Annotated in this window: 44 protein-coding genes and 2 pseudogenes (1 of these 46 running past the window's edge); 22 read left to right on the plus strand and 24 right to left on the minus strand. The window is 71.3% G+C overall.

Annotation, left to right across the window (positions count from 1 at the left end):
• Positions 1 to 140: 140 nt before the first annotated feature.
• Positions 141 to 1,508 (minus strand): OFA family MFS transporter, encoded by a 1,368-nt coding sequence (locus AB0M28_RS12885; RefSeq protein WP_365402319.1) that lies wholly within the window; start codon positions 1,506 to 1,508, stop codon positions 141 to 143.
• A gap of 400 nt (positions 1,509 to 1,908) precedes the next feature.
• On the opposite strand from AB0M28_RS12885, the gene AB0M28_RS12890 reads away from it, so the two are divergent.
• The 4 genes from AB0M28_RS12890 to AB0M28_RS12905 all read left to right on the plus strand — a co-directional run bounded on the left by AB0M28_RS12890 (position 1,909) and on the right by AB0M28_RS12905 (position 5,916).
• Positions 1,909 to 3,462 carry an aldehyde dehydrogenase family protein gene (locus AB0M28_RS12890; RefSeq protein ID WP_365402322.1) on the plus strand — a complete coding sequence of 518 codons (1,554 nt, stop codon included), beginning with the start codon at positions 1,909 to 1,911 and terminating at the stop codon, positions 3,460 to 3,462.
• Between the two features lie 58 nt (positions 3,463 to 3,520).
• Positions 3,521 to 4,750 carry a formyl-CoA transferase gene (frc, locus tag AB0M28_RS12895; protein ID WP_365402326.1) on the plus strand — a complete coding sequence of 410 codons (1,230 nt, stop codon included), beginning with the start codon at positions 3,521 to 3,523 and terminating at the stop codon, positions 4,748 to 4,750.
• Between the two features lie 120 nt (positions 4,751 to 4,870).
• Entirely contained in the window at positions 4,871 to 5,395 is a 525-nt protein-coding gene (locus AB0M28_RS12900) for a carbonic anhydrase (protein ID WP_365402329.1), read from the plus strand.
• A 185-nt stretch (positions 5,396 to 5,580) separates the two neighbouring features.
• The gene (locus AB0M28_RS12905) at positions 5,581 to 5,916 is read left to right on the plus strand and encodes a hypothetical protein (protein ID WP_365402332.1); all 336 of its coding nucleotides are present in this window, start codon (positions 5,581 to 5,583) and stop codon (positions 5,914 to 5,916) included.
• A 47-nt stretch (positions 5,917 to 5,963) separates the two neighbouring features.
• On the opposite strand, the gene AB0M28_RS12910 is transcribed toward AB0M28_RS12905, so the two are convergent.
• The 7 genes from AB0M28_RS12910 to AB0M28_RS12940 all read right to left on the minus strand — a co-directional run bounded on the left by AB0M28_RS12910 (position 5,964) and on the right by AB0M28_RS12940 (position 11,431).
• Positions 5,964 to 6,794 carry an alpha/beta fold hydrolase gene (locus tag AB0M28_RS12910; protein WP_365402335.1) on the minus strand — a complete coding sequence of 277 codons (831 nt, stop codon included), beginning with the start codon at positions 6,792 to 6,794 and terminating at the stop codon, positions 5,964 to 5,966.
• A 365-nt stretch (positions 6,795 to 7,159) separates the two neighbouring features.
• Positions 7,160 to 8,521 carry a serine hydroxymethyltransferase gene (glyA, locus tag AB0M28_RS12915; protein ID WP_365402338.1) on the minus strand — a complete coding sequence of 454 codons (1,362 nt, stop codon included), beginning with the start codon at positions 8,519 to 8,521 and terminating at the stop codon, positions 7,160 to 7,162.
• Positions 8,522 to 8,613: 92 nt separating this feature from the next.
• Entirely contained in the window at positions 8,614 to 8,967 is a 354-nt protein-coding gene (locus AB0M28_RS12920; protein WP_365402341.1) for a hypothetical protein, read from the minus strand.
• 108 nt (positions 8,968 to 9,075) lie between these two features.
• The gene (locus tag AB0M28_RS12925; RefSeq protein WP_365402344.1) at positions 9,076 to 9,687 is read right to left on the minus strand and encodes a hypothetical protein; all 612 of its coding nucleotides are present in this window, start codon (positions 9,685 to 9,687) and stop codon (positions 9,076 to 9,078) included.
• 29 nt (positions 9,688 to 9,716) lie between these two features.
• Positions 9,717 to 9,923 carry an MbtH family protein gene (locus AB0M28_RS12930; protein WP_365402347.1) on the minus strand — a complete coding sequence of 69 codons (207 nt, stop codon included), beginning with the start codon at positions 9,921 to 9,923 and terminating at the stop codon, positions 9,717 to 9,719.
• Between the two features lie 43 nt (positions 9,924 to 9,966).
• Positions 9,967 to 10,233: a hypothetical protein gene (locus AB0M28_RS12935; protein ID WP_365402350.1), complete on the minus strand. Its 267-nt coding sequence runs from the start codon at positions 10,231 to 10,233 to the stop codon at positions 9,967 to 9,969.
• Between the two features lie 172 nt (positions 10,234 to 10,405).
• Positions 10,406 to 11,431, minus strand: a complete 1,026-nt coding sequence (locus AB0M28_RS12940; protein ID WP_365402353.1) for a helix-turn-helix domain-containing protein — start codon at positions 11,429 to 11,431, stop codon at positions 10,406 to 10,408.
• Between the two features lie 282 nt (positions 11,432 to 11,713).
• Between AB0M28_RS12940 and AB0M28_RS12945 the strand changes: the two genes are divergently transcribed.
• A complete protein-coding gene (locus AB0M28_RS12945) occupies positions 11,714 to 11,869 on the plus strand; it encodes a hypothetical protein (protein ID WP_365402356.1) in 156 nt (51 codons plus the stop codon).
• 87 nt (positions 11,870 to 11,956) lie between these two features.
• On the opposite strand, the gene AB0M28_RS12950 is transcribed toward AB0M28_RS12945, so the two are convergent.
• The 11 genes from AB0M28_RS12950 to AB0M28_RS13000 form a co-directional block, all read right to left on the minus strand.
• Positions 11,957 to 12,730, minus strand: coding sequence for an alpha/beta fold hydrolase (locus AB0M28_RS12950; RefSeq protein ID WP_365402359.1), 774 nt, complete (start codon positions 12,728 to 12,730; stop codon positions 11,957 to 11,959).
• 81 nt (positions 12,731 to 12,811) lie between these two features.
• Positions 12,812 to 13,996, minus strand: a complete 1,185-nt coding sequence (locus AB0M28_RS12955) for a crosslink repair DNA glycosylase YcaQ family protein (protein ID WP_365402361.1) — start codon at positions 13,994 to 13,996, stop codon at positions 12,812 to 12,814.
• A 10-nt stretch (positions 13,997 to 14,006) separates the two neighbouring features.
• Positions 14,007 to 14,825, minus strand: coding sequence for an SDR family oxidoreductase (locus AB0M28_RS12960; protein ID WP_365402364.1), 819 nt, complete (start codon positions 14,823 to 14,825; stop codon positions 14,007 to 14,009).
• An 8-nt stretch (positions 14,826 to 14,833) separates the two neighbouring features.
• Positions 14,834 to 16,660 carry a non-ribosomal peptide synthetase gene (locus AB0M28_RS12965; RefSeq protein WP_365402367.1) on the minus strand — a complete coding sequence of 609 codons (1,827 nt, stop codon included), beginning with the start codon at positions 16,658 to 16,660 and terminating at the stop codon, positions 14,834 to 14,836.
• Positions 16,661 to 16,671: 11 nt separating this feature from the next.
• The gene (locus AB0M28_RS12970) at positions 16,672 to 17,949 is read right to left on the minus strand and encodes an MFS transporter (RefSeq protein WP_365402370.1); all 1,278 of its coding nucleotides are present in this window, start codon (positions 17,947 to 17,949) and stop codon (positions 16,672 to 16,674) included.
• Position 17,950: 1 nt separating this feature from the next.
• Positions 17,951 to 19,636 carry a condensation domain-containing protein gene (locus AB0M28_RS12975; RefSeq protein WP_365402373.1) on the minus strand — a complete coding sequence of 562 codons (1,686 nt, stop codon included), beginning with the start codon at positions 19,634 to 19,636 and terminating at the stop codon, positions 17,951 to 17,953.
• Positions 19,633 to 24,192, minus strand: a complete 4,560-nt coding sequence (locus AB0M28_RS12980) for an amino acid adenylation domain-containing protein (RefSeq protein WP_365402376.1) — start codon at positions 24,190 to 24,192, stop codon at positions 19,633 to 19,635. The genes AB0M28_RS12975 and AB0M28_RS12980 overlap by 4 nt, the downstream gene beginning before the upstream one ends.
• Complete coding sequence (locus AB0M28_RS12985) at positions 24,189 to 27,197, minus strand: amino acid adenylation domain-containing protein (RefSeq protein WP_365402379.1); 3,009 nt, start codon at positions 27,195 to 27,197, stop codon at positions 24,189 to 24,191. The genes AB0M28_RS12980 and AB0M28_RS12985 overlap by 4 nt, the downstream gene beginning before the upstream one ends.
• Positions 27,190 to 28,221, minus strand: a complete 1,032-nt coding sequence (locus tag AB0M28_RS12990; RefSeq protein WP_365402381.1) for a TauD/TfdA family dioxygenase — start codon at positions 28,219 to 28,221, stop codon at positions 27,190 to 27,192. The genes AB0M28_RS12985 and AB0M28_RS12990 overlap by 8 nt, the downstream gene beginning before the upstream one ends.
• On the minus strand, positions 28,218 to 31,514 hold the full coding sequence (locus tag AB0M28_RS12995; protein ID WP_365402384.1) for an amino acid adenylation domain-containing protein: 3,297 nt from the start codon (positions 31,512 to 31,514) through the stop codon (positions 28,218 to 28,220). Before AB0M28_RS12995 ends, AB0M28_RS12990 begins: the two co-directional genes overlap by 4 nt.
• Positions 31,514 to 35,389, minus strand: coding sequence for an amino acid adenylation domain-containing protein (locus tag AB0M28_RS13000; protein ID WP_365402387.1), 3,876 nt, complete (start codon positions 35,387 to 35,389; stop codon positions 31,514 to 31,516). The genes AB0M28_RS12995 and AB0M28_RS13000 overlap by 1 nt, the downstream gene beginning before the upstream one ends.
• 427 nt (positions 35,390 to 35,816) lie before the next feature.
• On the opposite strand from AB0M28_RS13000, the gene pabB reads away from it, so the two are divergent.
• From pabB to AB0M28_RS13040, 8 genes are all read left to right on the plus strand, one after another.
• On the plus strand, positions 35,817 to 38,030 hold the full coding sequence (gene pabB, locus AB0M28_RS13005; protein ID WP_365402390.1) for an aminodeoxychorismate synthase: 2,214 nt from the start codon (positions 35,817 to 35,819) through the stop codon (positions 38,028 to 38,030).
• Positions 37,999 to 38,490 (plus strand): GNAT family N-acetyltransferase, encoded by a 492-nt coding sequence (locus tag AB0M28_RS13010; protein WP_365402393.1) that lies wholly within the window; start codon positions 37,999 to 38,001, stop codon positions 38,488 to 38,490. Before pabB ends, AB0M28_RS13010 begins: the two co-directional genes overlap by 32 nt.
• Complete coding sequence (locus AB0M28_RS13015) at positions 38,471 to 39,436, plus strand: hypothetical protein (RefSeq protein WP_365402396.1); 966 nt, start codon at positions 38,471 to 38,473, stop codon at positions 39,434 to 39,436. The genes AB0M28_RS13010 and AB0M28_RS13015 overlap by 20 nt, the downstream gene beginning before the upstream one ends.
• Positions 39,437 to 39,438: 2 nt before the next feature.
• The gene (locus AB0M28_RS13020; protein WP_365402398.1) at positions 39,439 to 39,735 is read left to right on the plus strand and encodes a chorismate mutase; all 297 of its coding nucleotides are present in this window, start codon (positions 39,439 to 39,441) and stop codon (positions 39,733 to 39,735) included.
• Positions 39,732 to 40,319 carry a hypothetical protein gene (locus tag AB0M28_RS13025; protein ID WP_365402401.1) on the plus strand — a complete coding sequence of 196 codons (588 nt, stop codon included), beginning with the start codon at positions 39,732 to 39,734 and terminating at the stop codon, positions 40,317 to 40,319. Before AB0M28_RS13020 ends, AB0M28_RS13025 begins: the two co-directional genes overlap by 4 nt.
• Positions 40,316 to 41,311, plus strand: a complete 996-nt coding sequence (locus tag AB0M28_RS13030; protein WP_365402404.1) for a branched-chain amino acid transaminase — start codon at positions 40,316 to 40,318, stop codon at positions 41,309 to 41,311. The genes AB0M28_RS13025 and AB0M28_RS13030 overlap by 4 nt, the downstream gene beginning before the upstream one ends.
• Complete coding sequence (locus AB0M28_RS13035; RefSeq protein WP_365402407.1) at positions 41,311 to 42,066, plus strand: SDR family oxidoreductase; 756 nt, start codon at positions 41,311 to 41,313, stop codon at positions 42,064 to 42,066. The genes AB0M28_RS13030 and AB0M28_RS13035 overlap by 1 nt, the downstream gene beginning before the upstream one ends.
• Positions 42,067 to 42,161: 95 nt before the next feature.
• On the plus strand, positions 42,162 to 42,929 hold the full coding sequence (locus tag AB0M28_RS13040; protein ID WP_365402410.1) for a 4'-phosphopantetheinyl transferase superfamily protein: 768 nt from the start codon (positions 42,162 to 42,164) through the stop codon (positions 42,927 to 42,929).
• Between the two features lie 290 nt (positions 42,930 to 43,219).
• Here AB0M28_RS13040 and AB0M28_RS13045 read toward each other — a convergent pair.
• The 3 genes and pseudogenes from AB0M28_RS13045 to AB0M28_RS13055 all read right to left on the minus strand — a co-directional run.
• Positions 43,220 to 43,504 (minus strand): annotated as a pseudogene (locus tag AB0M28_RS13045) (integrase core domain-containing protein); the annotation flags it as partial.
• A gap of 160 nt (positions 43,505 to 43,664) precedes the next feature.
• A pseudogene (locus AB0M28_RS13050) lies at positions 43,665 to 43,745 on the minus strand (IS3 family transposase); the annotation flags it as partial.
• 17 nt (positions 43,746 to 43,762) lie between these two features.
• Positions 43,763 to 43,909, minus strand: coding sequence for a hypothetical protein (locus tag AB0M28_RS13055; protein WP_365402414.1), 147 nt, complete (start codon positions 43,907 to 43,909; stop codon positions 43,763 to 43,765).
• A 602-nt stretch (positions 43,910 to 44,511) separates the two neighbouring features.
• Between AB0M28_RS13055 and AB0M28_RS13060 the strand changes: the two genes are divergently transcribed.
• The 7 genes from AB0M28_RS13060 to AB0M28_RS13090 all read left to right on the plus strand — a co-directional run bounded on the left by AB0M28_RS13060 (position 44,512) and on the right by AB0M28_RS13090 (position 52,615).
• Positions 44,512 to 45,273, plus strand: coding sequence for an acyl-CoA dehydrogenase family protein (locus AB0M28_RS13060; protein WP_365402417.1), 762 nt, complete (start codon positions 44,512 to 44,514; stop codon positions 45,271 to 45,273).
• A 144-nt stretch (positions 45,274 to 45,417) separates the two neighbouring features.
• Positions 45,418 to 45,897: an NAD(P)H-dependent oxidoreductase subunit E gene (locus AB0M28_RS13065; RefSeq protein ID WP_365402420.1), complete on the plus strand. Its 480-nt coding sequence runs from the start codon at positions 45,418 to 45,420 to the stop codon at positions 45,895 to 45,897.
• Between the two features lie 2 nt (positions 45,898 to 45,899).
• Entirely contained in the window at positions 45,900 to 47,504 is a 1,605-nt protein-coding gene (locus AB0M28_RS13070; RefSeq protein WP_365402423.1) for an NADH-ubiquinone oxidoreductase-F iron-sulfur binding region domain-containing protein, read from the plus strand.
• Entirely contained in the window at positions 47,501 to 50,278 is a 2,778-nt protein-coding gene (gene fdhF / locus AB0M28_RS13075) for a formate dehydrogenase subunit alpha (RefSeq protein ID WP_365402426.1), read from the plus strand. The genes AB0M28_RS13070 and fdhF overlap by 4 nt, the downstream gene beginning before the upstream one ends.
• 1 nt (position 50,279) lies before the next feature.
• Positions 50,280 to 50,492, plus strand: coding sequence for a formate dehydrogenase subunit delta (locus AB0M28_RS13080; protein WP_365402429.1), 213 nt, complete (start codon positions 50,280 to 50,282; stop codon positions 50,490 to 50,492).
• Between the two features lie 125 nt (positions 50,493 to 50,617).
• Positions 50,618 to 51,589, plus strand: a complete 972-nt coding sequence (locus AB0M28_RS13085) for a 2-dehydropantoate 2-reductase (RefSeq protein WP_365402432.1) — start codon at positions 50,618 to 50,620, stop codon at positions 51,587 to 51,589.
• 87 nt (positions 51,590 to 51,676) lie between these two features.
• Complete coding sequence (locus tag AB0M28_RS13090; RefSeq protein WP_365402435.1) at positions 51,677 to 52,615, plus strand: LysR family transcriptional regulator; 939 nt, start codon at positions 51,677 to 51,679, stop codon at positions 52,613 to 52,615.
• A gap of 14 nt (positions 52,616 to 52,629) precedes the next feature.
• On the opposite strand, the gene AB0M28_RS13095 is transcribed toward AB0M28_RS13090, so the two are convergent.
• Positions 52,630 to 54,201, minus strand: a complete 1,572-nt coding sequence (locus AB0M28_RS13095; protein WP_365402438.1) for a FadD7 family fatty acid--CoA ligase — start codon at positions 54,199 to 54,201, stop codon at positions 52,630 to 52,632.
• A 278-nt stretch (positions 54,202 to 54,479) separates the two neighbouring features.
• Here AB0M28_RS13095 and oxc point away from each other — a divergent pair, with 278 nt between their 5' ends.
• Positions 54,480 to 56,243: an oxalyl-CoA decarboxylase gene (oxc, locus tag AB0M28_RS13100; RefSeq protein WP_365402441.1), complete on the plus strand. Its 1,764-nt coding sequence runs from the start codon at positions 54,480 to 54,482 to the stop codon at positions 56,241 to 56,243.
• Between the two features lie 16 nt (positions 56,244 to 56,259).
• Complete coding sequence (gene frc, locus AB0M28_RS13105; RefSeq protein WP_365402444.1) at positions 56,260 to 57,516, plus strand: formyl-CoA transferase; 1,257 nt, start codon at positions 56,260 to 56,262, stop codon at positions 57,514 to 57,516.
• A 98-nt stretch (positions 57,517 to 57,614) separates the two neighbouring features.
• On the opposite strand, the gene AB0M28_RS13110 is transcribed toward frc (AB0M28_RS13105), so the two are convergent.
• Positions 57,615 to 57,671: the 3' end of a PAS domain S-box protein gene (locus tag AB0M28_RS13110; protein WP_365402447.1), read on the minus strand. Its footprint extends 375 nt past the window's final position; the window shows 57 of its 432 coding nt (coding positions 376-432); the start codon falls outside the window, past its right edge; its stop codon occupies positions 57,615 to 57,617.

Genomic DNA, 57,671 nt, shown 5'->3' on the forward strand with positions numbered 1-57,671 from the left:
GAGCCGGCAGTACGTCCGTACGGCACGGACGCCGCCGATGCCCAGCAGCATCTCCTGCAGCAGCCGGTGCTCGCTGCCGCCGCCGTAGAGGCGCTCCGGCGCGCCGTCGCGCCTTGCGCGCTCCTCAACTCCGCATCGGACTACCCCGCCTGCGGTACGGAGTCCCGCACCCCCGTCCGCTCGGGAGCCTTCAGGAACACGGCCAGGACGGCCGAGGCCAGTCCGATGCTCCCGGCGAGTACGAACGCCCCCTCGTAGTCCCACGCGCCGACCACGACGGCGCCCAGGCCGGAGCCGACCAGCCCGGAGATGAGCTTCGAGCTGTAGACCATCCCGTAGTTGGACGCGTTGTTGTTCTCGCCGAAGTAGTCGGCGGTCATCGCGGCGAACAGCGGGAAGATCGCCCCGCCGCCGAAACCGGAGACCATGGAGCAGAAGAGGAAGAACGGCATCGACCCCATCTGCCCCGAGACCAGCACGCCGAACTGCGCGGAGCCGAGGACCAGGCAGACGATGATCAGTGTCTTGCGCCGGCCGGTGCGGTCGGAGATCCAGCCGATGATGCCGCGGCCCGTGCCGTTCACGATCGCCTTCAGGGACATGGCCGTGGCGACGATGCCGCCCGCGAAGCCCATGTCCTTGCCGAACGGCACCTGGAAGGCGATGCCGAAGATGTTGATCCCGGCCGTGCACAGCAGGCAGACCCACATCATCCACAGCACCGGCTGCCGGGCCGCCTCACGCGGCGTGTACTGCTTGGGCGAGGGCGGGTTCTTCGCCAGCGCCCGGGCGATCCGCGGGTCCTCGGTCGCCTTCAGCGGGTCGACCTCGGCGGGCCACCAGTTCTTCGGCGGGTCCTTGAAGAACCAGCCGGCGCCCGCCACGACCAGACACAGGCCGACGCCGACGCAGGCGAGGACGGTCTGGTAGTTGCTCAGGTCCATGTACGAGGTGAACAGGAAGACGAAGGGCACGGATCCGTAGGCGAAACCGCCGTTGACGAAGCCGGTCTTGCCGCCCTTGCGCTCCGGATACCACTTGCCGACCATGTTCACGCAGGTCGCGTAGACCAGACCGGCGCCGATGCCGCTGCAGACACCGAAGCCCAGATACGCGACGAGCACGTGCGGTGCGTAGGCCAGTGAGACGTAGCCGAGCATGGTGCCGACGGCGCCGAGCATCATGGCCGTACGGGCGGGAAGTCTGCCGCTCTCGCGCAGCTGCCCCGCCGGGAAGGCCACGGCCGCCTGGAAGAACACCCAGACACCCATCAGCCAGAAGATGTGCCCGCTGCTCCACATGTGCGCGGTGTGCAGCGTGTCCTCCGCCGAAGTGAACGCGTACTCGGCCGAGCTGATGCCCATCATGCCGATCCAGGGCAGGATGACCATCCACTTGCGCGGGCGGCCCATGATGTCGATATCGGTCTCGCCGATCCGGTACACGCGGCCGTTGCGGTCCGTCACTTCCTGAGGGGTGACGGACGTCGGGTAGTCGACGGTTGTCATGTGGCTTACGCACTCCTTGCGGTCGAAAGATCTGGTCAGCGCCCCCTGACGAGTTCTCTTTGTGCGCGTAAGGACGGGAGTCGGTGGCGCGCGACCGGCGCCGGCTCCCTGTCGGTCAGTCCATAGAGGTCCCTGGTGATTGACTCTTGGGATATTGCATACAGTCGACGAATACTGTATGAAGAGTGTTATCCCGTATCCCGTGAGTGCTGTCCAGGGGTCGTGCAGCAATTTTCAGGCGGTGTCGAGGCTGGAACCCGGACGGCAAGATCACGCTCCTCGCCGACGCGCGCCGGGGCAAGCCCCCGGCGACGGGTAGTTCGCGGGACGGGAGACCCGGAAGCCCTCAGGACCCCTTCCTCTTCACCTCGTACGTGCACCGAGAGCGGAGACCGAACACATGGCAACGAGCAGCAAGCCGGCAACCACCCTCAAGGCCGGGACCTCCTGGCACGACGCATGGCAGCGCTGCCTTGCCGTCGCCCCCGAGGCGTTCCGCGACGACCGCGTCCTGAACCTGTGGGACGGCACCTGGCACGCCGACGGCAGCCCGCTGCCGGCCGGCAGCCCGGTCGACGGCAGCCCCATCGCCGGGCCGCCGCGGCTGGACGCGGCGACCGCCCAGCAGGCGGTACGCGCCGCACTCGACCAGCACCGCGCCTGGCGCGACGTGCCGTTGGCGGAGCGCCGCGCCCGCGTCGGCGCCGCCCTGGACGCCCTGACCGAGCACCGCGAACTGCTCTCCCTGCTGCTGGTGTGGGAGATAGGCAAGCCGTGGCGGCTGGCCACGGCCGACGTCGACCGGGCGATCGACGGCGTGCGCTGGTACGTCGACGGCATCGACGGACTGCTGGGCGGGCGCACACCCCTGCCCGGTCCGGTGTCGAACATCGCGAGCTGGAACTACCCGATGAGCGTGCTCGTCCACGCGATGCTGGTCCAGGCCCTGGCGGGCAACGCGGTCATCGCCAAGACCCCGACCGACGGCGGTGTCGCCTGTCTGACCCTGGCGTGCGCCCTCGCGGCCCGGGAGGGCGTCCCGCTCACGCTGGTCAGCGGCAGCGGCGGGGAGTTGTCGCAGGCGCTGGTGCGGTCGCCCGAGATCGGCTGCGTGTCGTTCGTGGGCGGCCGGGACACCGGGGCCGCCGTCGCCACGGCCGTCGCCGACCTGGGCAAGCGGCACATCCTGGAGCAGGAGGGCCTCAACACCTGGGGCGTGTGGGACTTCACCGACTGGGACCAGCTGACCGCCGTGATCCCCAAGCTGTTCGACTACGGCAAGCAGCGCTGCACCGCCTACCCGCGCTTCGTCGTGCAGCGCGACGCCTTCGACGACTTCCTGGCCGCGTACCTGCCGGCCGTACGCACGCTGCGCGTCGGCCACCCGCTGGCGGTCGTGAACGCCGGCGACCCGTACCCCGAGCTGGACTTCGGGCCGCTGATCAACGCGGCCAAGGCGAAGGAGCTGTCCGACCTGGTGGCCGAGGCGGTCGACCGGGGTGCCGTACCGCTGCACCGCGGTACGCCCGACCCCGCGCTGTTCCTGCCCGGTCAGGACGCCGGCGCGTACGTCCACCCGGTGACCCTGCTGGGCCCGCCCCCGTCGTCGCCGCTGCACCACGCGGAACCCTTCGGGCCCGTCGACACGATCGTGCTCGTGGACACGGAGGCGGAGCTGCTGGCGGCGATGAACGCGTCGAACGGCGCGCTCGTGGCCACCCTCTCCACCGACGACGAGGCCACGTACCGGCGGCTCTCCCCGCAGATCCGCGCCTTCAAGGTCGGCCGCGGCGTGCCCCGTTCGCGCGGTGACCGCGACGAGCTGTTCGGCGGCTTCGGGGAGTCCTGGCGGGGCGCCTTCGTCGGCGGGGAGCTGCTGGTGCGCGCCGTGACCGAGGGGCCCGCCGGGGAGCGGCTGCCCGGCAACTTCCCCGAGTACCAGCTCATGCCGTGAGGGACGGCGAGGCACAGCGCTGCACACCAGACGTTCGACCGACAAGCGAGGTGGGAACATGACGAGGGCTCTTGAGGGCGTGCGGGTGCTGGACATGACGCATGTGCAGTCGGGTCCGTCGGCGACCCAGCTGCTGGCCTGGCTGGGAGCGGACGTGATCAAGGTGGAGGCGCCGTCCGGGGACATCACCCGCACCCAGCTGCGGGACATCCCGGACGCGGACTCCCTCTACTTCACCATGCTCAACTGCAACAAGCGCAGCATCACCCTGAACACCAAGACCGTACGCGGCAAGGAGCTGCTGACGGAGCTGATCCGCCGCTGCGACGTGATGGTGGAGAACTTCGGCCCCGGCGCCGTCGACCGGATGGGCTTCACCTGGGAGGTCATCCAGGAGATCAACCCGCGGATCGTCTACGCCTCCATCAAGGGCTTCGGCGAGGGTCCGTACACCGGATTCAAGGCGTACGAGGTCGTCGCCCAGGCGATGGGCGGCTCGATGGCCACCACCGGGCTCCAGGACGGCCCGCCGCTGGCCACCGGAGCGCAGATCGGCGACTCCGGCACCGGTATGCACGCCGTCGCCGGCATCCTCGCCGCGCTCTACCAGCGCACCCACACCGGGCGCGGGCAGCGGGTCAACGTCGCCATGCAGCACGCGGTGCTGAACCTCTGCCGGGTGAAGCTGCGCGACCAGCAGCGCCTCGTGCACGGTCCGCTCGCCGAGTACCCCAACGAGGACTTCGGCGACGAGGTGCCGCGCTCCGGCAACGCCTCCGGCGGCGGCCAGCCCGGCTGGGCGGTCCGCTGCGCGCCCGGCGGCCCCAACGACTACGTCTACGTCATCGTCCAGCCGGTCGGCTGGGGACCGCTCTGCGAGCTGATCGGCCGACCGGAACTCGCCGACGACCCCGAGTGGGCGACCCCCGCGGCCCGGCTGCCCAAGCTGGGCAAGATGTTCCAGCTGATCGAGGAGTGGACCGCCACCCTGCCCAAATGGGAGGTCCTGGAGCAGCTCAACGCCCACAACATCCCCTGCGGGCCGATCCTGTCCACCAAGGAGATCATCGAGGACGCCTCGCTCGCCGCCAACGACATGATCGTGGAGGTCGCGCACCCCGAGCGCGGTTCGTACGTCACGGTGGGCAACCCGCTCAAACTCTCCGACTCCCCGACGGACATCACCGCCTCGCCGCTCCTCGGCGAGCACAACGCCGACGTCTACGCCGGCGAGCTGGGCCTGGACCCGGCCGAGCTGCCGCTGCTGCAGGCGCAGGGCGTGATCTGACCCGCTGCCCACCGGCCCCGCCCCGCGCCCGGCGTCGATCCGTAGGGCGCGGGGCGGCTTCAAGGTACGTCCGCGTCCCCGCGTTTGATAAGCAGCGTCTATCAGAGGGAGCCGCACCTCATGTCGACAGCAGCATTCCAACCCGCCACCACCGTCACCGACCGCCTCGTCGAGGCGAACAGGCGTTACGCCGCCGAATTCACCGACCCCGGCATGGACGCCCGCCCCGTGCTCGGGGTGGCCGTCGTCGCCTGCATGGACGCCCGGATCGATCTGCACGCGGCCCTGGGCCTCGAACTCGGCGACTGCCACACCGTCCGCAACGCCGGCGGCGTCGTCACCGACGACACGATCCGCTCCCTGACCATCAGCCAGCGCGCCCTCGGCACCCGCAGCGTGGTCCTCATCCACCACACCGGCTGCGGACTGCAGACCCTGACCGAGGACTTCCGCCACATCCTGGAGCGGGAGGTCGGGCAGCGCCCCAGCTGGGCGGTGGAGAGCTTCACCGACGTCGACCAGGACGTACGGCAGTCGATGCAGAAGGTCCGGACGTCGCCGTTCCTGCCGTACACGGACGACGTCCGCGGATTCGTCTTCGACGTGACGACCGGACGGCTGCGGGAGGTCTCCGGCCGCGCCTGAGCGGCCCCGGTGTGACCTCCCGTCGCCGTTCCCCGCCGCGGTCAGGCCTGTTCCCGCAGCCTGGCCGCGGCGGCGGTCTGCGCGCAGGAGAAGTCGGTGGTACGCCGGGTGTGCCCGCGCATCAGCGCCTCGGCCCGGTCGGGCTGCTGCGCCGGAACAGCGGGGCCGGCTGACGGGAGCGCTGGGTGTTCTGGGTCGCGTTCCTGCTGGGCATCCAGGTATCCCTGGCAGCAAACATCGCCGCCGCCCCGGCTTTGGCCTGGCGCCCGGTGCTGGTCGCAGGCTGGCCGACGGTCGCACTGCTGCCCTCCGTCGAGCTCCTGGCTCATAGCCGCTCCGGCCACGACGGGTCGCTCGAGGACGTCGACCCGCTGCTCACCGTGCGCTGCAGGCGGATGCCCGACACCGGGAGACCCATCGGCGACCGATCTCCGCCGACTCGCTCACCGGGGTCCGGAACGACTTACTTTGACGTGATCATCGCGCTGCCGAACTTCACCCAGCGGCTACCGGCGCGATGACGGAGGGCCGGGGCCGCGGCGGGCATGGTCCCGTGGGACCACTGAGCTCAGTCGGCGTGCTGATCCGGTCGCGCCGGGGCCATGTCCTGCGATGGCTCCACCGAGGCGCTGCCGCGGAGGATCAGTTCGGCGACCCGCTCCGGATCGTCGGACATCGGTACATGGCCGCAACCCTCCAGCAGGTGATGTTCGGCCTGAGGGAGGAGCCGGCGGGCGCGTCGGCGCTGATAGCGTGGCAGCACGACATCGTGCCCGGCCCAGGCGATGCTGACCGGCACGCCCGCCGGTACCCCGCCCTTGAATTTGCCGCCGGCCCGGAGGAACCGGAACACCGTGCCGGCCGCCCGCCGGAAGGCGCGGAAGTCGCCGAGGGCCCGCTCGGGGCTCAGCCGCGACGGCTTGGCGGCTATCCACCCCATCAGCACCCAGCGGCCGAACGCCGACCTGACCATCTGCGGCGCGATCGGAGCCACCAGCGCGGCGCTTGCCTGCATCACGGTGAACAGGACGCCGGTGTACGAGACATCGACGTAGGAGGACCAGAATCCGGCGGGGGACAACGCGGTGACGCTGCGCGCCCCGCCCGCCGCGGCGATGTCCAGGGCGATCCAGCCGCCGAGCGAGTTGCCGGCGATGTGCGGCCGGTCCAGTTTCTGCTCGGCCATGAACTCCGTCAGCTGCGCCCGCATCGCGTCGAGCGGCGGTCGGCCCCCTGGCCTGAACCTGCCGGAGCCGCCGTGCCCCGGCAGATCCACGAGGATCACCTCACGCTCCGCGGCCAGCCGCTCGATCACCGGTTCCCAAGCCTGCCGACGGTGCCCGATGCCGTGCAGCAGAACCAGCGGCTCTCCGGACCCTGTTCGTTCGTACTCCAGCACAGCGTCCTCCCGAACGTCGCGTACTGAGGAGTAACTCACTGCGCGAGCGGGACCGTCAACCCTGCCGGAGACCACGGCGAGCAGGAGACGGCTGCGGCGTAGCCGAACTGGCGTGGGGCATGGAGGAGCCTTGGCCGGGAACTGTAGATCGCGTCCCACCCAGCTCGTGAAATGGCCACCTCGGTCGGAATCGGTGATGCGGGTACGACGCTGGGCTCCCGCTTGGACTAGGCGCTTGAGGCGGTTGCTGGTTTTGGGCAGGGAGATGCCGAGCCGAGCTTCTGTGCGAGGTCGGCAGCCCGGAACGTGCCTGGTCGGCAATGAGCTTGCGCCGCTCCGTGACCCGCATCCCGAGCCCGAACTCTTCAGCGGAGGGCGTTGTGCGGTAGCGGAAAGGCCCGGCAGAGCTCGGCTACCGCCTCTCGCACCTCGTTCCGGACCGCGTGATCCAGCGTCACTGCATCGCCGCTGGAGAGGGGAAGGGCCGCCAGTATCCGGTCGATCAGCGCCGCGCAGATCCGCATCTCGTTCGGTCCCATCCCGCGCAGCGCGAGGGTGTTGGCGCCCAGGCGGATCCCGCTGGTGATACGCGGGCCGCGGGTGTCGCCGGGCACCTGATTGCGGTTGACGATGATGCCGCAGTCGGCGAGGGCCTGCTCGGCGGCGGCTCCCGTCAGGCCGCCGCGGCCCACATCCACCAGCACCATGTGGTTGTCGGTGCCGCCGGTGACGAGTGCGTGCCCCAGGTCGGCCAAGGCCTCCGCCAAGGATCGCGCATTGACGGCGATCGCGGCGGCCAAGGCGCGGAACTCGGGCTGCGCGGCGACGTCGAATGCCCTCGCCTTGGCCGCCACGGCCCCGAGGTCCGGGGTCCCCTGCAGCAGCGGGAACGTGCCGTGCTGGAGGGCCTGTGCCAGCGTGCGCCGCCCGCCGGGCAGCACCGTGTGGCTGTCGCGGCCGCTGAGGATCAGACCGCCGCGCGGCCCGTAGAGCTGCTTGTAGGTGCTGGTGGTCGTGACGTGCGCGTGGTCGATCGGGCTCGGGTGGATCCCGGCCGCGACGAGTCCGGCGATGTGCGAGATGTCGGCGAGCAGGAACGCCCCCACGGAATCCGCGATGGCCCGGAAGCGGGCGAAGTCGATGGCCCGGGGGTAGGCGCTGGCGCCGCAGACGATCAGTCGCGGCCGGTGCTGCCTGGCGAGCCGCTCCACCGCGCCGTAGTCGAGGAACCCGTCCGCGTCGATGCCGTATCCCACGGAGTCGAAGAACCGTCCCGACATCGACGCCCGGGAGCCGTGGGTGAGGTGACCGCCGGCGCTGAGCTCCATGCCGAGGACGGTGTCCCCGGGACGCAGCAGGGCGCACATCACAATCTGGTTGGCCGTGCTGCCCGAGTGCGGCTGTACATTCGCGTACTGGGCGGCGAACAGGCTTCGGGCGCGGTCGGTGGCGAGCTGCTCGACCTCGTCGGCGATCGCGCAGCCGGCGTGGTAGCGGGCCCCGGGGTAGCCCTCGGTGGTGAGGTTGGACAAGGAGCTCCCCGCGCAGGCCAGCACCGAGGGGTCGGCGGCACTCGACGAGGCGACCATGGCGAGGGTCGCCTCCTGCCGGAGGTGTTCGCGTTCCAGCATGCTGTGCAGCGCGGGGTCCATTGCCAGAAGTCGTTCGACTCCCAGGGCGGCGTGGGCGGCCAGCGCTCCCGTCGCGGTGTCCATGGTGGTGATCACGAGTCGAGCTCCTCAGCTCCGCCTGGCCGTGCCAAGCTTGATCGGGGGATGGTTGCTGACGGGGGTGCAGATGATGGGTCGGCAGGGTGTCGTCAGGGGCTTACGCCCTTCGGGCGTTCGGGCCAGCGCTTCATGAGGAGCAACGCCAGCGCGGGTCCGTTGTCGCCGAGCGCCTGGCCGAATCTGGCCAGCACCCAGTTGTCGTAGCTCAGCCGCTGCTCCGGAGCGCCGCTCTCGCGCCTGGCGGCGCGCAGTTCGCCATGGAGGACCGAGCGCCGGACGATGAGCCTCATGAGCTGCTGGTCGATGTCGTCGATGGCGCCGATCAGGCGCTTCTCGGAAATCGGTAGAGATGCCTTCGCCCATATGTCCGGGATGTTCGGCCCGGCGGGGTTGAGCAGCAGGGCGGGAGTGATGCCCAGGTCGGCATCCATCATGTCGATCATGTGGTGAGCCGCTCTTTCGTCTCGTGTCGTGGGCCTCATTCGTCAATGCCGGTCTGGATATCCGGACTTCTGGAGATGCAAAGGGGTGGCGTGCGCGGCCGGAGGCGGCTAGACGATTCCCCACTTGCCGGCCAGAACCACGGCCTCGGTGCGGTCGCGTGCTCCCATCCGGGAGTACAGCTTGTTCAGCCACCGATACATCTCGCGTTGCGAGTAACAGGACTGCACCGCGAGGTCCGCCACGGTCGTGCCCTTGGCGAGAGCCCTGATCCAGAGCAATTCCGCACCGTTGAGCTGCACCCCGTCCGGTACTCCCTGGCGGGCGCCCTCGGCAAGTGTCGCGGCGATCCCTGCGGGGAGCACGCACTTTCCGGCCACGGCTGCTTCGAAGACCTGCACGAAATCGTCGAGCGGTGCGCTCTGCGGAATCGCGGCCGTCGCCCCGTCCCGCAACGCTCTACGAAACGTTGCGCAGTTCTCGTCCGGAAGTACTGCGATGATGCAGCGGTCCCGGTCGCCCGACCGGGCCCGGCGCAGCCACGTCCACTCGTTCTCGGTGCGCACCGACAGCACGGCAGGCTCCTCGCCGTCGATGCCGGCATCCCCGGGGAGAACGGTGCGGGGAAGAAAGCCGGAAGTCCGGAGCATCGACGCGATGCCGTGCGCGCAGGCCGGCACCGCGTCGATCACCAGGGCTTCCAGCAGCTTGGTGTCGCTCACCATACTGCCGATTCCTGCGCTCAGCATGATCAGGCCAGCGCATCCAGCTTCTTGCGCAGGCTGAGCGGACGCATGTCGGTCCAGGTCTCGTCGATGTATGCAAGGCATTCCGCCTTGGTCCCCGACATGTCGACTGTGGTCCACCCCTCCGGGATGTCCCGACCGTGCGGCCAGATCGAGTACTGCTCCTCGTGGTTGACCACTACGTCGAATCGGGCGTTCTCGTCGTCAAACATGATTCACTCCCTAACGCGTTGCGGGCGATTTACGCCTTCTTTCCTAACCGTGCAGAAGATTGGTTCCGGTGAAGTTCAGGCTCGGTAGCGCCTCCACGGTGGATGCTCCGACGAGAGATCCGGCGAGCAATGACTCCGGCTCGGACGCGCTGTCGAGATACAGCACGACATGGAAATAGCCGCGGAGTCCCTGCAGCCAAATGTGCTCGACACCGAAGTCCGCGGCTGCGGCGGACGCGAGGACCGCAGCCCGTAAGACCTCCTCGGACGGCGGAATTCCTTCGATATCGATGCGAAATGCGAGCCGCACGCCTATCATGGCGCGGCTCGAGGACTGAGGGGCATGTGTCCTCTTCGTCACTCGTCCGTCGTTTGCCGAGGACGAGTAGAGCAGCCCCTGAACGCGGGCAACAATGGCTTCCGCGGCGCGCTTCCTGCCGTGGCAGGAGTAGGCCAGGCAGATGTCGGAGGGTGATTGCGGCTCAGCCGACCGGCCGCGGCGAGTCCAGGGCAGACCCGTCGGCGTCGACCCATCCACCGAGCGCCGCCTGGACCCCTGCCTGGAAGCGGGATCGGGCGTTGAACTGGGCCAGCAGGCCGGCGGTCACCCGACGCGCGGTACGGACGGAAACGCCGAGCTTGCGGGCGACGACCTCATCGGTGTGGCCCTGGGCCAGCAGGCGCAGGACCGCTCTCTCCTGCCGCGACAGTCCTTCCGGCGGTGCCGTTCGGGCGCGTTCTATGGGCATCGCCGTGCACCATATCTGGTCGAACAGCTCGCAAAGGGCGAGGACGACGCCGGCGCCGCGGAGCAGGAGCGCACCGGCAGCGGTGTCGTCGGGGTCGATCGGCAGCAGGGCGTAGCGCCGGTCGTAGATGATCATCCGTATCGGCAGGGTGGCGACGGTCCGCACCTCTGCGCCCTCCTCGATCAGCCAGCGTGCGTACGCCAGCGAGGCCGAGTCCTGCATCAGGCTCTCGAGGTAGATCGTCTTCATCCTGATCCCGCGGTCCAGAGTGGCGAGGTCCGCGGGGCGGCTGGCCTCGCGGTTCGCCTCTGTCTGGGCACCGTCGGGAGCGAATCCCTGGATCTCCGACTGGCAGCTGGATGCCAGGGTCTCGATGCGCTCGCGGATCGCGTCGATCCCCGCCAATTGCTCGACACCGTCATACGGACGGTTCCTGGACTCGCTGCGGTACTCCTCGACCACTCGCTCCAGCGCTATCCGGCGTGCGGCGAGCTGTTCCTGGCGGGCGTGCAGGTCCCGTTCCTCGGCCTCCAGCAGAGAACCGAGTCCCACCTGCGGGGGCACCGCCCGCAGCGCTCCCGGCTCCTCCCAGGAGGAGCGCACCAGCGACATCTGGGCCAGGTCATCGAGGCCCCGGCGCACCTGCTCGTGCGTCAGACCCAGTTCCGTCGCGATAGCGGGCAGTCGCATGTAGGGGTGGCGGAGCATCAGCCGGTAGATCGTTTCAGCCGACGCATCCAACCCGAAGAGACCCGCCACTCGGTACTCCCAAGCTGCCCAGGGCCGCCTGGAGACCGGCCCGTTTCCTCCGGGGGATTATCAGCAGGAGGTAACGGCCAGGTCAACGGGGCCGAGGCTGGAGACCGCCGGAGGAGCGGTGAAGGATCTTGGCATCTCGTTGCCATGGCAGCACCCTGAAGCGCTCAACTGAGGTGCCGGAAGCGTGCGTTGTGCAGGATTGCTTGCCATCAGTCCACACCGCTCCGGCGTCGAACCACTGGGATGAGACTCATGGTGAAGCTGCTCTCCGCACCTCAGCGAATGATTCAGCGCGTCGTCCTGTGCACCATCGTCGTCGTACTTGCCCTCCTCGGAGGCGCCCTGCCTCGGGCATCCGCCACCGACGGCGACCAGCAGCCCACCACCACGACGACCACGCCCGATGACGGCGGTACGGACAACAACGGCTGGCAGTAGCCGAGCCGCCTGTCGAACCGACGGCCCGGACCCCGGCAGCGACCGGGGGCCGGGCCGTCGGCCTGAGGCGCGGTGGCACCGATCGCCCTAGAACGCGACCGCCCCGAGGATCGCCGTGATCCGGCCGACCACCTCGGCCTCGAGATCGCGGAGATAGAAGTGGCCCCCGGGGAAGAGCTCCACGTCAACGGGGTGGCCGGTGAACCGGGACCAGGTGGCGAGGTCGTCCGGGCGGCAGACGGGATCACTCTCGCCGCCGAACGCGGTTATCGGGGCTCGCAACGGCGTGACGGCATCGGTCCGGTGCCCGGCCAGCATCCGGAAGTCGGCCCGGGCCGACGGCCACAACAGCGGCCGCAGCTCCGGATGGTCGTAGAGCTCGGCCCCCTGAGGATCGAGCCGTCGGATCCGGGCCATGATCTCCGCGTCGTCCGGCAGGCCCGCCGGGCCCGCCGACCCCGGCAGCCCGCGTCTACCCGGATCGGCAGGGCGCCGGCTGGATACGAACACATGCCGTAGGCCGCATCCGGGGATCTGCTCCAAGCGGTGCGCTACCTCGAACGCGACGGTCGCGCCCATGCTGTGCCCGAAGAGCGCGAGGGGCAGGTCCGCCTCTGCGGTGACGATCGGGACCAACTCGTCGACGAGGGCCTGCAGGCTGTGCGGCAAAGGGTCGTTCAGCCGGTCCTGGCGGCCCGGGTACTGGACCGCGACGACTTCGACGTCCGGCGGAGCCCAGCGCCGCCAGGGATGGAACAGTGCGGCGGTGCCGCCGGCATGGGGCAGGCACAGCAGACGCAGCCGGGGGGCGGCGGCGGTGGATCTGCGCAGCCATGGCGAGTGCCGGGTCCGTGCGGGCATGGCGCGATCCTCCTTTCGTTGGGGGGCGATGTGCCTGATGTGGCCAGTTGTGTGCGGTGCACGCCGTGCCGGGAGCTCCATCTAGGCGTCAAGGAGGCGGGCGAGAGCTGCCCGGTGGGCCTCCGGATGGACCGCGCCCAGTTCGACGGCGCCCGCCCCCAGGTGCTCAGCCAGATTGCGCAGGGCGACGGCCGTGTCAGGCAGTACGTCGGGCGAGTCCAGCCACAGTCCGACGGCCTTCAGGACGGACATGTCGCGATCATGTTTGAGATCGGCCCGCCCCACCAGCTGGCCCCGCACCAGCAGGGGCAGTACGTAGTACCCGAACTTGCGGCGCTCCGCGGGTACGTAGATCTCAAACTTGTGTTCGAACCCGAAGGCGGCGGTTACTCGCGGGCGGTCCCACAGCAGGTTGTCGAGGGGGGAGAGGAAGGCCGGGCGGTGGTCCGGCATGGTGAGGTCGCCGTCGAGTGCCCCGTCGGCCACGTAGGCGCTGCCGCGCCAGCCCTCCACCGTGACCTCTCGGACCTCGCCCTCCTCGACGAGCTCCGAGAGCGCCTCACGCCAGGGCGCCTTCCACTTGTGGAGCCGGTAGTAGTCCGCCACCTGGCGCGCGGTGGCTACGCCGAGCAACCGGACGCTGCGGCGTACCAGCTCCTTGACGGCGGCCGCGGTGCCGGGATCCTTGGTGTCGGTGCCCGCCGGAAGTACCCGCTCGGCAAGGTCGTAGACCCGCGCGAACCCGCCGGAGCGGGTCGCGCACATCAGCACCCCTTGGTCGAACAGGTCCTCCAGCACCTGCTTGGCCGGCTTGTAGTTCCACCATCCCGAACCAGTCCGCTTGTCGGCCTTGAAGTCCGCGGCGCCGAGCCGGCCTTCCCGAGTGATGCGCTGCAGGATCGACTCATAGAGCGCCGCGTGCTCGTCACGGCTGTCCGCATTGACGGTCGTCGCACCACGCCCGAGCCTGCGCAGGCGCTCCGCCCTGTGGAGGAAGAGCGGATAGTCCTGGTAGGGCAGCCAGGAAGCGGAGTGCCCCCAGTACTCGAATCCTTCTTTCTCTTCGTACATCTCCCGATGGAGAGCATCTGGCGCATAGGGTCCGAAGCGCGAGAAGACGGTGAGTTCGTGGCTGCGCGCCAGGTAGTTCACCGAGTCCAGCTGAATGGTGCCGATGCGCCGCAATACGTCCACGGGCCGTGCATAGGCCTCTCCGAAGCCCTGTGCGCGTACCGCAAGGGCCCGGGTCTGGTCGCGTGACAGCATGTCCGATTCCTTACCGTGCCGTGAATCCAGCATCGACCGACAGTACTGTCCCGGTGACGCGGGCCGCCTCGTCGGATCCCAGCCAGCACACGGCCGCCGCCACGTCCTCCGGGTAGACCAGGGTGCCGAGCGGATGGAGCTGCCGGGACGTCCGCTCGTAGCCGGACAGGTCGACGTTCATGATGTCCGCCACCCCGGAGAGCATCCCGGGGGACTCCGCGGGGGACTCGTAGACCGAGGTGGGGCTCACCGCGTTCACCCGGATACCGAAGGGGGCGTAGTCCACCGCGAGCGCCTTGGTCAGGCCGACCACGCCGTGCTTGGCCGAGACGTAGCCCGCGAACAGCCGGAAAGCGACCGAGCCGGCGGTAGAGGCGATGTTGACGATGCTGCCCGCCCGGGCCGCCACCATGGCGGGCAGCACCGCTTTCGCCGCACGCCAGGCGCCGCTGAGGTTCACATCGACCATCAGCTGCCATTCCTGCTCGGTGATTTCGTGCGCCACGCTGCCGGATGGTCCGACGATGCCGGCGTTGTTGACCAGCAGGTCGATGCGCCCGAAGACCGCATTCGCCTCGGCGACGGCGGCGTTCAGCTCCTCCTGGTCGCGGACGTCGACGGTGCGGGCTTCGACCCGTACGCCGAAGGCGCGGCAGGTCTCGGCAGTCGTCTTCAACTGTTCCTCGGTGCCCAGCGGATACGGGCACTCCGGCAGATCCCGCCCGATGTCCAGCAGGAGCAGGTCGGCTCCCGCCTCGGCGAGCCGCACAGCGGTGGCGGCGCCGACCCCCCGTGCGGCGCCGGTGACAACCGCCGTCTTGCCTGACATACCACCTGTCACAGGGGCCTCCCCATCGCCATGGCCAGCTTGCGCCGTGTCTCTTCGTCGATCGCCGTGCCGCCCGCCGGTCGTGGCTGCCGGCCGTTCGCGGGCGCCTTCGCCAGGGGCATGGTCCGGTCGGCCAGTTCGGCCAGCGTGGCCGTACCGAACACATGCTGGACGGTCAGGTGGATGCCCTCGCGCTGGGCACGGGCGACCAGCAGGGCGGCCGCGACAGAGTCGCCGCCCAGGTCGAAGAAGTTGTCTTCGCGCCCTACTGGCACCTTCAGCACGTCCCGCCACAACTCGATCAGCGTTTGCTCGGCGGCGTTGCCGGCCGGGACCAGTGCGGCGCGGTCCCCCGCTCCGGGCGGTGGCAGCTTGGCGCGGTCGACCTTGCCGTTCGGGTTCTGCGGAAAGGCGTCCAAGACGACGAACGCGCCGGGCACCATGTAGGCGGGCAGCTCCTCGGCGAGCCTGGCCCGCAGGTCGTCCAGGCGCAGGTGCCCTCCGGGCACGGCGGCGACGTACGCGATCAGGCGCTGGTCCTCCGCCTCCCCCCACCCCATGACGAGCGACTGGGCGACGGCCGGATGCCGGTCGATGGCCGTCTGCACCTCGCCCGGTTCGATGCGCAACCCGCGGATCTTCAACTGGTGGTCGACGCGGCCGAGATAGTCCACGTCACCGCCGGGCACGCGGCGTGCACGGTCACCTGTGCGGTACATCCGGCTACCGGGCTCGTCCGCGAACGGGTCGGGCAGGAACCGGTCGGCGGTCAGGGCGGAGCGCCGCCAGTAGCCGTGCGCAACGCCGGCACCGCCCAGGTACAGCTCGCCCGTCTCACCGTCATCGACCGCCCGCAGATCAGGGCCGAGCACATAGGCCGAGGTCCGCGACAGGGGCCGTCCGATCAGCGGGCGGCAGGAGTTCGGATCGATGACATGGGTCGTGGAGATGACGGTCGCCTCGGTCGGACCGTAGGCGTTGACGAAGCGGAAGTGCGGGGCGATGCGCCGGGCGACACGCTCGGGGCAGGCCTCCCCACCGGTTACCACGGTGTGCAGCCGTGTCAGGCCGGACGGCTGCAAGGTGGCAAGGGATGTCGGGGAGGAGGAGAAGACGGTGACGTGCCGCTCCTGGAGGATCCGGTGCACGTCGTCGGAGTCGAACAGGACGCTTGCCGCGCCCGCTCCGAAGGCCAGCCCGAGGTCCCACACCGACAGGTCGAAGCTGGGAGAGAACGCCTGGGAGACCCGGTCCTCGGCCGTCAGGGCCATCGCTTCGCGCTGTGCCGCGAGCAGATTGCGGACGGATCCCCGCCGCACCAGCACGCCCTTGGGCCGGCCCGTGGATCCCGAGGTGTAGAAGACAAAGGCCACGCCGTCCGCTCCGGGCCGGGCATCCGGCGGCAAGGGCAGCGCATCGACGTCGCGCGACCAGGCACCCGGGCGCATCGTGGGCGCGGCGTCGGTGGGGAACCTCATCCCCTCGCCCACGATCACCAGGACAGGGGCGGTGTCCTCCACCATCAACCGGTGCCGCGCCGGTGGGTACTGCGGGTCCAGCGGCACACACGCGGCGCCCAGGCGGAGCACGGCGAGCTCCACCGCGACCCAGTCCACCGTCCGGTGCATCAGCATGCACACGGCGGCGCCTTCGCGGACACCTCGATGGTGCAGTTCCTTCATGTAGCGCTGTGTCAGAGCTTCCAGCTCGGCGTACGAGGTGTGCCCGGACTCTGTGATCACTGCAGGGGCGTCGGGGGTCACACCTGCCCAGGCCTGAACGGACTCGGCCAGACCGCAGCCATGGGTCCCGGCCGGTGCCGCCGTGGTCAGCACGGCTTCTCTGTTCATGCGGCACCCGCCAGGCTGGGAGCGGACTCATCCATTTCGTCCTCGGACGGGTCAGGCTGTTCACGGAGCGCCATCAGCGCGGACGGCAGCGTCCACACGGCGGGCACCAGGCCTCCCACGGCGCCGATCAACAGCGCCGGCCACACCCCGAGGAGCGAGCCCAGCGCCCCGCCTGCGAGAAACCCGAGCGGCACGGTCCCCCAGACCAGGAACCGCATGCTGGCGTTCATCCGGCCCAGCAGCCGCTCGGGGGTGATGGCCTGGCGCAGGCTGACCTGGTTGATGTTGTAGACCGGGTTCGCCATTCCCCAGATGAACATGCCGATCACCAGCGTCGGCACGGTCAGCAGGCCGAGACTGCCGGCCGCAGGGATGAGGAGGAGGGCCGCGTTGCCGATGAGGATCGACCAGACGATCGCCCGGCCGAGCCCGGCCCGGCGGGCACAGCGCTCGGCGAGGAACACGCCGATCACGGAGCCGACGCTGGCGCAGGCGAACGTGACGCCGATGACGCCCGCGCTGAGGTCCAGCTCCCGCACCAGGTAGATCGTGTAGCCCGTGAACAGGATGCGGCCGAAGAAGTTGCTGGTGGCCGTGGTCCCGGCGATGATCCGCAGCAGCTTGTGCCGGGTGACGAAGCTGAGGCCCTCGACGAGCTCCCGGCGCAGGTCGCGTTCTGCCGACGCCGCCACAGGCACGGGCTCCCTGGTCTTGATGATGCTCAGCCCGATGGCCGAGGCGAGGAAGGAGACCGCGTCGAAGACCAGGGCGACGGGGGCGGACAGCGCGTGCACGATCCAGCCGCCGGCTGCGGGACCGGCGACCTCGGCGACGGTACCGGTGGCCGACAGCTTGGAGTTGCCCTCTACGAGCTGGTCGCGGCGGACCAGCGAGGGGAGGAAGGACTGGTAGGCGATGTCGAAGAACAGGCTGAGGGTGCCGAAGACGAAGGCCACCAGGCACAGATAGGTGATGGTCAGCTGGTCCAGAGCAGCGAGCAGCGGGACGCTTCCGATGCACAGGGCCCGGCTGAGGTCGGCGGCGATCATCAGCGGGCGGCGGCGCAGCCGGTCCACCCACACACCGGCGACCAGCCCGAAGAGCAGGACGGGAGCGAACTGGGCAGCACCGAGGAAGCCGAGTTCCGCCGGGGAGGCATCCAGGGTCAGCACGGCAATCAGCGGCAGGGCGAGCTGGGTGATCTGGTTGCCCATGTCGGAGACCGCATCACCGGCCCAGAGCTTGAGGAAGTCGCGGTTGTGCCAGAGGGACATGTCAGGATCCGATCGTCGAGGGGGAAGCGGCGGACGCGTTGAGCTCGGAGCCGTCGGCGGTACTGCCCGCCGCCCGGATCCGCTCGGTCAGGACAAGCTCGGCCAGGGTGGCCACCGTGGCGTGTTCGAAGACCTTCGCCACCGGCAGGTCGATCTCGAAGCGGGTACGCAGCCGCCAGGACAGATGCATGGCGTCCACGGACGTGCCGCCGGCGTCGAAGAAGTTGTCGTCGCGCCCCAGCTCGTCGACCTCCAACACCTCGGCCATCAGCTCGGCGACGAGGATCTCCAGCGGAGTACGGGGAGCGGTGTACGTGGTGGTGATGCTGCGGCGCCGGTCGCGCTGCTCGACCGGAACCGACCAGCATGGGGGCAACGGCAGGTCGTCGAGGGTCTCCGCCTCCCCGGCCAGCGCGGTGAGCAGAGCGGCGAAGTCCTCGTGCAGCCGCGCGATGCCCGGCTGGGAGATCACGGCGCTGTCATGGCAGGTGCGCAGCTCGAGACCGGAGTCCGCAGTGACTGTCAGGGTGAGCGGGAACCCAGTGCGCACGCTGGGCCCGCCGATGGGGTGGCGCTCGATGCGGCAGTCGTCCGCGAGGCGGGGCAGTTCACGCTCGCCTGGATAGTTCTGGAAGACCAGCAGGCTCTCGCAGGTGGCGGGCGCGCCCTGCGCACCCGACCATTGCCGGATCTGCGCGAGCGAGCACCACTGGTACTCGCCGAGCTCCAATTGCTGGCACTGCACGTCCGCCAGCCACGCACCCAACGGCCGGCCTGCCGGCGGCCGCAGCCGCACCGGCACGTTCGTCAGGAACGGGCCGATCACGCCCTCCACTCCGGGCAGCTCGGGGGGACGGCCGGCCACTGTCACGGCGAATATGGCCTCCTCGCGTCCCGCGTACCTGGCCAGCAGCAGGCCCCAGGCCGCCCTGACCATCGTGTTGAGGGTCACCCGGTGGTGTCGTGCCCGCTCGGCCAGCGCCGCGGCGATGTCGCCGCTCAGCTGCGACCTGCGCTCCACCAAGCTGCCCGCCTGCCGGTGCGGCGGGCGCAGCAGGGCGCCAGGACGGCCCGCACCGGGCACCGAGCCGGACAGGGCACCGCGCCAGTAGTCCTGCGCCCGCTGCTGGTCCTGTCCGGCCAGCCAGTCGACGTAGGAGGCGAAGTCGGCGGTGTCCTCGGTGCCGGCCGACGCGCCCCCGTACTCCTGCGCCACCTGGCGCAGGAGTAGTTCGACCGACCAGCCGTCCACGATCAGGTGGTGGAGACCGAGCAGGATGTGGTGGGTGCGGTCGTCCAGCCTGATCACCGTCAAGCGCAGCAGCGGGGCGCGGGTGAGCTGGAATCCCGCGGTGCAGTCCGCCTTGGCACAGGCTGCGATGTCGTCGTCGGTGACGTCCTGGTCCGTCCAGTCGAGCAGGGTGTACGGAACGTCCGCACCTGTCATGACGACCTGGAGCGGCTGCTCCAGTCCCTCCCAGGCGAAGCAGGTGCGCAGGGCGGTGTGCCGCTGCGCGACCTGCTGCCAGGCCTGGAAGTAGCGCTCGGGGGCGAAGGCTCCGTGCACCCGCAGGCTGTACTGGACGAAGCAGGCGTCGGACTCCGGCCGGCTGATGTCGTGCAGCAGCATCAGCTCTTGGGTGGGCGTGAGGGGGTAGGCGGCGCTTATGTCGTGCGCGGTGGTCATCGGTTGGAGTCCTTCGTGTCGGCCGGTTCGCGCAGAGCGGCCCGGATGCGGGCATAGGCGTTGCCGGTGATGCCGGCGCGGGAGAGGTCGGCGGTGGAGAGGCTCGCCGCTCCCAGTGCGGCCTCGCGGGTGAGATCCCGTACGGCGGAGACGAACAGCTCGGCGAGTTCCGCGGCAGTGTCGGGAGCGATCCGGGCGTCGTGGGTCCACCCCAGGCGCAGCCGTCCGGACGCGACGACGGCCTCTGCGGCGAGCAGCCTGCTGCGCGGCGACTGCGGGGACCGGTCGAAGGAAGCACGACCCAGCAGGGACGGCCGGTCGGCGGAGGTGAACAGCCGGTCGCCGCCGGGCTCGCGCCGTTCGCCCAGGTAGTTGAAGGCGGCCTCCGGCTCGGGCAGCGCGGCCATCTTGCGCTGGAGGTCGTCCTCGGCGAGGTAGCGCAGGGCGCCGAAGCCCACCCCGCGGCGCGGTACCGTGGCGAGCGTGCCGGCCACCGCCTCCAGGGCCTGCGCCGCGGACCGTTCACCCAGCTCGATCGTCAGCGGGAACACGGCCGTGAACCAGCCGATCGTGCGGGTGATGTCGACGTCGTCGAACCAGTGGTCGCGCCCGTGCCGTTCGACATCGATCCGTACGGTCTGCGCACCCGACCACTGCCGCAGCGCCAGGGCGGCCCCGGTGAGCAGCAGGCCTTCCATGCCGCCGGACCGGGCGGCGGTCGCCCGGAGTTCGGCTGTCGAGGACTCGTCCAGCTCCCGCCAGACGGTGGTGGCGGTGGCCTCGACAGCGGGCGCCTGCGGAGCGTCGGCAGGCAGCGCCTCGGCGGGCGGCTTGGCTTGCGCCATCCAGTACTCCGCCTCACGCTGGGCCTCGGCCGTGCGGGTGTAGGCTGCCAGCCGCCCGGCCCACTGCGGCATCGGCGTGCTGGGCGGGAGCGGCTCGGCCCCCCGGCAGGAAGCGGTGAGGTCCTCGATGAGGATCGGCCACGACACGGCATCGACGGCCAGGTGGTGGGCCGCCACGAGCAGTGTCGGACCGGCTGTGAGCCCCATCACGTACAGGGCGGCGAGCATCCTGCCCCGCGCGTGGTCGATCCGTGCGTGAGTGTCTGCCACGGCGCGCCGCAGGGCCGCCGCGTGATGGCCTGCCGGCACCGTCCGCAGGTCGAGCAGTTCGCACAGCGGCCCGTCCAGCGGGGCGGGTTCCGCGCTTGCGTCCGCGGCCGGCGGGCGGCTCAACGCCGGGTGGCCCGTCGCCACCGCGGTCAGCGCCCGCTCCAGGTCGGGCTGGGTCGGCCCGGACGCGACGGTCAGCCACAGGCTCTGATGCCAGTGGGCCGGATCCGGCATCGCCTGGTTGGCGAACCAGGCCTGCATCGGTGCGACGGCCTCGTCCACATGGCCGGTCCGGCTCTCGATGCGGGGGCCTGCCGTCAGCCGCGCGGCGAGCCGCTCCACAGTCTGCTCGGTGAGCAGGTCGGTCGGGCGCATCGTGAGCCCCGCTGCCCGCGCCCGCGCTGTGACTTGCATGGCGACGATCGAATCGCCGCCCAGATGGAAGAAGTTGTCCCGCACGCCCACCTGTTCCACGCCCAGCAACTCGGCGATGATCCGGGCGAGGGTCTGCTCGGTGGGCGTGCGCGGCTGCGCCCCCTCCTGGGAGTCGCCGGGGTGCCACTCGGGCAGCGCCTCCCGGTCCAGCTTGCCGTTACGGGTCAGCGGCAGCGTCTCCAGCAGCACGAAACCGGTCGGCACCGCGTGCGCCGGCAGCAACCCCTCCAGGTGTCCCCGCAGTTGCTCGACGGTGGGGGGCGGCGCACCGGGAGTGGGGACCACGTAGCCGACGAGCATCGGGATGCCGTTGCGCCGGCGCAGATCCACGACGGCGTCCGCGGCGGCGGGGTGGGAGCGGATCGCGGCCGTGATCTCGCCGAGTTCGAGCCGGAACCCGCGCAGCTTGACCTGCTGGTCGATCCGGCCGAGGTAGCGCAGGTCCCCGTCAGGGGTGCGCAGGGCCAGGTCGCCCGTCCGATACATCCTCGCCCCGGAGCCGGGGCCGAACGGCGACGGGACGAAGCGCTGGGCCGTCTTGGCGGGGTCGCCCAGGTACCCCATGGCCAGTCCCGCCCCGCAGACGTGGATCTCACCCGGCACGCCCTCCGGGACTGGACGACCGGACTTGTCGAGCAGGTGCACGCTCAGATCGGGGATGGGAGTGCCGATCAGGGAGCCCGCACGGCTGTCGGCGTCGGCCGGGCCGAGCGGCCGGTAGGTCACATGCACGGTGGTCTCCGTGATGCCGTACATGTTGACGAGGCGAGTGCGCTGCTCCGGGACGTGCGCGTACCAGGTGCGGAGCACATCAAAGTCGAGTGCCTCACCCCCGAAGACCACGAGCCGCGGCGGGTGTTGCAGACCACCGCGGGCCGCGACCGCGGCGGTCAGCTGGGCGAAAGCGGACGGCGTCTGGTTGAGGACGGTGACGCCTTCGGCATCCAGCAGATCGGCGAAGTTCTCGGGAGAGCGGGTCACGGCCTCGGGGACGATCACCAGACGGCCGCCGTAGGCCAGGGCGCCCCAGATCTCCCATACCGAGAAGTCGAACGACGGGGAGTGGAACAGCGTCCAGGTGTCCTGCGGGCCGAAGCCGTACCAGGACTCCGTGGCGCTCAGCAGCCGGCTGACGTTGGCGTGGCTGACCAGCACCCCCTTCGGGCGGCCCGTCGATCCGGACGTGTAGATCACGTAGGCGGCGTCCCGGGGGTCCGCGAGCGTGCCCACCCGGGTCTGCACGCCTTCGCGGTGCGCCCCGATGCCGATCGCGGACACCGTGCCGGGCAGCCGGCGCTCCGCCTGGTCGTCGCCCAGGACCACCCGCGCACCCGAGTCCTCCAGCAGCATGGCCAGACGCGCCTCGGGGTAGCCGGGGTCGAGCGGAAGGTACGCCGCCCCCGCCTTGAGGATGCCGAGCAGGCCCGCCAGCAGCGCGGGGGACCGGCCGGCGCACAGGCCGACCACGTCACCGGGGCCGACCCCCTCCGTGCGCAGCCGGTGCGCCAGGGCGTTGGCCCAGCGCTCGAGGGCCGCATAGCTGACTGAGCGCCCCTCGAAGCTCAGGGCCACGGCGTCGGGGTCGCGGTCCACCGCCGCCTCGAACCACTCATGCAAGCAGCGAGTGCCACCCGCCGCCTCGCGGGACTCCGGGCGCGGCCGGGCGCCGGCGCTCTGCCCGAGGTCGGCCAGCAGGTCCCCCGGTGCCGCGAGGGCCTGCCGGAGCAGTGTGAGCCACTGGTCGGCGAAGCTCTCCGCCGCGGCCCGGCTGAACACGCCGGTCCGGTACATCAGGGCGCCGCGCAGCTCTTCGCCCTCGTCCGAGAGGTAGACGTTGAGGTCGAACTTCGCCCGCCCGGTGTCCACGCCGCGCGGCGTCCCCCGCGCGGCACCCAGTCGCAGGTCGCGGCCGGGCGCGGAGTCGTAGTTGAACACCACGGTGGGCATCCAGGTGACGCCGTCGGCGCGGAGCTCCTCCAGCACCTTGCCCACCGGCGCGGTCCGGTGCTCGTAGCCGTCGAGGAAGGTGTCGCGGACGGCCCCGGCCAGCTCGGCGAAGGTGCGTGCAGCGGTGAGATCGGTGCGGATCGGGAGGATGTTGACGAAGAAGCCCATGGTGTCGGCGAACTCCTCACCGATCCGCCCGTCCACCGGCACTCCGACGGTGACATCGCTGCTCCGCGTGTACCGCCCGGCCATGGCCGCCAGGCCGGCGAGGAGCAGCATGAACGGACTGGCCCCGGCGGACGCCGCGCCCCTGCGGAGCTCCCGGGCGAGACCGGCGTCGATGCGCAGCGGGATCACACCGCCGGCCTCGGATTCCGCGCCGTTGTGCGCCTGGTACAGCTGGACCGGTTCGGCGTCGGCCAGTTGGTCGCGCCAGTACGCCACCGCGTCGGACCACTGTCCGTCGTCGTAGCCCGCACGCTGCCGGCGCGCGTAGTCCGCGTACGTCGCCGCCTCGACGCCCGGGACGGCCGGTACTCCGGCGTAGGCGCGCTCCAGGGAGTCGAAGAGGATCCGGAACCAGCCGTCGCTGACCAGATGGTGGATGACCACGAGCAGCACCTGGCGTGCGGTGCCGACCTGGTAGAGCGTGGCGCGCAGCAGCGGAGCCTGGGAGAGCGTGAAGGGGCGCCGCGCCTCGGCGGCGATCGCCTCCTCCAGGCCCCCCTCGGACAGGGAGCACAACTCCATCTGCGGCCGGGCGGCGTCGTTCCGGCGCTGGACGAGGTCCCCGCCGATCTCGTGGAAGGAGGTCCGCAGCACCGCGTGCTGCGCGACCGCGGTCTCGAGGGCGCGCTGCAGCCGGGCGGCGTCGACGGCGCGGTCGAAGTCCACGCGCATCGCGCTGTTGTAGGCGGCGCCCTCGGCGCCTGCCAGCCACAGCCGCTCCTGCTCGAACGACAGCGGGGCCTCCGCCGTCGCGGACGGCGCGATGCCGGGCGCGGAGGAGAGCGCGGGGCTCCGTGCGAGCAGCCGCTCGGTGATGGTCGCGGTGCTCATCCGGTGACCTCTTCGGCGAGATCCGGGCGCAGGTCGGCCTCGTCCAGTTCCCGGAGCCGGGCGGCGAGCGCGTCGGCGACGCACGGGGCGAAGGCCTCCACGGTCGGGGTCGCGAAGAGCTGGCGCAGGGGCACCCGGATGCCCAGCGCCTCGCGGATCCGGGCCGTCACCTGGGTCACCAGCAGGGAATGGCCGCCCAGGGTGAAGAAGTCGTCGCCCGCGCCGACGCGGTCGAGCTTGAGCACGTCGGCGAACAGCTCGGTCACATAGCGCTCGGCGTCGGTGCGCGGCTCCACGTACGCGGTGGACAGGTCCTGCCGGGCGGTTCCCGGCGCGGGCAGCGCGGCGTGGTCCACCTTGCCGTTCACCGTCACCGGGATGGCGTCGACGGGGACGATCACCGAGGGCACCATGTGGGCGGGGAGGAGGCCCCGGGCATGCTCCAGGAGGGTGTCGACGGGCAGGGGCCCGCTGAGCGTCACATAGCTGACGAGCCGCTCGTCGCCGGGGATGTCCTCGCGGGCGATGGTGGCTGAGTCGATGACCGCCGCGTGCGTCGTCAGGACGGCGTCGATCTCGCCCGGCTCGATCCGGAAACCCCGGACCTTGACCTGGTGGTCGGCCCGGCCGAGGAACTCCAGTTCACCGGTGGGCAGCATGCGGGCGAGGTCGCCGGTGCGGTACATCCGCTCGCCGGCCGTCCCGGGGTCGGGCAGGAACCGCTCGGCGGTGCGGCCGGGAGCGGAGACGTAGCCGCGGGCGACGCCCGTGCCCGCGACGTACAGCTCGCCGATGTGACCGAGCGGCAGCGGGTTCAGCCGGGCGTCGAGCACGTACAGCCGGGTGTTGGCGATGGGCCGGCCGATCGGCACCGGGCCCTGGCCGGGGTCGTCCGGATTGACCTCGTAGATGCAGCAGCCCACCACGGTCTCGGTGGGTCCGTACTCGTTGATCAGGTGGACGCCGGGGGCGTCGCGGCGCCACTCCTGGACTCGGTCGAAGGTGAGCTGTTCGCCACCGATCACGAACGTGCGGGTACCGGCGGCGAGTTCACCGGCCGGTGCGATCTGGGTGATGCTGGCGAGCGACGACGGGGTGAGCTTGACGAGGCTGAACGCGGAGCCGCCCCGCAGGGAATCCGCCAGCGGCTCGATCCGCTCCAGGCCGACCTGGTCGGGCAGCAGCGTCACCGGACGGCCGGCGATCAGCGGCGGGAACAGGCTGGTGACGGTGAGGTCGAAGCTGATCGGCGAGTCCATGGGCGCGCCCGTGCCGTCGCCGGCCCCGTAACGACGCGCAGCGAAGGTGCAGTAGTTGGTCAGACCCGCATGCGTCACCATCACGCCCTTGGGGCGGCCTGTCGAGCCCGAGGTGAACAGCACGTAGGCCAGGTCGTCGCCGCTGACCGGGGCAGGCGCGCCGCAGGCGGCGCCCGGCCCGTCGACAGCCAGGAACGCGGGGCCTTCCAGGCCGTCCACGGGTGCGCCGTCCGCGGTGACGACCAGGGTGGTGCCCGCGTCGTCGACCATGTCCTGCAGGCGGCTCGCGGGGTAGCGCGCGTCGAGGGGCAGGTAGGCCGCGCCGGCCCGGAGCACGCCCAGGATCGCCACCAGCAGGGCCGGCGAACGCGGCACGCACACGCCGACGATCCGGCCGGGGGTGACCCCGGCGTCGGCCAGACGGCCGGCCAGCGCGTCTGCCGCCGCCAGCAGTTCGGCGTACGAGAGCTGCACGTCGGCGCCGATCACGGCCGTGGCGTCGGGGCGCAGCGCCGCCTGCTCCGCCACCAGGTCGAGGACGGTTCGGTCGGGCACGGGCACGACCGTGTCGTTGAACTCCCCGGTCCTGAGGCCGTCCGCGGGCGGCACGATGGGCAGCAGGCCGATGGGGATGCCCGGCTCCGCCTCGGCCGCGGGAAGCATCTGCAGCGTCTGCTCGCCCAGGGACCGCGCCAGCTCGGGATGAACGCGGGCGGCATCGAACCGCACGGACACCCGGATCCCGCCGGAGGGCCGGCGGTCGCACTCCAGGCGCAGTACGAACGGCTCCCCGTCGCACCGGGCGTCGTCAGCCCAGGCCGGGAGTTCGCGGTAGGAGAAGCCGAACGGCCAGCGGTGGGTGGGGAAGTGGAGGGTGTCCTGGTTGTCGCGCAGTCCGTTCAGCGCGTTCCGGACGGCGGCCGTGGCAGGGGTGAAGCAGGACGCCGTGTCGACGGTGTCGGTCATCGGCAGGTACCGGCTGAACGCGCCGATCGCGGCGTGCACCTCCGGGTGGGCCCGCCCGTCCACGCCGACCGCCATGGTGACGCTGTTGCCGGCAACCCGGCTCAGCACCGCCGTCCATGCGGTGAGCAGGACCGCCTCGGGATCCGCGTGGTCCGGCAGCACCGCCTCGGCGATGTGAACCTCCTCGGTCCGCCGGGGAGCCGCGTCGGTCCCGGGCACGGCGAAGCGGCCGGTGTCCAGGCTCTCCGGACGCAGGGTGGCGAGGATGTCGTCCGCGGGCGCGTCCGCCGCCGTCTCCAGCAGGTCACGGCGCCACTGGGAGTAGTCGGCGTACTGCAGGTCGCCGATCGCACCTGCCTCGCCGCGCAGCACAGATGCCATCACGACCAGGCTCTCGAGGTCGGCGAGCAGCGCCGGCGCCGTCACCAGCAGGTGGCCGTCGGCCACTGCCACCTCGAGCCGCAGGCTGAGCGCGCAGCGCTCGCGCTCCGTTACGGCGGCGGTCTCCCGGTTCCCCGGGGACTCGCGGACCTCGCAGCTGGCGTGGGGCGCGATCACCTGGTACTTGCCGCGCATGCCGCGGACAACGGCGATCGAGGTGCGCAGGATCTCGTATCGCTCGACCAGGCCGGCCAGGCGCTCCTCGACAGCCGCCGCGCCGACGCCCTCGGGCAGCCGGACGGTCAGCTGGCACAGCTGCGGTACGGGGCCGGCCAGCGCCAGCGTCCGTTCCTGCACCGGGGAGAGCGGATAGGCCTCCGTCTCGTTCAGGTCAGGCATTGCCGTTACCTCCGATAACCGAGTCCGCGGTGCAGGGCTGTCCCATGGCGACCAGGACCTGCCTGGGGCCGGTGAACGACTGGCGGCCGTGGGCCATGAGCATGTTGTCGACGACGACCACATCGCCCCGCTGCCAGGGGAAGACGATCGACTCCGCCGCGTAGGCGGCCCTGAGTTCGTCCACGACCTCGTCCGGAATCGGACTGCCGTCGCCGAAGTAGGTGCAGTTGGGCAGGCCGTCCTCGCCGTACTCGGCCGTCAGCTCGTCGCGGACGCCCGCGGGGAGGGAGCTGGGGTGGAAGAGGACTGCGTGGTTGAACCAGGTCCGCACGCCGGTCCGCGGGTGCCGTACGACGGCGGGAGCGACCCGGCTGAGCCGCAGCCGGTCACCGGCCCAGCGGTGGTCGTACCCGCCCAGCCGGCACTGGGCCTCGACCTGGTTGCGGTCGTCCGTCTGGAAGACCTCCCGCCAGTCCAGGCCGATGCCGCCGCCGAGGTTGCGGACATAGCGCACGCCGTGCTCGGTGAAACGCCGCAGCGTCGGCGGCGATATCCGCTCCAGCACCCGCCGGCAGTCCGCGAGCGGGGTGGCGCCGCCGGTCTGCGCCGGCGTCGCGCAGTGCAGGATCAGCCGCAGCGGCCAGCTGTGGGCGTAGGAGTTCTCGCAGTGCAGCGGGATCTCCTCGGCCGCCGGGTACTCCGTGGAGGTGTAGATGTTGCCCTCGACCGTGCTGCGGGGCGTAGAGCGCTCCCGGTACTCCAGCGGGTCGCCGACCGCGGCGGAGACGACTGACTGCAGCGCGGCGGCGCCGCACACGTCGAAGCCGCGGAACAGGACGGCACCGTGCTCGTCGAGCCACCCGTCGATGGGGGTGCGCGCATCGGCGGCGTAGGCGGCGAGATCGACCCCGGGCACCGCGGGCCGCACCGTGAGCGGCAGCTCGAGGCCGCGAGGGGGTTCCACCGTGACGATGTCCGAGCCCGGTGCCGCGACGCGGCGGCGCGTTCCGATAGCGCTTCTCACTGGTTCTCCTTTTCCAGAACGGCCGGCGCGACCGGTCGTCGGACGGATCCGATGCTGCGCCGGGCGGCGATGCCCAGATCCCGGCGGTTTCCGTGGACCGACTGGCGGTCCGAGTCGCGTACGAAGCCCACGAGGTCGCTCAGCCGGGACCCGGGATGCCGCACGATGTGTTCCAGCAGCCCCGCGTACGCGTGCACCAGCCGCTTGATCTCGCTGCGCCGGTAGAGGTCCGCGTTGTACTCCCACTCGAGGACGTAGCCGCCGTCCTTGTGGTCGAAGGGGTCCGGCGGCCGGCGGATGCCGGTGATGTTCAGGTCGAACTTGGCCGACTCGCCGATGTGGTACTCGATGCGCCCGGTGACCTCACCCATGTCGAGGTCCGGCAGGGGTGTGTCGTGGAAGGCGAAGGAGACCTGGAAGAAGGGGTTCTTGCCCGGGTCGTGGCGCGGCCGCAGATCACGGACGATCATCTCGAAGGGCAGGTCAGCGTTGCTGAAGGCGCCGATGACGGTGCGCCGGGCGCGGTGCAGGACGGTGGTGAAGTCGGGGTCGCCGCTCAGGTCGGTGCGCAGCACCAGCGGATTTACGATCATGCCCAGCAGGTCCTCGATGGGGCGCTGGGACCGGTTGGCGGAGCTCGAGCCGATCACCACGTCCTCCGTGCCGGTGAATGCCGAGCACAGCACCGCGAACGCCGCGTACATGGTCATGAAGAGCGTGGCTCCGCTGCCGCCGGCGACTGCCAGCCGGTCGCACAGCTCCCGCGGCACGACCAGGGGCTCCATGGCCCCGCGGAACCGCGGCTGGACCGGACGGGGCCGCGTGCCGAACAAGGCGAGCGAGGGCAGGTTTCCACCGCTCAGGGTGTGTCGCCAGTAGTCCCGCTGGTCCTGCAGGGCGCCCGAGCTCACCAGTCCGCGCTGCCAGAGCGTGAAGTCCGCGTACTGTACCTGCAGTTCCGGTAGCGAATGCTCGCGGTCGGCCGCGTAGGCGGGGTAGATCTCCTTCAGCTCGGTGAGCAGCCGGCCGACCGACCAGCCGTCGTGGACGAAGTGGTGCTCGATCTGGACCAGCAGGTGCTCCACCTCGCCCAGCCGCAGCAGCCGCCAGCGCAGCAGCCGTTCCGTCGCCACGTCGAACGGCTGGTTGAGGGTGCGCAGGGTGTCCAGCAGCCGCTGTTCCTGCGCGTCGGGCGACAGGTCCGTCAGGTCGTCGAGGTCGAGGCGCACCGTCCAGGGCTCCCCGACGACCTGCCGGGGCGTTCCCCGGTCGGACGGGAACGAGGTCCGCAGCACCTCGTGCCGGCGCACGATCTCGGTGAGCGTCCGCTCCAACGCGGCCCGGTCGAGCCGGCCGCGCAGCCGGAGGGCGAACTGGGTGTTGTAGGCGGTGGCGTCGGGGGCCAGCTGACCGAGGAACCACACCATCTCCTGCGAGAAGGACAGCGGTATCGTCCTGTCCGCGTCGGCCTCCCGCGGGGCGACGGCGGGCAGGACCGTGCCGCCACCCAGGTCGCCGGCGTCGATCCGCTCGGCGAGGGCTGCGATCTGCGGTGTCTCGAAGATGTGGCCGAGCTGGACCGGCACCGCGAGCCGTTCGCGCAGCCGGGCGACGATCTGGGCCACCAGCAGCGAATGTCCCCCCAGTGCGAAGAAGTCGTCCTCGACTCCGACCCGTTGCAGGTCCAGCACCTGCTCGAACGCCTCTGCGACCGCCGCCTCGGTGGCGGTGCGGGGTCGGGTGCCGGTGTCGGACAGGGGGGCGGCGGACACCTCCCGTGCGGCGAGGCCGGCGCGGTCGACCTTTCCGTTCACCGTCACCGGGAAGGCCTCAAGCCGCACCACGGCGATCGGCACCAGGTGCGCGGGCAGCCGCTCCCTCAGGTGCGCGAGCGGTCCGGGCAGGGCGTCACCGACCGCCGGCGTCACGTACGACACGAGCTGTTTTCCACCCCGGCCGTCGTCCCGTGCCACGGTCACCGCGGCGGTGACGCCGGGCACGGTGCTGAGGACCGCGTCGACCTCCGCGGGTTCGACGCGCATCCCGCGGATCTTCACCTGGTCGTCGATCCGGCCGAGGAACTCCAGCTCGCCGGAGGGCAGCAGCCGGGCGAGGTCGCCCGTTCGGTACAGGCGCTCCCCGCGGCCGGCGGGATGCGGCACGAACCGCTCGGCGGTGCGCCCCGGCGCATTCAGATAGCCGCGTGCGAGGCCCCGGCCGCCGAGGAACAGCTCACCGGACCGGGCGGGGCGCAGGTCCGCGTCCAGCAGCAGGACCTGGGCGCCCGGCACCGGCCGGCCGATCGGCGCCGTGCGCAGCCCCGGCTGTTCGAGCGGCTCCGCGGTCGCGGTCCAGCAGGTGGCGGCGATGGTGGCCTCGGTGGGGCCGTAGCCGTTCACCAGCCGGACGCGGCCGAGTTCCGGGTGCCGACACCACTGCCGGACCGACTCGGCCGGAGCCCGGTCGCCTCCGATGAGCACCAGCCGAAGGGACTCGGGCACGACCGCCCCGGCAAGCACGGCCTCCAGCAGCTGGAGCCAGTACTCGGTCGGCAGGTTCAGGACCGTCACGCCCAGCCGAGCGCATTCCGCCAGCAGCTGCCCCGGCTCCAGCATGTCCTGCGTCCGCAGCACGAGTTCGGCGCCCGAGCCGATCGCCAGCATGATGTCCTCCATGCTGGCGTCGAAGCCGAGGGAGGCGAACTGCAGCCACCGGTCCCGGGAGGTGATCTCGTAGGCCCGGCTCATGTCACGGGCGTAGCCGCCGATCGACCCGTGGCTGATCATCACGCCCTTCGGCTGCCCGGTCGAGCCGGACGTGTGCATGAGGTAGGCGAGATCGGCGGGATCCGGGCCGGGAGCCGCAAGTCGGCGCTGCGGCGGCCCGTCGGCGAGGTCCGTCGCAGGTGCCGCGGGGTGGCTCTGCGGTGGCCCGCCGACGGGCACGGCGATCAGGTCCGTCAGGCCCTGCGGCACTGGAGCGCCGTCGTGCACCAGGAACGCGGCGGAGGCGGCCAGCATGCGCAGCCGCTCGGCCGGGTGTCCGGGGTCCAGCGGGAGGTAGACGCCGCCCGCACGCATGACCCCCAGCACGGCCGTCACGGTCTCCACCGAGCGCGGCAGGGACACGGCGACCACGCTGCCCGGCTCGACGCCGGCTGCGGTGAGCCGAGCGGCCAGGGAGTCCGCGGCGGCGTCCAGCTGCCGATAGGTGACGCGGACGCCGGGCGCGGAGACCGCGATACCGTCGCCGGCTGTACGTGCCCGGTGCGCGACCTGTGCCGACAGGTACATCAGAACTCCTCTCCGGTGAGCTGCCTGACGAGGGCCGCGGCGAGGTCCGCGGCGTCGGTCTTGATGAAGTAGTGGCCGGCGCCCGCGAGTTCGATGAGCTCGACGGATCCGAAGAACCGCGCCCAGTCCGCGTAGCGGTCGCGGTAGCCCGCAGTGGCCGGGTCCTGGTCGCCGATGACGCAGTACGCCGGGACGCCGGTCACTGTGTCGGCGCAGCCGCCGAACCATCGGGCCGACTGCTCCAGGTCGTGCCGGACCACGCGAACGAGGTCGGTGCGGTCCGCGGGGAGGATGTCGCCCTCCAGACCGCCGAGTTCGCCGAGGAAGGAGGCGAGCTCGCCGTCGCTCATGGCGGCGTCGCGTTCCAGCGAGCCCAGCGGCTCGGGGTTGACCAGCGAACCGCCGATGAACACGGCACGCGGCGGGCGCCCGGCCTCGGCCAGCCGCCGGGCGAGCGCCACGGTGATCGCCGAGCCGACGCACTGCCCGTACAGCACGACCGGCTCAGACGGCGTGCCGAGCTCGGCGCAGGCCTGGTCCACGACGACGGACAGGTCCGCCAGCGGCTCACCGGTGAAGTCGTGGCCGGGCAGCGACAGCGCCAGGAACCGGATGTCCTGGGGCAGGGCGGCCGCAAGCGCGCTGTAGCAGACTGCGTTGCCGCCGCCGTAGGGCACGCCCAGCACGGTCAGGCGCGGCTCGGGTACGTCGCGGAGGGGGACCAGCAGCGGTCGGGGTCCGGAGGGCCGGGACACCCGGGCGGTGAAGGAGCGGACCGTCGGGTGCGTGAACAGGGTGCTGATCGGCGTCGTCGCGTCGCACTCGCGGACGGCCCGGACCGCCCGGAAGGAGTCGCCGCCCAGGTCGAAGAAGTTGTCGTCCGGTCCGATGCCGGTGCGGCCCAGCAGGCGGCACCAGATCTCTGCGACCTTCTGCTCCTGCGGGCTGCAGGCACCGGGCGCGGCCGGCCCCGCGGAGGGTTCGTCCGGGTCGGGCAGGGAGCGGCGGTCCACCTTCCCGTTGGGGGTGATCGGCAGGGTGGGCAGCACCCGGACCGAGGCGGGAACCATCGTGGCCGGCAGGTACTCGGCCAGTAGTTCGCGCAGCCGGGACGAGGTGGGTTCCTGTCCGGGTTCCGGTACGACGTAGCCCACCAGCCGCCGCTCGTCACCGGTGCCGCGCGCGGCGACGACCGCCTCGCCGACGCCCGGCAGCGACCGCAGGGCGGCTTCGATCTCGCCCAGCTCGATCCGCACACCGTGCACCTTGACCTGCAGGTCGGCGCGGCCCAGCAGCTCGAGCATGCCGTCGGCTCCGTAGCGGGCGAGGTCGCCCGTGCGGTACATCCGGTCGCCGGGGACCCCGGAGAACGGGTTGGGGACGTACCGTTCGGCGGTGAGCGCGGGCCTGGAGTGGTATCCCCAGCCCATGCCCACGCCGCCGAGGAAGAGTTCACCCGGCACGCCGACGGGGGCCGGCAGGCCCCCGCGCTCAAGGACGTAGGCGAGCTGGTTGTCCATGGGGGTGCCGTACGGGACGCTCAGCCACTCCGCGTCGACGGCACCGATCGTGTAGACGGTGGAGTGGATGGACAGCTCCGTCGCCCCGCCCAGACTCACCACGGTGGCGTCGGGGGCGATGCGCCGGATGCGGTCGGGCAGCGAGACCGGGATCCAGTCGCCGCCCAGCAGCACGACCCGCAGGTCCGGGAGCTGGAGACCGGCGCGTTCGGCCTCGTCGGCCACCAGTCCGAGCAGGGCCGGTACCGACTGCCAGACCGTCACCCGCTGGTCCCGCAGGGCCTGGAGCCAGCGGGCGGGGTCGCGCACCTCGTCCGGCCCTGGCAGCACGACCGTGCCGCCGGCCGCCAGTGTGCCGAACGTGTCGTACACGCACATGTCGAAGCTCGGCGACGAGATGGCGAAGAGGCGGTCGCCGGGACCGACGCCGTAACGGCGGTTCAGGTCCCAGACGTTCCCGACCCGACCCCGGTGGTCGAGGAGGGTGCCCTTGGGCCGGCCGGTGGATCCCGACGTGAAGATCAGGTACGCGAGGTCGTTCGGGCCGGCGGTTCCCCCTACCCGCTCGGCCGAGGCCGTCGGGCTGTCCTCCACGTGGACCAGTGCCGGCCGCACCGGGGGCAGCAGCGCGGCCAGGGAGCGCCGGGTCACCACGGCGGACAACTGCCCGTCCTGCACCATCAGCGCGAGGCGCTCGGCCGGATAGCCCGGGTCGAGCGGTACGTACGCGGCGTCCGCCTTGAGGATGCCGAGCATGCCGGCCGCGAGTTCGGGCGACCGCTCGAGCAGCAGGCCCACCCGGTCGCCGCGCCGGACGCCCGTCGAACGCAGCTGGTCAGCGACCTGGTTGGCCTCCCGCTCCAGCTCCGCGTAGGTCACCGTGCGGTCGCCCGCGACCAGGGCGGCGTGGTTCGGGGACCGGTCGGCCTGCCGCTCGAACAGGCCGTGCAGAGTCTCGTGGGCGGGGAACTCCGCCGCGGTGCGGTTCCAGTCACCGACCGCCCGGGTGTGCTCCTCGCGGCTGAGCATCGGCACCGAGAAGACGTCCGCATCCGGCTTCGCCAGCAGACCGTCCAGCAGCTGCACATAGTGCCGCAGCATCGCCTCGATCCGGGATCGGTCGAACAGGTCGGTGCGGTACTGCACGAAGCCTCGGTAGCCGTCGCCGTGCTCCCGGAAGTCCAGCAGCAGATCGAACTTGGCGGTCTGCCCGGTGATGTCCCATCGCTGCGCCGTCACTCCGGCGAGCCGGGGCAGCACGTCGGTGCGCGTGGTGGTCTGCATCAGCACCCGGATCAACGGCTCGGTACCGCGCATGCCGGCGGGCCGGATCTCGTCCACCAGCCGGTCGAAGGGGAGTTCCTGGTTCTGGTAGGCACCCAAGCAGTTCTCCCGCACCCGCAGCAGCAGCTCCCGGAACGACGGGGTCTGCTCCAGACTGGTGCGGATCACCAGGGTATTGATGAAGAAGCCGATGAGCTGCTCCAGCTCCGGCCGCAGCCGGCCGTGCGAGGGAGCGCCGATGGCGATGTCGGTGCTGCCGCTGTAGCGGGCCAGAAGCACTTTCAGCCCGGCCATCAACCCCATGAACGGGGTCGCCCCCGCGTCCTGGCAGAAGCCCCGCAGTCGGCGGCCCAGTTGCTCGGGCACCTCCACGACGCATTCGTCGCCGTCCGGCCCGTCGATCGACGGGCGGGGGCGGTCGGCGGGCAGGTCCAGCTGCGCCAGCCCCGACAGGCGGTCCTTCCAGTAGTCCAACTGCGCCTCGAGGGTTCCGTCGTCCACCCGGGCGTGCTGCCAGGCCGCGAAGTCGCTGTACTGGAGACTCAGGTCGTCGAGCTCCGGGTCGCTGTGGGTGAGTTCGGCGTCGTAGCAGCGCTCCAGCTCGGTGAAGAGGATCTGCATGGACCAGCCGTCCACCACGATGTGGTGGACGGTCACCAGCAGGACCCAGTCGCTCGGGCCGAGGCGCAGCAGCCGTACGCGCAGCAGCGGGCCCGTCGCCAGATCGAACCCCCGCAGCGCCTCCTGCTCGGCGATCGCCCGGGCGGCGGCCAGGGCCTGGTCCGTGGACTCGCCGGCGACCTCGTCGACGGACACCCGCACCGGCACCTCCGGCAGGACGACCTGCACAGGCTGCCCGGCGACCGTCCGGAAGACCGTGCGCAGCGCCTCGTGCCGGCGGATCACCCGCTGCAGCGCCGCGCTCAGCACGCGGGGGTCCACCGGACCGGAGAGGCGGTAGGCGAAGGCGCAGTTGTAGGCGGGGTCGCCGGGCGTCATCTGGTCGAGGAACCACAGGCGGCGCTGCGGGAAGGACAGCGGCATACCGCCGTCACCGGTCCGAGCAGCCACCGGTATGTGCGCCTGCCGGGGCTCTGGAACCGCAGCCCTCGACGTGGCCGGCGCCTCGGCTCCGGCAAGGCCGAGCCGGCGTTCCAGGGCGATGCGCTCATCGATCGGGAGCGTACTGACGGCTGCTGCAACTCGGCCGCTGTCCAAAAGATTCACGAGGGGTCTCCATCGGTCGGCCTTTTGCCCCGGCATTTCGGAGGCTTCATCTCGGCGCGACCAAACATGGCATGGAGCCCGGGCGGAAATCCATGCCATGCGATGGCACGGATATGACATGCCCGATGGCAGTGTTGAACCCGTATCGGCAGGGATTCCCGCACGTAGCGCAGGGCTGTGCCATCCCTGCGCCAGCCCGTTGCTCCGGCCCGGAAGCGGTTGATACAAGTCTTGGTATTCCTCGCCTCGCATTCAACCGAAGGCCGGTCTCATGAAAACCCTCCTGGTCGATAATTACGACTCATACACCTTCAATTTGTTTCAGCTGCTGGCTGAGGTAAATGCCGAGGAGCCTGTCGTGGTGCGCAACGACGAGGTCGACTGGGCAGGCATATGCGCGCTGCGGCCGGACAACATCGTGATCTCTCCCGGACCCGGCCACCCTGGTCGGCCCGCGGACTTCGGCGTGTGCGCCGACGTCCTGCGGTACGCGGACGTCCCCGTGCTCGGCGTATGCCTGGGGCACCAGGGCATCGGAGTGGCCGCCGGCGCGTCGGTGCGCCGCGCGCCGTCGCCGGAGCACGGCCGGCTCAGCCGGGTGTGGCACGACGACTCGCCGCTGTTCCATGGCATTCCGCAGGGCTTCACGGTGGTGCGCTACCACTCGCTGGCCGTCCACGAACTGCCGGCCGACCTCGCGGCGACCGCATGGACCGCGGACGGCGTGCTGATGGGCCTGGCCCACCGGAGCCGCCCGCAGTGGGGCGTCCAGTTCCATCCGGAGTCGGTGGCCACCCAGTTCGGGCACCGGCTGCTGGCCAACTTCCGCGACCTGACCCCGGTCGAGCCGGTGCGCCGGACACGCCGGCGCACACCCGCGGCCCCCGTCACCGCACAGCGTGCCGCCGCAGCGGAGCGCAACGCGCGCGCCGGAACCGGGGCTGCACGTGAGTCCGCCCCGCCGCGGCAGGAGGCGCCGCTGCAGTGCACGGTGCGCACGCTCGCGAACTGGTGCGAGCCGGAGGATGCGTTCGCCTCGCTGTACGCGCCGGAGGAGGTGTCGTTCTGGCTGGACAGCAGCCGCACGGCACCGGGCATGGCCCGGTTCTCCTTCATGGGCGCCGCGGACGGGCCGCTGTCGAAGGTGGTGCGCTACGACGTCGCCGCCCAAGAGATCACCATCGAATCGGCCACGGGCCGACAGGTGCACCACGGCGTGCTGTACGACCACCTGCGGCAGGCGCTGGCCCAGGGCGTAGCGGAGGCCGAGGCCGTCCCCTTCGACTTCACCGGCGGCTTCGTCGGCTACCTGGGCTACGAACTCAAGGCGGACTCGGGCGCCTCGCAGGCGCACGGGTCCCCCCATCCGGACGCGTCCCTCGTCTTCGCCGACCGGTTCCTGGCCTTCGACCACCAGGAGCGCCGGGTCCACCTGGTCGCCCTGACCCGCCCGGGAGACGCGGCCGCGGCGGAGGCGTGGTTCGGCGACCTCGCCCACCGGCTGCCGCGGGTGCCGCGGCTGGAGCGGCCGACAGGCCTCGACTCCGAGGTGACACTCGCCCGCCCCACCGCCTCCCGGGACGAGTACGTCGACGCCGTCCGGATCTGCCAGGAGTACCTGGCGGCCGGCGAGAGCTACGAGATCTGCCTCACCGACCGGGTGCGAAGCGATCCGCTGCAGGCCGACCCGTTCGAGGTCTACCGGACCCTGCGCCGCATCAACCCGGCGCCGTACTCGGCCTATCTGCGATTCGGCGACCTGTCGGTGCTGTGCTCGTCCCCGGAGCGCTTCCTGAAGATCGACAGGGCAGGGTGGGCGGAGTCCAAGCCGATCAAGGGAACCGCCCGCCGTTCCACCGACCGGGCCGAGGATGCCCGGTTGGCCGCCCGGCTGACCACGGACGACAAGACCCGCGCCGAGAACCTGATGATCGTCGACCTGCTGCGCAACGATCTGGGCGCGGTGTGCGAGGTCGGCTCGGTCAGCGTGCCTCATCTGATGGCGGTGGAGAGCTACGAGACCGTGCACCAGCTGGTGTCCACCGTCCGCGGCCGACTCCGCGCAGGCACGAGTACCGTCGACTGCCTGCACGCCACGTTCCCCGGCGGCTCGATGACGGGCGCGCCGAAGCTGCGCACCATGGAGATCATCGACCGACTGGAGTCCAGCGCCCGCGGTGTGTACTCCGGCTCGATCGGGTTCCTCGGCCTCAACGGCACCGCGGACCTCAACATCGTGATCCGGACCATCGTCGCCGACTCGGCGGGCACGGTGATCGGCACCGGGGGCGCCATCGTCACCCACTCGGATCCGCAGGCGGAGTACGACGAGATCCTGCTGAAGGCGGAGGCCCTGGCCCGGGCCGTGGCGCTGGCCGAATCCCCGTGGGCCGCGGCGGACGCGCCCGCCGCCCGTCTGACGGCCACGCTCGCCGCGGCGGGAGGTGACCGACGTGCACACGGTGCGACCAGCGGGCGCAACTGACGTCCCCTTCCTGGCCCGCGGGGTGGCGGAGCTGATCGCCGAGATCCGGGGGGCCGCCGCCGAGCCCGCGGACGACGGCGCTCTCGCCGTCGCACAGGACCTGGTGGCCGGCCGGCTGGACGGCGCTGCTCTCGTCGCGTGGTCCCCCGACGGCCGGCGGCACGGACTGATCACCGCGAACCGGCTGCGGTCCATCCGCACCCGCGGCCCCTATGCCCTCATCCAGGAGTTGTGGGTCGCCCCCGAGGGCCGTGCGCTGGGCGTCGGCGCGGCCCTGATCTCCGCCCTGTGCAACTGGGCCCGCAGCGCCGGGTGCGCGATGGTCGAAGTCGGCCTGCCGCTCCCGCAGTCGCCGGTGCACGCCAACACCTACCACCGCTACACCCAGTGGGGCTTCACCGCGAACGGACCGCGCATGCGGAAGATCGTGAGGACGAACGATGACCCTGACCGTCGTTGACCAGGGCAGGGCGGACTTCGCCCAGCCCTGGACGCTGGGGCCTGACGGCGGCCGGACCCCCGGCGCCGAGAGCGAGGACCGGCGCCGCGCCCTGTGGGCCGGCCTGCAGGCCGCCGGCTGCCGCAGCGTGACCGCCGACGCTTCCGACGCCGATCTCGACGACCTGCTCGGCGCGGTGCACCAGCCCGAATACCTGGGGTTCCTCGACGACTGGTCCCGCCGTCTGGGCCCCGGCGAACTCCACGTCCCCCATGAGCGCACGGCGCCCGGCGTCCCCCAGGACACCCCGCTGAGCAGCGGCATCCTGGGCTTCGCCCGGGAAGGCGCACGCACCGCGCTGACCGCCGCGGCCCTCGTGGCCGCGAACCAGGGCCACGCCTACGCGCTGTGCCGCCCGCCGGGCCACCACGCCGGGCCGGACTGGTCGGGCGGCTACTGCTTCCTGAACAACGCCTCGGTGGCCGCCGAGGCCCTGACCCGCCACGGGCGTCGGCCGGGCATCCTCGACCTCGACTTCCACATCGGCAACGGCACCGCCGCCGTTGCGCAGCACCTCGGCGACCTCCCGTACGCCTCCGTGCACGCCGCGACCGACCGGCACTACCCCTGGCAGGAGGACCTGCCAGGCGTCGATCCGCGGCTGTGCGTGGGGCTGCCGACCGGCCCCACGCCCGAGCAGTACTGCACCTTCGTCGACATGCTCGCCGGCCGTCTGGCCGACGAGGGGGTGGACACTCTCGTCCTCTCCCTGGGCTTCGACGTGATCAAAGACGATCCGCACGGCGGCTGGGAACTGCACCCCGCGGACCTGCAGCTCGTGGCCGGGCTGCTGGCAGGGCGCGGCTGGCCCGTGCTGGTGGTGCAGGAGGGCGGCTATCTGCTCGACGAACTCGCCGCCTGCTCAGCGTCCTTCGCCCGTGGGCTACGCCAGGAAGAGGAAATGTGACCATGAATGAACTCCAGCGTCTCCGCACCAGGATCGATGTGCTCGATGCCGGCATCGCCGCGCAACTCGCCCAGCGCTTCGAGGTCTGCCGACTCGTCGGACGGCTCAAGCGCCATGAGGACATACCGATGATGCAGCCGGATCGGGTCCGCCACGTACACGAGGTGTACCGCAAGGCGGCCCAAGACCAGGGCCTGCCCGAGGACTTCGCCCGCCAGTTCGTGGAGCTGATGATCGCGGCGACCTGCGCGCTGGAGGACGACATCATCGACGCCCCGCAGGAGGCGGGTGTCCGATGAGTACCTTCGTCACCCTCGGCCCCGAGGGCACCGACCACGAGCACACCCTGCGCGCCTACCTGCGCCGCCAAGGGCTCGCCGATGCGCGCGTCCTCCTCGTCGACGACATGCTCGAGGGCCTGGAGCTGGTACGCAGCCGGCCGGACCACTACCTGCTGCAGAACAGCCTGCACCCGGACGCTCTCGAGGTCACGGAACGCCACTGGGACCAGGTGCGCGTTCTGGACTGCTTCATCGCTCCCACCAAACCGATGGCGATCATCCGCCGGGCCGACGCACCCGCACCGCGGCACCTGGCGGTGATGCCGGCAACCGTCGGCTACCTGCGCCCGGGAGAGTGGCCGAACCTGATCACGGTGTCGGCGAAGCCCCACATCGGCACCGGCCTGCTCAGCGGCATGTACGAAGCCGGCCTGACCCATCTCAGCTGGGCCGTCGAGCATCCGGACGAGCTGGTGCTCATCGAACAGATCGGCCCCGTGGATACCGTCTGGATCGTCTACGGCACGAGCGAGGTCCGCAGGGGCCTTCTCACCGGGATGCTGAGGCCCGATCTCTACTGCGGCGCCGCGGTGCGGGCATGATCGAGACCGCGCCGCAGCCCACCTGCGCCGGACCGACCGGCCCGCCGCTCGACGACGGCGCGCCGGCAGCCCCGCAGACCACGGTGTGGCTCAACGGGAGGGTGATACCAACCGACCAGGCCGTGGTGCCTGTGATGTCACACGCCCTCCACTACGGATCCGCGGTGTTCGAGGGCATCCGTGCCTACCGGGGCCGGCACGGCACCGCCGTGTTCCGGCTGACGGACCACCTCCACCGCCTGGCCCGTTCCGCTGCCGCCTACGGGATCGCCGTGCCCTACACGACGGGCGAACTGCGAAGCGCGGTCCACGAGGTCGTCGCGGCCAGCGGACTGGCTGATGCCTACATCCGGCCGCTGGTGTTCCGCGGAACGGGCTCGATGGGCCTCGATCCGTCCGGCACGACGGTGGGGGTTGCGATCATGGCATGGCGTCTGGACGACTACTACCGCCACCAGGCCGGCAACTCCGTCGCCGCCACGGTATCCACCTGGCGCCGCATCCCGCCCAACGCGCTCGTCCCCCGCGCAAAGGCCGCGGGCCACTACCTGAATTCGATGCTCGCCAAGTCGGAGGCACAGCGGCACGGCTTCGACGAGGCGATCATGCTGGACGAACGCGGGCTGGTCTGCGAGGCGAGCGCGATGAACGTCCTGTGCGTGCTGGACGGCGCGCTGCACACGCCGGACACCACCCCTTACGTGCTGGACGGCATCACCAGGGACACCGTGCTGCGGCTGGCCCGCGACCTCGACCTGGATGTCGTGGCCGGCGACCTCACCGTCTCCCAGCTCCATCAGGCCAGTGAACTGCTGCTCACCGGCACCGGAGCCCGGATCGCACCCGTCGGACAACTCGACGCCACCCGCTTCCGGGCTCCCGGCCCGGTCACCACCGCCCTCGGACGCCACTTCGACCTCGCCGTCCGCGGCGAATTGCCGCACCTCGCCCACTGGCTGGACGCGGTGGCCGGTACGCAAGGGGCCGGGTGATGGACCTCAACCTGTCCGGGCGCCGGGCGGTCGTGCTGGCGGGGACGGCAGGGCTGGGACGCGGGGTGTGCGAGGCGCTGGCCCAGGAGGGCTGCACGGTGGTGACCTGCGGAAGGACGCCCGTAGCCGGTGGCCCACCGGAGATCACCGCACTGGCATGCGATATCCGGCAGGCCAACCCTCTGGACGCCTTCCTCACCTCGGCCCTCGAACTCCTCGGCGGCGTCGACATCCTGGTGACCAACAGCGGCGGGCCCCGGCCGGGAGTCACGTCCGACCTCAGCGACGACGATTGGGAGGGTGCGTTCTCGAGCCTGGTGATGCCGGTGATACGCGCCTGCCGCAGGCTGACGCCGCTCATGGCGGCGCAAGGCCGCGGTGTGGTGATCAACACGGCCAGTATCTCGGCCCTGCGCCCGCTGCCCGGGCTGTCCCTGTCCAATGTGCTGCGGCCGGCGGTCGTCGGGTTGAGCAGGACACTGGCCGCGGAACTCGCGCCCAGCGGCGTCCGGGTGAACTGCCTGCTCCCCGGACCGTTCGCCACCCGGCGCTCGGAGGAGTACGCGCAGTGGCAGGCTGCCCGGACCGCGAGCGACCCCGACCCGGCCCCGCGGGCCGACACTGCGGCCGTTCCGCTGGGGCGTCTGGGGGCCGTGGAGGAGTTCGGGCGGATGGCGGCCTTCCTGGCCAGCGATCAGTCCGCGTACTGCACGGGGAGCAGCATCTGCCTGGACGGCGGTGTCTCCCTCTACTGACCTGGCCACACGTGAGTTCCGACGAGACCCGTCACGCGACGGCAGCCGCCCGGTGCTGCCCAGCGGCTGCCGTCAGACAGGAGATCCAACCCACCGTGAGCGACCTTTCGGTCTGGGCCCTGCCCGTGCCTACGACGGCCGAATCCGACGACCTGGACCTCACTGTGCTGGACGGGCAGGAGAGGCGCCGCTTGGCCGCCTTCCGCCGGAGCGCCGACCGGCGCAGATATGCCTTCGCTCACACTGCGCTGCGCATGGTCTTGGGACAGCTGCTGGATACGGCCCCGGAGGCGCTGCGCTTCGACCGCGAGCCGTGTCCCCGATGCCGCGGACCGCACGGCCGGCCGGTCGTGGCCGGAGGACTGGAAGGGGTGCACTTCTCTCTGTCGCACGGCGGGGATATGGCGTTCATCGGGGTCGCGTCCGTCGACGTCGGGGTAGACGTGGAGACTGTCCCATCCATTGCTGTCGCAGAGGAGTTGACGCCTCTGCTGCACCCTGCCGAGCAGCGGGACATCCGCCCCGACACGCCGGCGGCCGACTTCGCCCGCCAGTGGACCCGCAAGGAGGCATATCTCAAGGGCCTGGGCATCGGCCTGTCGCGCGACTTGCATGCGGACGACACCTCGTCCAGCCCGCCGGGGTGGCGCATCAACGACCTACCCGCCCCAGCCGGCTACGCCGCAGCGGTGGCACTGCGGACCGCTTCGCGGCCGCGGCTGGTGTTGCATCGGTCGCTGGACGGAGCCGGAACGGGATTCCGACAGCTTCCGCACAGCACCCGGGCGGAACGGCGCGAGCTGCAGCTGCCAGCGACGGTGCCGTTGGAGCCGCGCCGCCGCGGGGGTGGAGGTGCGCCGTGACGCGGAGCCTCACGGCGACCGCGCACGATGCGAACGCCTCGTCCAACGGGGTGGGCCGGACTGGCTGCCGCCCGCGAAGCCTCGATGTCATGGTCCGCACCTGCGATGCCCTGCTGGTGGCGGGTGTGGCCGCGTATTCCTCGTACATCCATCAGAGACGATTCGCCCTGCTCGACGGAGCAGACCCGAGAGTCGACATGCGCTGCCGGAATTGCACCTCTGAGCTTGCTCCGGTTTGACGGACACGGTGGTTGTGTCGGTCGGGCCGCCAGGGCGGCTTCGTACTCGTTGGGGCTGCGGTAGCCCAGGCTGCTGTGCAGGCGGTGGACGTTGTACCAGCCCTCGATGAACTCGAAGATCGCCGTGTGGGCGGCGGCCCGGCTGGCCCACATCTGGTGGTGGCCGGCGCCCAGCTCGCGCTTGAGGGTAGCGAAGAGCGACTCCGCCAGGGCGTTGTCCCAGCACACCCCGGTCCTCCCGGTGGACAGCCGAATGCCGAAACGGCCACTCACCTGGGCGAATTGACGACTGGTGTATTGGCTGCCGCGGTGATCGGCGGTGGCCCAGCCGACCACTTTGCGGGACTGCGACGTCGATCACGGTGGCGAGACAGAGCCCGCGCTGCAGCAGGTCCGGACGCCGTCCCGCGTGCGGGTCCGGGATGGTGGCGCGGGCCCGACGTCTGCGGCGCCGGCCGGCGAGCTGGGCCTGGCGCATCACCCGCGCGACCCGGCGCCGTCCGCACCGCACGCCCTCGCGCCGCAGCGCGGCATGCACGCGCGGGACACCGTAGGCGCCGCGCGAACGGGTATGCACCGCTTGGATCTGTTCGGTCAGCTCTGCGTCCTGCCGCCGCGCGGCGAAGCGACGCCGCTGCGGCGGGCGTAGAAGGCGGCACGGGAGACCTTGAGCAGTTCACACGCCTGTTTGACGCTGTGGCCTGTCTGCTTCTCCGCCTCGATGAACGGATCCACCGTCACCGGGTTTCTGTCGCGAAGAAAGCCGTCGCACGCTTGAGCACGTCCACGTCCTGCTGCAGCCGCCGGTTCTCGGCTGCCCGTAGCCGGACCAGCTCGGCCCGCTCATCGCTGGTCAGGCCCGTTCTTCACCGGCATCGACCTTGGCCTGGCTGACCGACAACCGCACCGCGGTCTCGGTCAGATCGAAGTCCTTGGCCACCTGGCCGACCGAGCGGTCCCCGCGGCGGGGCGCAGGTCGACCCACCCGCCCTGCAGACGCTGCAGTGTCTTCCGGACGGGCTGCCGGCTCACGCCGAGGCGCTCCGCCGGCTCGGCCTCCACCAGGTGCCGGCCGGCGGTTGAGGCGGGGACGGGTGGCGAGCCCAATGCGACCTGCAGTTCGGGCATGAGCGACCTCCTTCGCGGCGACCGGGCGTGTGCCGGGCGGACTGCGTGCGATGGACGGTCCGGACCATCGGTCCTGGCACCGGAGCCGGCGACGCGGGGACTCGCGATTCTGCATGCCGCGCCCCTGGCGTTCGGAGAGGATCCAGCATACTGTATGCAATCAACGCGCCTTTGGGCAGCGGATCGGACCACGTCGCCCACGAGGGGGTCGCCCCGTGTCATACCGCACCGCACTCACCCGCGTCCTGGACGACGTCGTCGCGCCGGGCGCCGAAGTCGTGCGCACGCGCGGCGTGTTCCCGAGACGGGCGGTCACGGCGCTCGGCCGGGCGGGGCTGCTCGGGCTCACCGTCTCCGCCGGGTCCGGCGGTGCGGGTCTGGGGCTCGCGGAGGCCGCCGCCGTGCTGGCCCGTACCACGGAGGTCTGCCCGGCGACCACCGCCGTGCTGCGCTCGCACTACGCGGCGGTCGCCGTCGTCGAGTCGTACGGCGGTCCCTGGCTGCGCGGTGAGATCGGCGCCGGGCGTCATCTGTGCTCGCTCGCGCTCGCCGAGGACGGCGAGGGTGAACCCGGGGTCGGCCTCGGCCTGCTCACGCCGCACGCCACGGCTGAGAGGCGCGGGGAAGTGGTCGCCCTCAGCGCCCGCAAGCACCACGTGGTCGCGGCCGGGGAGGCCGATACGTACCTCTGGTCGACGCGGCCGTACGCCGCACCGGACGGGTTGAGCCTGTGGGCGGTGCCGGCGTACGCCCCCGACCTCTACGTCCCGTCCGGGGCGGGGAGTTCGGGGCCGCGCGGGAGCGGGATGTCCACCGTCTGCGCCGACCCGGTGCTCGTGCCCGCCGACGTGATGCTCGGCGAGGACGGCGAAGGGCTCGACATCCTGCTGCGTACGGTCCTGCCCTGGCTGTTCGAGCTGCGCGGGACGGACCGGGTGGCCGCGGGTGGTGGCGGACTGACACCCGCGCGCCTGTGAACAGCGCCTCGCGGTAGGGGATTCGGGCGGCGGATCCCGTCCGGGCCTCTTTACCGCGGGCTACTGTATACAGAAGTCTGTATGGAGTGATCTCAGTCTCCCGCGACTGTCGCCGGAGACCCGCACGACGGAGGCGAAGCGATCATGACGACCAGCGGGACGGACACGGCGCTCGAGGTCGAGAGCGTGGTGAGAGGGGCGGCGGCCGCACACCGCGGTCAGCGCGGGGCGCTGCTTCCGGTACTCCACGCCGTACAGGCCGAGTTGGGGTGTGTGCCGCAGGAGGCGATCCCCGTGCTCGCCGACGAGTTCAACCTCTCCCGCGCCGACGTCCACGGAGTGGTGACCTTCTACCACGACTTCCGCCGGGAGCCGGCGGGCCGCCGCACGGTCCGCGTCTGCCGCGGCGAGGCGTGCCAGGCCCAGGGCGCCGCCGAGTTGGTGGCGTACGCGCGGGCGTCGGGCGTCGGCCTCGGCGAGACCAGCGCCGACGGCGCGGTCACCGTCGAGCAGGTCTTCTGCCTCGGCAACTGCGCGCTCGGCCCGGCGGTGGAGGCCGACGGACGCCTGCACGGCCGGGTGACCCCGGCGGCCCTCGGCGCGCTGCTGAACGGGACGGTGTGACGATGACTCCGGCACGCACCACCGTGTACGTCCCCCGCGACGCCGCCGCCCGCTCCGTCGGTGCCGACGAGGTCGCCGCGGCCCTCCAGCAGGCACTCACCGCCTGCGACCCCCCGGCCGACGCCACCGTCGTACGCAACGGATCGCGCGGCATGCTCTGGCTCGAACCCCTCGTCGAGGTCACCACCGAGCGCGGCCGCATCGGTTACGGCCCGGTCACCCCCGACGACGTCCCCGGGCTGCTCGCCGCGGGCCTCCTCGACGGGGCAGAGGGCCACCCGTTGTGCCTCGGCCCGGTGGACGAACTCCCGTGGCTGGCCCGGCAGAACCGGGTCACCTTCGCCCGCGTCGGCGTCATCGACCCGCTCTCCCCGGCCGACTACACGGCGCACGGCGGCCTGCGCGGCCTGCGGGCCGCCCTCGCGATGGACCCCGCGGACGTCGTCACCGAGGTCACCGAGTCCGGTCTGCGCGGGCGCGGCGGCGCCGGCTTCCCCGCCGGCATCAAGTGGAAGACCGTCCTGGACTGCACGGACGAGCTGAAGTTCGTCTGCTGCAACGCCGACGAGGGCGACAGCGGTACCTTCGCCGACCGGATGGTGATGGAGGGCGACCCCTTCCTGCTCATCGAGGGCATGACGATCGCCGCACACGCCGTCGGCGCGAGCGAGGGCTACCTCTACATCCGCTCCGAGTACCCGGACGCCATCGCCACGATGCGCGCCGCCATCGAGGCGGCGCGCGCCGAGGGCTGGCTCGGACGCGCCATCCTCGGCTCCTCACTCGACTTCGACCTGCATGTACGGGTCGGCGCCGGCGCGTACATCTGCGGCGAGGAGACCTCCATGCTGGAGAGCCTGGAGGGCAAGCGCGGCATGGTCCGCGCCAAGCCGCCGATCCCCGCGATCGAGGGCCTGTTCGGCAGGCCGACGGTCGTCAACAACGTCCTCACCCTCACCACCGTCCCCGTCGTCCTCGCCGACGGCGCCAAGGCGTACCAGGACCTCGGCGTCGGCCGCTCCCGCGGCACGCAGGTCTTCCAGCTCGGCGGCAACCTCGCCCGCGGCGGCATCGTGGAGACGGCGTTCGGCATCACGCTGCGGGAGCTGATCGAGGACTACGGCGGCGGCACGCGCAGCGGGCGCCCGGTGCGCACGGTGCAGGTGGGCGGTCCGCTGGGCGCGTACCTGCCTCAGGAGCAGTTCGACCTGCCCATGGACTACGAGGCGTTCGCCGAGGCCGGGGCGATGCTCGGGCACGGCGGGATCGTGGTCTTCGACGACTCCGTGGACATGGCGGCGCAGGCGCGCTTCGCGATGGAGTTCTGCGCGGAGGAGTCCTGCGGCAAGTGCACTCCCTGCCGGGTCGGCGCGGTCCGCGGCGTCGAGGTCATCGACAAGATCGTCGCGGGTGAGCACCGCGACGAGAACCTGGCCCTGCTCGAGGACCTCTGCGAGCTGATGACGGACGGCTCGCTGTGCGCCATGGGCGGCCTGACGCCGCTGCCCGTACGCAGTGCGCTCGCGCACTTCCCCGACGACTTCCTCGGCGGTCGCACGCTCATCGGCATCACCCCGGTCAGCACCAGGACGGAGGGCATGGCATGACGCTCCTGAAGGAACCCGATTTCGGCACCCCCGCACAGCCCGGACCTGCCACGGTGTCCGTGGAGATCGACGGTATGCCGGTCACCGTCCCCGAGGGCACCTCGGTGATGCGGGCCGCCGCGCAGGCCGGCGTCGACATACCGAAGCTGTGCGCGACCGACAGCCTGGACGCGTTCGGCTCCTGCCGGCTGTGCGTCGTGGAGATCGACGGACGGCGCGGCACCCCCGCCTCCTGTACGACCCCGTGCAGCGAGGGCATGTCCGTACGCACCCAGACCCCCAAGGTGGAGAAGCTGCGCCAGGGCGTCATGGAGCTATACATCTCCGACCACCCCCTGGACTGCCTGACCTGCCCCGCCAACGGGGACTGCGAACTCCAGGACATGGCCGGCGTGGTGGGTCTGCGCCAGGTCCGCTACGGCTACGAGGGCGCGAACCACCTCGACGCCGAGAAGGACACGTCGAACCCGTACTTCGACTTCGACCCGTCCAAGTGCATCGCCTGCTCGCGCTGTGTGCGGGCGTGCGGGGAGGTGCAGGGGACGTTCGCGCTGACCATCGAGGGGCGCGGCTTCGACTCCAAGGTCTCGCCGGGGGCGGGGGAGTCGTTCATGGACTCCGAGTGCGTCTCCTGCGGCGCGTGTGTGCAGGCGTGCCCGACCTCCACGCTGCAGGAGCGCTCGGTGGTCGAACTGGGCATGCCGACCCGGTCGGTGGTGACGACGTGCGCGTACTGCGGTGTCGGCTGCAGCTTCAAGGCCGAGCTGCGCGGCGACGAACTCGTCCGCATGGTCCCGCACAAGGACGGCGGCGCCAACGAGGGCCACTCCTGCGTCAAGGGCCGCTTCGCCTTCGGCTACGCCAGCCACCCGGACCGGCAGCTCAAGCCGATGGTGCGGGAGCGGATCACCGACCCGTGGCGCGAGGTCGACTGGGACGAGGCGATCGGCACGGTCGCCCGCCGGATGCGCGAGCTCCAGGGCGCGTACGGGCCGGGCGCGATCGGCGCCATCACCTCCTCGCGGTGTACGAACGAGGAGGTGTACGTCGTCCAGAAGATGGTCCGCGCCGCCTTCGGCAACAACAACGTCGACACCTGCGCCCGCGTCTGCCACTCGCCGACCGGCTACGGCCTGAAGCAGACGTTCGGCGAGTCGGCCGGCACCCAGGACTTCCGTTCCGTCGCCGAGGCCGACGTCATCGTGGTGATCGGCGCCAACCCGACCGACGGCCACCCCGTCTTCGCCTCCCGGATGAAGAAGCGGCTGCGTGAGGGCGCCCAGCTGATCGTGGTCGACCCGCGCCGTATCGACCTGGTGCGCTCGCCGCACATCGAGGCCGCGCACCATCTGCAGCTGCGGCCCTCGACGAACGTCGCCGTCGTCAACGCGATGGCGCACGTGGTGGTCACCGAGGGCCTGGTCGACAAGGACTTCGTCGACCGGCGCTGCGAGGGCTACGACGAGTGGGCCGAGTTCGTCGCCCGCCCCGAGAACAGCCCCGAGGCGACGGAGGAGATCACCGGCGTCCCGGCCGCCGACCTGCGCGCCGCCACCCGCCTGTACGCGACCGCCCGCAACGGCGCCATCTACTACGGCCTCGGCGTCACCGAGCACAGCCAGGGCTCGACGATGGTGATGGGCATGGCCAACCTGGCGATGGCCTGCGGCAACATCGGCCGCGACGGCGTCGGCATCAACCCGCTGCGCGGCCAGAACAACGTCCAGGGCTCCTGTGACATGGGCTCCTTCCCGCACGAGCTGCCGGGCTACCGCCACGTCTCGGACGACGCGGTGCGCACCGTCTTCGAGAAGCTGTGGGGCGGCACGCTCCTCGCCGAACCGGGCCTGCGCATCCCGAACATGTTCGACGCGGCGATCGACGGCACGTTCCGCGGGCTGTTCGTGCACGGCGAGGACATCGCGCAGTCCGACCCGAACCTGGGCCACGTTACGGCGGCGCTGGAGGCCATGGACCTGGTCGTCGTCCAGGACCTGTTCCTGAACGAGACGGCCAAGTTCGCCCATGTCTTCCTGCCGGGCGCGTCCTTCCTGGAGAAGGACGGCACGTTCACCAACGCCGAGCGGCGCATCAACCGGGTGCGGGCCGTGATGAAGCCGAAGACCGGCAAGCACGAGTGGCAGATCGTCACCGAGATCGCGACCGCGATGGGCCACCCCATGGCGTACGACCACCCCTCGCAGATCATGGACGAGATCGCCTCGGTCACCCCGACCTTCACCGGCGTCTCCTTCGAGCTCCTCGACAAGCTCGGCAGCGTGCAGTGGCCGTGCAACGAGGAGGCGCCCGAGGGCACCCCGGTCATGCACGTCGAGGAGTTCGTACGCGGCAAGGGGCGGTTCGTCGTCACCTCGTACGTGCCGACGCGCGAGCGGTCCACGCGCCGCTTCCCGCTGGTGCTCACCACGGGCCGCATCCTCAGCCAGTACAACGTCGGCGCGCAGACCCGCCGTACCGGCAACGTCGCCTGGCACCCCGAGGACCTGCTGGAGCTGCACCCGCACGACGCCGAGGAGCGCGGCATCGGCGACGGCGACCTCGTCACGCTCTCCAGCCGGGTCGGTACGACGACGCTGCACGCGCAGATCTCCGACCGGATGCCGCCGGGCGTCGTCTACACCACCTTCCACCACCCGGTGACCGGGGCGAACGTGGTGACCACCGAGAACTCCGACTGGGCGACCAACTGCCCGGAGTACAAGGTGACCGCCGTCCAGGTCGCGCACGCGCCGGCGCGCACGGTGGTGGGCTGACATGGCCGCCACCGTGCCGGCCGAGCGCCGGATGGCCGACGACATCGCCCGTAACCACTCCCATCTGCCCGCCGACGTCGCCGCGCAGGCGATCGCCGGGCACATCGGCAGGTTCTGGGACCCGCGGATGCGGCAGAAGCTGTACGCGGCGGTGGACGCCGATGCGGGCGCCCTGGATCCGCTCGTCGTGGCGGCCGTACGGCTGCTGCGCTGAGCATGCGCGGCCGCCGCGCCCCGGGTGCACCGGGCAGGGCAGCGCGGCGGCCCCACACCCGCACCATCCCCCCGGACACCCGCACCACCCGATCCTGTCCGCTCACCCTCACCGGAGCAGCCACCATGAAGATCGCAGTCCTCGGTGCCGGAGCCATCGGCGCGTACGTCGGAGCCGCCCTGCACCGCGGCGGCGCGGAGGTGCACCTCGTCGCCCGCAACGACCATCTGCGCGCCATCCAGGCGAACGGCGTCACGGTCCTCAGCGACCGCGGCGACTTCACCGCCCACCCGCACGCCACCGACGACCCGAAGGAGATCGGCCCGGTCGACTACGTCTTCCTCGGGCTCAAGGCGCACTCCTACCCGTCCTCCGGCTCCCTGATCGCCCCGCTCCTCGGCGAGCACACCGCGGTGGTCGCCGGGCAGAACGGCATCCCGTGGTGGTACTTCCACAAGCTGACGGGCCCGTACGAGGGCCGCCGCATCGAGGCCGTCGACCCCGGCGGCGCCACCAGCGAGGTCCTCGACCCGCACCGGGCGATCGGCTGTGTCGTCTACCCGGCCACCGTCATCGAGTCCCCGGGCGTCATCCGGCATCTGGAGGGCACCCGCTTCTCCATCGGCGAACCCGACGGCAGCCTCTCCGAGCGGTGCAAGATGCTGAGCGAGGCCATGATCGCGGGCGGTCTCAAATGCCCGGTCGAGCCGAACCTCCGCGACGACATCTGGATCAAGCTGATGGGCAACGCCGCCTTCAACCCCATCAGCGCGCTCACCCGCGCCACGATGGTCGACATCTGCCGGCACGCGCCGAGCCGGGCCCTGGTCGTCAGTCTCATGGAGGAGATCCTCGACATCGCGGCCCGCGTCGGCTCCACCCCCGACATCTCCATCGAGCGGCGGCTGCGCGGCGCCGAGGGGGTCGGCCACCACAAGACGTCCATGCTCCAGGACCTGGAGGCCGGCAAGCAGCTGGAGCTGGACCCCATCGTCACGGCCGTCGTGGAGATGGCCGACATCACCGGCGCCGACGCGCCCACCCTGCGGGCGGTGCACGCGGCCACCGATCTGCTGGCGCGCACCGTGTCGCCGTAGCCGACGTCTTGCCAGGCCGGGGCGCCGTGGGGAACGCTGCGGAAGATCACGCGGGCGGGGGTGGCCCCGGGGAACGAGGAGCCGTAGATGCTGTTCAGGCAGTTGGAGTACTTCGTGGCGGTGGCCCGCGAGCGGCACTTCGCCCGCGCCGCGGAGTCCTGCTACGTCTCCCAGCCGGCGCTGTCGGCGGCCATCGCCAAGCTGGAGCGCGAGCTGAACGTCACCCTCATCAACCGGGGCCACAACTACCAGGGGCTCACCCCCGAGGGCGAGCGCCTGGTGGTGTGGGCGAAGCGGATCCTCGCGGAGCAGGAGGCGTTCAAGGCGGAGGTGGCCGCCGTGCAGTCGGGCGTCACGGGCACGCTGCGCCTGGGCACCGACCCGACGGCGTCCACGACGCTCGCGCTGCCGGTGGCCGCGTTCTGCTCCGCGCACCCCCTGGCCAAGGTGCAGGTGCGCTCGCGGCTGTCCACCAAGGAACTGCACCGCCAGCTGCGCGACTTCGAACTCGACGTCGCCATCGCCCACTTCGCGCCCGACGACCAGGAGGGGCTGCAGGTCGTGCCGCTCTACCAGGAGCGGTACCTGTTGCTGGTGTCCGACGACCAGTTCAAGTCCACTGCGGGGAGCATCAGCTGGGCGGACGCGGCGCAGCTGCCGCTCGCGCTGCTCACCCCCGACATGCGGATCCGGCAGATCGTCGACAAGGTCTTCGCGGACCAGGGCCTGACGGTGACCCCGCAGGTCGAGACCGACTCCATCGCCTCGCTGTACGCGCATGTGGGTGGCGGGGAGTGGGCGAGCATCGTGCCGCACACCTGGCTGCGGGCGATGCCGGTGATCGGCCGGACGCGGGCGCTGCCGCTGGTCGACCCGGAGGCCGGCGCCCAGGTGTCGGTCGCCATCCACGCGGGCACGCCGGGGTCGGTGGCGGCGCGGGCGTTCGTCGGCGCGGCCACCGGGCTCAGTCTGGACGAGGTCTTCGAACAGCCGCTGCCGGCGGCGGCGGACATCCGGGGGCGATGACCAGCCGGCCGCAGTCACGCGTACCGGTCCCGGACCGCGAGCCGGTCCAGGCCGCCCTGCGCGGTCCTCGGCAGCGACGGCACCAGCACGATCCGCTCCGGGACCGCGGCGGCGGCCAGGCGTCCGCGGCAGTACCGCAGGATCTCCTCCGGCCCCGCGCACTCCTCCCCGCGTACGACCACGGCCGCCCCGACCCGCTGTCCGCCGACCTCGTCCGGCACGGCGAACACCGCCGCCTCGGCGACCGACGGGCACCCGGTGAGGACATCCTCCACGTACTCGGGTGAGATCTTGCGGCCCCCGCGCACGATGAGGTTCTCGATGCGCCCGGCGAGGAACAGATAGCCGTCCTCGTCGAGCGACCCCAGATCCCCGGTACGCAGCCAGCCGTCCGCGAACTCCCGCTTGCCGGCGCCCGGCCGGGGCAGGTGGCCGCGGGTCACCGCCGCGCCGCGCACCCACACCTCGCCGCGTACCCCGGGCGGGCACCGGCGCCCCGCCTCGTCCACGACGCGCAGCCGCACCCCCGTCGCCCGTCCCACCGAGCCGTGCTTCAGCGGCCCCCGTGCGGGCAGCGGTTCGCTGGCGATCTGGTGGGCGGACTCCGTCATGCCGTACGCCGACAGCAGCGGTGCGCCGAACGTCCGCTCCAGGGCGCGCTGGCTGGCCGCGTTGAGCGGCGCGTTGCAGCTGCGTACGAACCTCAGGGGCGGCGGCAGCGGCGCCGGGTACTGAGCGCCCGAGCAGTCGAGCAGCGTCTCGTGGATCGTCGGCACCGCCGTGAACCAGGTGGCGCGGGCCGCGCGCAGGTCGTCCCAGAACGCCGCCGCCGAGAACCGCCCGGCCGCCGGCAGCAGCACGCAGCCCCCGCTCGCCAGCGTGGCCAGCAGCGTCGCGAACAGGCCGTGCCCGTGGAAGAACGGCATCACGGCCACGGTGGCGTCGCGCGGGCCCAGCTCGTACGACGTGCAGATGCCCTGGACGGAGGCGGCGATGTTGGAGTGCGTGAGCGGCACCATGCGGGGGCGCCGGGTGGTGCCCGCGGTGAACAGGATCAGCGCGTCGTCGGGCGCGAGGCCCGGCGGGGGCTTCCGGTCGGGTCCGGCCGCCCCGGTCAGCCCGGCGTTCTCCCCGTCCACCCGCAGCACCCAGTCGGCGACCGGTACGCCCGGCCGCGGCACCTGGTCGGCGGCTGGCACCCCCGGCGCCGCGATCACCGCCCGCGCACCGACCTCCGCCACCCTGAGCCGCAGGTCCGACTCCCCGAGGTCCGGGTCCAGCGGCGCCGTCACCAGCCCGGCCCGCGCGGCGCCCAGCAACGCGACCACGAACTCGGCGGTGTTGCGCGCCACGAGCCCCACCACGTCCCCGGGCCGCAGCCCCGCCCCGGCGAGCCGGGCGGCGACGTAACCGGTGTGCGCGTGCAACGTCCGGTAGCTCAGCGCCGTCCGCTCGCCGCCGGCGACGAGGGCGCGGGCGTCGGGCCGTTCCCGTACCGGCGCGTCGAGGAGACCGGCGAGGCCGGTGACCGTCACCGGGCGGTACGTCTGCGCGCCGCGCACGGATGCCGAGGCCGACGTGGCCATGCCTTCCACCTCCCACGCCAAAGACCGGTTCCGATACAGCAGATCCGAGCGTGCGGCGAGCGGGCCCGCACGTCCAATACGCACTGCGGAACAACCGATAGCGGCCGCTTATCAAGCACATCGCGGCAGGTCAGAGCCGCTTCCAGGGCTCCCGCGAGCCTTCGATAGACGTTGTTTATCAGCTGGTCGCCGATGGGTCTTGGACGCCGCCGCACGGGCTGCCGAAGGTGGGAACAGAAGCCGCACCGGCCAGGCCCGCCCAAGGAGGAACTCGGACCATGACCGCCCCCTCGCCCGCTGAGAACGCCGCAGGGACCCCGGCAGCCGCCGACGCGACGACCGGGCTCACCGACGGGTACCACCTGGTCGTCGACGCACTGAAGATGAACGGCGTCGAAACCATCTACGGCGTCGTCGGCATCCCCATCACCGACCTCGCCCGCCTCGCCCAGGCCCAGGGCATCCGCTACGTGGGTTTCCGTCACGAGTCCAACGCCGGGCACGCCGCCGCCATCGCCGGCTACCTCACCAAGAAGCCCGGCATCGCGCTCACCGTCTCCGCGCCGGGCTTCCTCAACGGCCTGGTCGCCCTCGCCAACGCCACCACCAACTGCTTCCCGATGGTGCAGATCTCCGGCTCCAGCGAGCGCCACCTCGTCGACCTCAAGCAGGGCGACTACGAGGAGATGGACCAGCTCGCCGCCGCCCAGCCGTTCGTCAAGGCGGCCTACCGCGTCAGCCGTATCGAGGACATCGGCCGCGGCATCGCCCGCGCCCTGCGCACCGCGATCTCCGGCCGGCCCGGCGGCGTCTACCTCGACATCCCCGCCGCCGTCCTCGGCGCCATCATGGACGAGGCGGAGGGCGCGAAGACCCTCAGCCGCCTCGTCGACCCGGCGCCGCGCATGCTGCCCGCCGCCGACGCCGTGGACCGCGCGATCGACCTCCTCGCGAGCGCCGAACGGCCGCTGATCGTGCTCGGCAAGGGCGCCGCCTACGCGCAGGCCGACGACAAGGTCCGCGCCTTCGTCGAGTCCACCGGCATCCCGTACGTGCCGATGTCGATGGCCAAGGGCCTGCTGCCCGACGACCACCCGCAGTCCGCCGCCACCGCCCGCTCCCTGGCTCTCAAGAGCGCCGACGTGGTCATGCTGGTCGGCGCCCGCCTCAACTGGCTGCTGGGCCACGGCGAGCGGGGCTGGAACCCGGACGCGAAGTTCATCCAGGTCGACATCGAGCCCGCCGAGATGGACAGCAACCAGCCGATCGCCGCGCCGCTGGTCGGCGACATCGAGTCCGTCCTCGACGCGCTCGCCGAGCGGACCAAGCCGGGCCAGATCCAGGCGCCCGCCGCCTGGCGCGAGCAGCTCGGCGCCCGCTCCGCGCAGAACGTCGCGAAGATGGCGAAGAAGCTCGAGGCGGACCCGCACCCCATGCAGTTCATGGGCGCGCTGAAGGCCGTACGGGACGTCATCCGCGCCCGCCCCGAGACGTACCTCGTCAACGAGGGTGCCAACGCCCTGGACATCGCCCGCAACGTCATCGACATGCACGTACCGCGCCACCGCCTCGACAGCGGCACCTGGGGCGTGATGGGCATCGGCATGGGCTACGCGATCGCCGCGGCCGTCGAGGGGGGCGGCGCGCCGGTCGTGGCCGTCGAGGGCGACAGCGCCTTCGGGTTCAGCGGGATGGAGCTGGAGACGATCTGCCGCTACAAGCTCCCCGTCATCACCGTGATCATGAACAACGGCGGGGTCTACCGCGGCGACGACGCCAACCCGTACGACGACGAGCCCTCGCCCACGACCCTGATGGGCGCCGCCCGCCACGACCTGATGATCGAGGCGTTCGGCGGCAAGGGCTACCGCGCCACCACCCCCGCGGAGGTCACCGCGGCCCTCACCGAGGCCATCGCGGCCGGCGGCCCGGCGCTCATCGACTGCGTCATCGACCCGTCGGCCGGCACCGAGAGCGGCCACATCTCGCACCTCAACCCCAAGGGCATCACGGTCGGCAACATCACGCCGGCGAAGAACTGAGAGGAAGCAGTCAATCATGAGTGAAAAGCCGCTCGCCGGAATCAAGGTGATCGACTTCACCGGGGTCCAGGCCGGTCCGGCCTGTACGCAGATGCTCGCCTGGTTCGGCGCCGACGTCCTGAAGGTCGAGCGCACCGCCGGCGGCGACGTCACCCGCAACCAGCTGCGCGACGACCCCGACCTGGACGCGCTCTACTTCACCATGCTCAACAGCAACAAGCGCTCCCTCGCCATCAACACCAAGACCCCGGAGGGCAAGGAGGTCCTGGAGAAGCTGATCGAGGGCGCCGACGTCCTGGTCGAGAACTTCGCCCCGGGCGCCCTGGACCGGATGGGCTTCACCTGGGAGCGCATCCAGGAGCTCAACCCGCGCCTGATCTTCGGCTCCGTGAAGGGCTTCAACAGCGAGTCCTCCTGGAACGACCTCAAGGTCTACGAGAACGTCGCCCAGTGCGCCGGCGGCGCCGCCTCCACCACCGGCTTCTGGGACGGCCCGCCGACCATCTCCGGTGCCGCGATCGGCGACACCAACACCGGGATGCACCTGGCGATCGGCATCCTCACCGCGATCATCGACCGGAACAGGACCGGCAGGGGCCAGAAGGTCTCCGTCTCCATGCAGGACGCCGTCCTCAACCTCTGCCGCGTCAAGCTCCGCGACCAGCAGCGCCTGGAGAAGGTCGGCTACCTCGAGGAGTACCCGCAGTACCCGAACGGCGAGTTCACGGACGTCGTACCGCGCGGCGGCAACGCGGGCGGCGGCGGCCAGCCCGGCTGGGTGCTGAAGTGCAAGGGCTGGGAGGACGACCCGAACGCGTACATCTACTTCACCGTCCAGGAGCAGAACTGGAAGCGCACGGCCGAGGCCATCGGCCACCCGGAGTGGGCCGAGGACCCCGGGTACTCCACCGCCCGGGCCCGCCAGTCGCACATCTTCGAGATCTTCGCCGAGATCGAGAAGTGGCTCGCGGACAAGACGAAGTACGAGGCGGTGGACATCCTGCGCGAGTGGGAGGTCCCCTGCGCCCCGGTGATGAGCATGAAGGAGATCGCCTACGACGAGGACCTGCGGCGCAGCGGCACGGTCGTCGAGGTCGAGCAGAAGGGCCGCGGCACGTTCCTCACCGTCGGCAGCCCGGTGAAGTTCTCGTCCTTCAAGCCGGAGGTCACCGGCGCCCCGCTGCTCGGTGAGCACAGCTCCGAGGTGCTGGTCGAGCTGGGTTACGACGAGCAGACCATCGGCCGGCTGAAGGAGTCGGGCGTCATCGTCTGACGCGTGGGAACGGAGAAGCGGTCGCACTGTGTAGAGTGCGACCGCTTCTTCATGTGCTCACATGCGTTGTCTTCCAGGTGCTCACGTACGCGGTGAGGTCAGATGGTGGCCCCGGCCCGCCGCTGCATGCGCTCCCGCTCCCGCTCGCGCCGTGC

The sequence above is a fragment of the Streptomyces sp. NPDC051940 genome, assembly GCF_040680895.1.
Taxonomy (GTDB): Bacteria; Actinomycetota; Actinomycetes; order Streptomycetales; family Streptomycetaceae; genus Streptomyces.

What these genes read in the sequence shown, in the direction of transcription:
- AB0M28_RS12890 (WP_365402322.1), top strand. Translation starts at nt 1,909, where the DNA reads ATGGCAACGAGCAGCAAGCCGGCAACCACCCTCAAGGCCGGGACCTCC.
- AB0M28_RS13030 (WP_365402404.1), top strand. Translation starts at nt 40,316, where the DNA reads ATGATCGAGACCGCGCCGCAGCCCACCTGCGCCGGACCGACCGGCCCG.
- AB0M28_RS13090 (WP_365402435.1), top strand. Translation starts at nt 51,677, where the DNA reads ATGCTGTTCAGGCAGTTGGAGTACTTCGTGGCGGTGGCCCGCGAGCGG.
- AB0M28_RS13025 (WP_365402401.1), top strand. Translation starts at nt 39,732, where the DNA reads ATGAGTACCTTCGTCACCCTCGGCCCCGAGGGCACCGACCACGAGCAC.
- AB0M28_RS12900 (WP_365402329.1), top strand. Translation starts at nt 4,871, where the DNA reads ATGTCGACAGCAGCATTCCAACCCGCCACCACCGTCACCGACCGCCTC.
- AB0M28_RS13095 (WP_365402438.1), bottom strand. Translation starts at nt 54,201, where the DNA reads ATGGCCACGTCGGCCTCGGCATCCGTGCGCGGCGCGCAGACGTACCGC.
- AB0M28_RS12960 (WP_365402364.1), bottom strand. Translation starts at nt 14,825, where the DNA reads ATGTCAGGCAAGACGGCGGTTGTCACCGGCGCCGCACGGGGGGTCGGC.
- AB0M28_RS13080 (WP_365402429.1), top strand. Translation starts at nt 50,280, where the DNA reads ATGGCCGCCACCGTGCCGGCCGAGCGCCGGATGGCCGACGACATCGCC.
- pabB (WP_365402390.1), top strand. Translation starts at nt 35,817, where the DNA reads ATGAAAACCCTCCTGGTCGATAATTACGACTCATACACCTTCAATTTG.
- AB0M28_RS12985 (WP_365402379.1), bottom strand. Translation starts at nt 27,197, where the DNA reads ATGCCTGACCTGAACGAGACGGAGGCCTATCCGCTCTCCCCGGTGCAG.
- AB0M28_RS12995 (WP_365402384.1), bottom strand. Translation starts at nt 31,514, where the DNA reads ATGTACCTGTCGGCACAGGTCGCGCACCGGGCACGTACAGCCGGCGAC.
- AB0M28_RS12980 (WP_365402376.1), bottom strand. Translation starts at nt 24,192, where the DNA reads ATGAGCACCGCGACCATCACCGAGCGGCTGCTCGCACGGAGCCCCGCG.
- AB0M28_RS13020 (WP_365402398.1), top strand. Translation starts at nt 39,439, where the DNA reads ATGAATGAACTCCAGCGTCTCCGCACCAGGATCGATGTGCTCGATGCC.
- AB0M28_RS13070 (WP_365402423.1), top strand. Translation starts at nt 45,900, where the DNA reads ATGACTCCGGCACGCACCACCGTGTACGTCCCCCGCGACGCCGCCGCC.
- AB0M28_RS12945 (WP_365402356.1), top strand. Translation starts at nt 11,714, where the DNA reads ATGATTCAGCGCGTCGTCCTGTGCACCATCGTCGTCGTACTTGCCCTC.
- AB0M28_RS12975 (WP_365402373.1), bottom strand. Translation starts at nt 19,636, where the DNA reads ATGACCACCGCGCACGACATAAGCGCCGCCTACCCCCTCACGCCCACC.
- AB0M28_RS13015 (WP_365402396.1), top strand. Translation starts at nt 38,471, where the DNA reads ATGACCCTGACCGTCGTTGACCAGGGCAGGGCGGACTTCGCCCAGCCC.
- AB0M28_RS13065 (WP_365402420.1), top strand. Translation starts at nt 45,418, where the DNA reads ATGACGACCAGCGGGACGGACACGGCGCTCGAGGTCGAGAGCGTGGTG.
- AB0M28_RS12955 (WP_365402361.1), bottom strand. Translation starts at nt 13,996, where the DNA reads ATGCTGTCACGCGACCAGACCCGGGCCCTTGCGGTACGCGCACAGGGC.
- AB0M28_RS13085 (WP_365402432.1), top strand. Translation starts at nt 50,618, where the DNA reads ATGAAGATCGCAGTCCTCGGTGCCGGAGCCATCGGCGCGTACGTCGGA.
- AB0M28_RS12920 (WP_365402341.1), bottom strand. Translation starts at nt 8,967, where the DNA reads ATGATCGACATGATGGATGCCGACCTGGGCATCACTCCCGCCCTGCTG.
- fdhF (WP_365402426.1), top strand. Translation starts at nt 47,501, where the DNA reads ATGACGCTCCTGAAGGAACCCGATTTCGGCACCCCCGCACAGCCCGGA.
- AB0M28_RS13035 (WP_365402407.1), top strand. Translation starts at nt 41,311, where the DNA reads ATGGACCTCAACCTGTCCGGGCGCCGGGCGGTCGTGCTGGCGGGGACG.
- AB0M28_RS12885 (WP_365402319.1), bottom strand. Translation starts at nt 1,508, where the DNA reads ATGACAACCGTCGACTACCCGACGTCCGTCACCCCTCAGGAAGTGACG.
- oxc (WP_365402441.1), top strand. Translation starts at nt 54,480, where the DNA reads ATGACCGCCCCCTCGCCCGCTGAGAACGCCGCAGGGACCCCGGCAGCC.
- frc (WP_365402444.1), top strand. Translation starts at nt 56,260, where the DNA reads ATGAGTGAAAAGCCGCTCGCCGGAATCAAGGTGATCGACTTCACCGGG.
- AB0M28_RS12930 (WP_365402347.1), bottom strand. Translation starts at nt 9,923, where the DNA reads ATGTTTGACGACGAGAACGCCCGATTCGACGTAGTGGTCAACCACGAG.
- AB0M28_RS12970 (WP_365402370.1), bottom strand. Translation starts at nt 17,949, where the DNA reads ATGTCCCTCTGGCACAACCGCGACTTCCTCAAGCTCTGGGCCGGTGAT.
- frc (WP_365402326.1), top strand. Translation starts at nt 3,521, where the DNA reads ATGACGAGGGCTCTTGAGGGCGTGCGGGTGCTGGACATGACGCATGTG.
- AB0M28_RS12950 (WP_365402359.1), bottom strand. Translation starts at nt 12,730, where the DNA reads ATGCCCGCACGGACCCGGCACTCGCCATGGCTGCGCAGATCCACCGCC.